We start from the raw sequence: 57,671 nt of genomic DNA on the forward strand, positions 1-57,671 counted from the left end.
GTTCCGGCGTAGCTCAGCGGTAGAGCAGTTGACTGTTAATCAATTGGTCGTAGGTTCGATCCCTACCGCCGGAGCCATTTCCTTCATACCGCGACGTTAGCCCGTCAGGGCATCCTCGAAGTCCGCGCGCAGATTGCGTTTCAACACCTTACCCGTAGCATTCAGCGGCAGCGCATCAACAAAAACCACTTTGTCCGGGATTTGCCATTTCGCAATCTTGCCGTCGAAAAACCTCAGCAATTCGCCTTCGCTTGGGTCTTCGCCTTCAGCCTTCACCGCGACCAGCAAGGGTCTTTCGCCCCATTTTGGGTGCGGTACGCCTACCACAGCCGCGGTTGCTAGTTTGGGGTGTGCCACAGCGATGTTTTCAAGCTCGACCGAACTGATCCATTCACCACCGGATTTTATAATGTCCTTGGATCGGTCACGGATAGTCATATAGCCATCCGGATCCAACGTGGCGACATCGCCCGTAGCGAACCAACCATCCTGCAAAAGCTGCTGATCCTGCAACATAAAATAGCTGTCCAGAACCCAATACCCCCGGACCATCAGATCGCCCTGAGCTTCGCCGTCATGCGGCAGGTCATTGCCATCATCATCGACGATTTTCAGCTCGACCCCAAAGGGTGGTCTGCCCTGGCTCAGGCGGATCGCGTGCTGTTCTTCCAGCGGCAGCTCAAGATGTTTGGCCAGAGGGTAGTTTGCCGTACCCAGCGGGCTCATCTCGCTCATGCCCCAGGCGTGTACCGTGTCGACGCCATAGGTTTCGCGGAAGGTTTCAATCATCGAAGGCGGACAGGCCGAGCCCCCGATCACTGTTCGATCCAGGCTTTTCAACTCAGTTCCGCATTTGGCTGCATGGGCCAGCAGACCTTGCCAAATGGTCGGCACACCCATGGCTAGGGTTACACCATATGTGTCGATCAGGTTGACCAGCGCCTCGCCGTGCAAATTTGGCCCCGGCAAGACCAGCCGCGAACCCGACATGGCGCAGGCATAGGGCGACCCCCAGGCGTTAACGTGGAACATTGGTACGACGGGCATCACAACATCCATCGCGGAAAAGCCGATCACATCCTTCGTGTTCGATGCAAAGCTGTGCAGCAGGGTCGATCTGTGGGAATACAATACGCCTTTCGGATTGCCCGTCGTGCCAGAGGTATAACACAGGCTTGAAGCTGTGTTTTCATCCAGATCAGGCCATGCGAACCCCGCATCTCCTGTTTCGATCAAATCATCATAAAACATCAGACCGGGAAACTGTGACGCCGCCTCTTCATTGCGCGGGCCCATGAGGACAAAATGTCGAACTTCGGTAAGCGCTTCGTGCAGCGCCGCAACTAACGGGATGAAAGTTGCATCAAAGAACAGCACCCGATCCTGAGCGTGGTTGATGATATATGTCAGCTGCTCGGGGAACAGGCGTGGATTGACCGTATGGCAAACAAAGCCCGCGCCAGAGGTCGCATAATAAACCTCCAGGTGCCGCCTGTTGTTCCACGCCAGGGTTCCGACCCTGTCCTGTGGCTCTAACCCCAGTTTGGTCAGCGCTGATCCCAGACGCCGGGCATTAACCGCAATCTCGGACCAGTTGGTCTTAGAAATCGTGCCATCTGTTTCGACCGAGATTATCCCGGTTTGGCCATGGTAGCTTTCTGCATGATCAATCAGTGACGAAATCAGCAGGGGCTGCGTCATCATCTGTCCCAGCATGGACATCCTCCCGTCATTGGCCGGGTCTTAAATGACCCCTGCCTTATCCATCTGACATTAACAGCTAGGGGTATGCCCCATTGCGTCAATCCAGTCGTTTCCTAGGATGGAACCCTGCCAAGCATTTAATTGTCTGACAATAAAAGAATGCTGCCCGCCAGTGCGGCAGGCCGCGTTTTTGGGGCGTTAATCCCGGTGTTTCAACGCATAGGCGACTAATGCAGCGGTGGATGCGTCCTTGCCGTCGGCACTCTCGGCACCATCCACAATGGGGCCAAGCGAAGTGGCCAGTTCCTTACCCAGTTCCACCCCCCATTGATCGAAGGAATTGATGTCCAACAGCACACCTTCTACAAACACCCGGTGCTCGTAGAGGGCAATGATCTGCCCCAGTACGAACGGTGTGAGTTTCGGATAGATCAGAGTGGTGGACGGGCGATTGCCGGGGAAAACCCGATGCATGGCCTGACGCTCCTGCTCAGCACCGGTCAGCCCCTTTGCCGCCATGCGGTCACGCGCTTCATCCAGTGACCGGCCGCGCATCAGGGCCTCGGATTGCGCCAGACAATTGGCCAAAAGCAGGCGGTGATGATGGGTCAACTCGGGTTCGTGGCCTTCAGCCGCAACCATGAATTCGCAAGGAATGACGTCCGTGCCCTGATGAATCAGTTGGTAAAAAGCGTGCTGACCGTTTGTGCCCGGCTCGCCCCAGACCACTGGACCTGACGGAACAGTCAGGGAAGAACCATCCATCGCGACCGATTTGCCGTTCGATTCCATCTCCAACTGCTGGAAATAGGCAGGCAGCCGCAACAGCCGCTGATCGTAAGGCAGCACGGCGCGGCTGGTATGACCCAGAACCTGACGATGCCAGATGCCAACCAGGGCCAGCATGACAGGCATGTTGTCCACCCAATCCGCCGAGCGGAAATGCAGATCCATCGCCTGCCCGCCACGAAGAAAGGCATCAAACGCGTTCGAGCCGACAGCGATCATGACCGGCAAGCCAACCGGCCCCCAGACCGAATAGCGCCCACCGACCCAATCAGCGAAACCGAACACATGCGCCTCGGGAATGCCAAACGCCTGCGTCTTGTCCAACGCGCTCGATACAGCGGCAAACTGCCGGGACGGATCGCCGCCACCTTCGGACATCCAAGCGCGCGCCGTACGTGCATTGGTCATCGTCTCAATGGTCGTGAAGGTTTTCGAGGCAACAATCACCAATGTCCGTGTCGGGTCCAACTGACGCAGAGTGTCGGCGATATGGGCGCCGTCCACGTTCGAAACATAGTGCAGGCGCGGCCCATCATGATACGGGGCCAACGCATGTGTGGCCATGACAGGGCCAAGATCCGATCCCCCGATGCCAATATTGACCACATCGGTAAAGCTGCCCCCTGCCCCGGCAATCGCGCCGCCGCGGACTTCTTCGGCAAAGACCCGCATCCGTTGCAACGTGTCCAGAACCTCGGGCATGACGTCCAAACCGTCCACGTCGACCGGCCCGCCATCAAGGTTGCGCAAGGCGGTGTGCAGCACCGCGCGTTCTTCGGTTTCGTTGATCTTTTCGCCTGCAAACATCGCATCGCGCCGCGCCGTAAGATTGGCATCTTCGCACAGTTGGATCAGCGCCGAACGCGTATTCTCGCCGATCTGCGTTTTGGAATAATCAAACAGCACATCCCCGGCCGAAGCCGAAAAAGCCTCGGCTCTGTTTGCGTCCGCCTCAAACAGATCCAGAATGCGGCGGTCTGTACCTGCCAATGCCTTCAAAGCGTCCAGTTGCATGAGCTTACTCCGACCAATGGACTGTCATACCGTTAAGCACCGCGGCGATTGGTGCGTCTTCCGGTGGCAGCGACATGGCTTTTTCCAACGCGTCGCGCTTTGCCTGACCGTGGATGATCAGGTGTTTCGACAGAGCGCCGTCCAAAACCGGCGCGGTCAGGGAAATGCGCGCCTCTGGCTGCACCTCGGTGCGCGCAACGGTAAGTGTAGGCGCGTTGCTGTCCAGCGCCTCGGCCAGCCCTTCCATCCCAGGAAACAACGAAGCCGTATGCATGTCGTCGCCCATCCCGAGAACCAGTACCGACAACGGCAACACCGGCGCAATCAGGGATTCGATTTCCGGCAACGCCGCCTCAGGTTGCGTACCGGGTACATAGAGCGGGATGTAATGCGCGGCAGAGGCCCGGTTGGTCAGCAGCCTTTCACGGATCAGACGCTCGTTCGACCGCTCATGATCGGCAGGTACACACCGTTCATCTGTTGCCAGAACACGCACACGGTCCCACTCAAGGTCAGCGGCGCAGAGGCTGTCAAACACTGGCCCTGGCGTTGTCCCACCGGGAACCGCCAGCGCAACGGTGTCGTTATGCAGCAATGTGGCTTCAAGCTCGCCCGCCAAGGCATTTGCCACGTCGATAGCAAGCATTTCACGGTCTGCGTATTCCAGAATATTCATGGCTTGATTCCTTGCCAACGGCGACCGTCTCGTTTCATCAGCAGCTCGGCGTCGCCCGGCCCTGTGCTGCCGCTGTCATAAGGTTTGGGCACGTCGCCACGTGCAAGCCACCCGGCGATGATCGGGTCGGTCCAGGCCCAGGCGGCCTCGACCTCGTCCCCGCGCATGAACAACGTCTGATTGCCCCGGATCACATCCATCACCAACCGTTCATAGGCATCCGGCGGATCCTGATTTTCGGGCCCCAAGGCCTCGGCAAAGCTCATGTCCAAGGGAACATCGACCAGACGCATCCCGCCCGGTCCCGGTTCTTTGATCGTTACTTTCAGCGTGATCCCTTCGTTGGGCTGCAAGCGGATCGACAACGCATTGGCGTGCCGCCCAGCTTCTTCCCCGAAGATCGAATGCGGCGCGTCCTTGAACATCACATTGATCACGGAAGACCGCGCCACCAAACGCTTGCCCGTGCGCAGATAGAATGGCGTTCCAGCCCACCGCCAGTTGCTGATATGGGCCTTCAACGCGACATAGCTTTCGGTTGTCGAACGTGGATTGCCGACGCAATCCCGATAGCCAGCTCCTTCTGGCCCTGCCGCGAACTGGCCCCGCACAATATGATGGGGCTCAACCGGGTCAAGAGCTCGGATCACCTTGAGTTTCTCGTCGCGCACTGCGTCGGGATCAAATTTGGCCGGAGGTTCCATCGCGATCAGACAGAGCAATTGCATCAGGTGATTCTGCACCATGTCCCGCATGGCGCCTGCGCGCTCATAATACTCTTCTCGCCCCGAAATCCCCACGGTTTCTGCAACCGTTATTTGAATGTGGTCGACATATTGGCTGTTCCACAGGGGCTCGAACAGCATGTTGCCAAACCGCACAGCCATAAGATTCTGCACGGTTTCCTTGCCCAGATAATGGTCGATCCGGTAAATCTGGCTTTCGTCGAAGTGCGCGGCCAGCGTGGCGTTCAGCGCCCGTGCACTGTCCAGATCATGCCCGAACGGTTTTTCCACCACGACACGGGTGTCGTCGGTTGCCAGATCATGCGCCCTCACCCGTTCGGCCAACGGGCCGAACAAACTTGGCCCGACCGAGAAGTAGAACGCCCTAACGCGGTTGGGCGACAGCTTTTCGCTAAGAACATCCCAGCCTTCTGCTGTCATTGCATCTAGCGGCACATAGTCAACCCGCAGCAAAAACCGGGTCAGAGCCCGGCTGTCCTGCGCTCGCCTCGGCGCGTGCTGGCGCAAAGATTCGGCCACCATCTCACGAAACTCTTCCGCAGTATGGTTCGCCCGGGCGGCTGCGATTATCTGCGCATCCTCATGCCATTGCCCGGCACAGAACCGACGAAACAGCGCAGGCAGGATTTTGCGCTGCGCCAGATCACCGGTGCCACCGAAAATGATCAGATCAAAAGGATCAACAGGGATGACGCGTGAAACCATAAGCTGTCCTTACCCCGCCCCCTCGGGCATGTCCAATGTTAGCGCAATCAAAACTGAAAACTCAAAGCTCATCAAAACTCTGTCAGAACCGCTGCGTCACCCTTACCAAATCTCCAACAACACGCTAGTTCAATACGACGACTTCAAAAAACCGGATGCGGTAATGAAAGACAACGCCCCTCAACTCGCCAATATCGGCAAGTTTCAAGACAAACTGGTTACGGCGGACGGGCAGACCCGCGCAACAGTTTCACTGACACAGCCAGATACGCTGTGGTTCAATACGGGTACGCTGTGCAACATCGAATGCGTGAACTGCTATATCGCAAGCAGTCCTACCAATGATGCTTTGGTCTATCTGACCGCAGTTGAAGTCCGCGATTATCTGGATCAGATCGAGCAGCGCAACTGGCCCGTGCGCGAGATCGGATTTACCGGCGGCGAACCCTTTATGAACCCCGAAATGATCGAGATGACTCGCGCCGCGTTGGAGCGTGGGTATGAGGTCCTGATCCTGACCAATGCGATGGCCCCGATGATGCGCCACAAGATGCGCGAAGGGTTGTTGGAGTTACAAATCAAGTACAACGACAAGCTGACCCTGCGCGTCTCTGTCGATCATTACCGCCCTGATCTGCACGACGAGGAACGCGGCAAGGGCAGTTTCGACAAAACCGTCACCGGGATGAAGTGGTTGCGCGATCACGGCTTCAACATGGCGATCGCAGGCAGGTCCGTCTGGGGGGACACGGATGCGGAAAGCCGCGCTGGCTATGCTGCGTTCTTCTCCAGGCATGGCTTTGACATCGACCCGAACAATCCAGCTCAGACCGTATTGTTCCCTGAGATGGACGAGACCGTGGAAGTGCCGGAAATTACCACGGCCTGCTGGGGAATTCTGGACAAGTCCCCTAATGCGGTGATGTGTGCCAGTTCGCGCATGGTGGTGAAACGCAAAGGCGCAGATCGCCCTACTGTCCTTGCCTGCACCCTGCTGCCTTATGAACCCGAATTTGAGATGGGTCATAGCCTGGCCGAAGCCGAGGCGGATGTTCACCTCAACCACCCCCATTGCGCCAAATTCTGCGTTCTGGGCGGTGCAAGCTGCTCTGGCTGATCAGTTCAGTTCGGGCGATTTCCAAAACTTGGTGCCCGATGCACCTGCCGACACGCGCCAACCTTTTTTGCTGAGCACAAAGAAAGAGCGTCCATCGGTAAAGCGCACCGTTTCGCCCGATTGGTCTTCTCCATACATGGCACCGGTTTCTGCCGTTGCGTCGTAGCCATGGGTTATGAAGCTTTCCAAATCTGACGGGGTTTCGAACAGGATCACGAACTTGGTCTCAAAGCCACCAATACCAATGGCTGCGCCGACGCCACCTGTGCCCATGTTCATATAGGTGTGCTGCCCGGTGTCTTTTGAAATGGCCACACCGCGCCCATATCCCGCCGATACCGGAAACACCGAAATCTTGCGCGAGTCGAAGGCCGCGTAGCCTGCGCTCACATCATACAGGGATTTTGCTTCGGGGTTTTCGGCAAGCAACTGATCCAGGATGTCACCTGCCATCACGTCCAGTTTGGCGCGCGTTTCTTCAGGAGTGGCCTCGTTGGACAGCAACTCCGAGGTGGAGTCGATGGTCTGATCGACTGCTGTGGCACCTTTATCGATTGTGTCGCCGACACTTTCCGCACCGCGACCGATCGCATTTGCGGTGTTTTCGACACCTTTCTTTACTTTGTCGAGAACGCCTTCGGCGAAAGCAGGGCCACTCAGGCAAAGCGCTGCGGTAAGGAAAAGGACTCTTGGCATGACATGTTTCCGCGTAAGACTGACCAATCGGATGCCACCTTACCCGACTTGTCGCAATTGAGAACGCGCTTTTCGAATACTTGACTGACTTTGCACTTTGCTCAGTTCACGCGAAACTCGCCCACCATGTTGCGCCACTCACCCGGGGCGATCATCTTGCGGTGGGTGAATTTGACGGAATGCAGCGGCCCTTCGATTTCTCGCTGCCAGAAATCGATGAATTCGAACAGTTTGGGATGGTCAGGCGCAAGGTCGTATTCCTGCCAGATGAACGTGTTCAATACGTGGATATAGTCGGGCATATGGTAGAAGAATTCCGCCGTTGTCAGACCATAGCCTTTAAGCATCATTTCCGTTTCGCTTTGCGCCATGCAGACCTCCAATCTTGTTGCAAGGTCTACTCAGGGTACCACGAAAACTTTCTAATACTTGGATAACAATATGTTACCGGCACGTTACCGTGGTTTTTCGTGCCAAAAGCGCTGCTTGCTTGCACCTTATGTGCTGGGTCTGATAAGGTGCATCCACAAGATATAGACCCAGCACAAGAAACGGGCAGTTTACGTGAGCGATACGCCAGAAATTCCTGAAAACATGGACGAAACCCCGCCCGAGCGCCCGGTGTATGACGGCCCGACGGTCTCCATCGAATCCGAAATGCGTACGTCCTACCTGGATTACGCCATGTCGGTCATCGTCAGCCGTGCGATCCCAGATTTGCGTGACGGTCTGAAGCCGGTGCATCGGCGGATTCTGTATGCGATGCACGAAACCGGAAATACCCACGACAAATCTTACCGCAAATCGGCCCGTCCGGTGGGCGACGTGATGGGTAAGTACCACCCGCATGGCGACAGCGCGATCTATGACGCGCTGGTGCGCATGGCGCAGGATTTCTCGATGTCGCTGCCGCTGCTGGACGGTCAGGGCAACTTTGGTTCGATGGATGGCGATAACCCGGCGGCCATGCGTTACACCGAAGTGCGGATGGACAAGCCCGCAAGCGCCCTGCTGGCTGACATCGAAAAAGAAACAGTCGATTTTCAGGACAACTACGATGGCAAGGACCGGGAACCGACCGTCCTGCCCGCCCGTTTCCCAAACATGCTCGTCAACGGTGCCGGTGGTATCGCCGTGGGTATGGCGACGAACATCCCGCCGCACAATCTGGGCGAAGTTGTCGATGCCACGCTGGCATTGATCGACGACCCGGACCTGACGTCAGAACAACTGATCGAATATGTCCCCGGTCCCGATTTCCCGACCGGCGCCGTTATGCTGGGACGGTCCGGCGCGCGCAAAGCGTATCTTGAGGGGCGCGGCAGCGTCATCATCCGCTCTAAGACCCGCGTCGAAGAGATCCGTAAAGACCGTTACGCCATTGTGGTTGATGAGATTCCCTATCAGGTGAACAAGGCCGCGATGATCGAAAAGATCGCCGAAGCCGTGCGCGAGAAACGCATCGAAGGCGTCAGCCACGTGCAGGATGAATCCGACCGCAACGGCGTGCGTGTCGTGGTGGAACTGAAACGGGACGCCACGCCTGAGGTGGTTCTGAATCAACTTTTCCGCTTCTCACCGATGCAGACGTCTTTCGGCTGCAACATGCTGGCCCTGAACGGGGGTCGTCCCGAGCAGCTGACACTGCGCCGGTTCCTGACCTCGTTTATCGACTTCCGCGAGGATGTTGTCGCGCGACGCACCGCATACGACCTGCGCAAGGCCCGCGAACGCAGCCACATTCTGTGTGGTCTGGCCGTGGCGGTATCCAACGTCGATGAAGTGGTCGCGACGATCCGTTCGTCGGCAGATGCGGCTGAAGCGCGCGAAAAGCTGATGACCCGCCGCTGGCCCGCATCCGAGATCGAAAGCTATCTGCGCCTGATCGACGATCCTCTGTCCAAGATGAACGACGATGGCACCTATAACCTGACCGAGGTTCAGGCCCGCGCGATCCTTGATCTTCGACTGCAACGTCTGACCCAAATTGGCGTCAAAGAAGTCACCGACGAGCTGGAAGAACTGGCAGGTAAGATCAAGGAATACCTTGATATTCTGTCCTCGCGCGAACGCATAATGAGCATCATTGCTGATGAGCTGCGCAGCGTCCGCGAGCAATTTGCCGTCCCGCGTCGCACCGAAATCGTCGACTGGTCCGGCGACATGGAAGACGAGGACCTGATCGAACGTGAAGACATGGTCGTGACCGTCACCTCGGGTGGTTACATCAAGCGGACCCCGCTGGCCGACTTCCGCGCGCAAAAGCGCGGTGGCAAAGGTCTTTCGGGGATGCAGACCAAGGAAGAGGATGTTGTTACCAATCTCTTCGTGGCGAACACGCACACGCAACTGCTGTTCTTCACCACCGAAGGCATGGTCTACAAGCTCAAGACCTGGCGCTTGCCGCAGTCCAGCCGTACCGGCAAGGGCAAGGCGATCGTCAACATCCTGCCGATCCCAACCGGTGTTTCCATCGCGGCGATCATGCCTGTGGATGTGCCGGATGAAGAATGGGAAAACCTGCAAATCGTCTTTGCCACCAGCGCCGGCGACGTGCGTCGCAACCGTCTGTCGGATTTCACCAATGTCCGCCGCAACGGCAAGATCGCCATGAAACTGCCCGAAGGCGTGGAACTGGTGAATGCGCGCATCTGTTCAGAAGATGAAGACGTGATGCTGGTCACCAACGCGGGCCGCGCAATTCGCTTCCGCACCACCGATGTACGCGTCTTCAACTCGCGCGAATCTACTGGTGTACGTGGCATCAAACTGACCAATGACGACCGTGTTGTGTCAATGTCCGTGATCCGCCATTTCGAGGCTGACCCGGATGAGCGTGCCGCCTACCTCAAAATGCGCCGCGCCGTGGCGGGCATCGCGGATGATGGCGAGACCGATGAAGATGAAGCGGTCCCGGGCGTCATCACGCAGGAACGCTATGCCGAGATGTCGGCAGCCGAGAACCTGATCCTGACCATCACCACCGGTGGCGCGGGCAAGCTGAGCTCCAGCCACGACTACCCCGTCCGTGGACGCGGCGGTATGGGCGTGGCAGCCATGGACAGGGCAATGCGCGGCGGTGAGCTTGTGGCATCCTTCCCGGTTGAGATCGACGACCAGATCATGCTGGCCACGTCGAAAGGTCAGTCGATCCGAGTACCCGTCGAGGGGATTTCATTCCGGTCCCGCAGCGCGGGCGGTGTGCGTGTCTTCAACACCGGCAAAGGGGAAGTGGTTGTTAGCGTCGCCTGGATCGCTGATCAAGGCGAGGACGAGACCGAAGAGTAACCGGTTTGAACCATGAAAAAAGAAAAACCCGAGGTGCGCTGACCTCGGGTTTTTCTTTGTGAAGGTTTTTCAACGCTTTGATAGGTGCGGAAGAATTACCTTGCTTAAGCCGTCTTGCTCTTTTGACGGCGGCCAAATGCAAACAGCCCACCGATGCCGCCAAGCAGCAACCAACCGGCAGCAGGCAACGGGACAGGCGCAACCGTGTACTCGCCATAAAGCGTTGCATAGTTTTGCAACTCTTCAACCGTCTTGAAGCCACTGGATATGGTGCCACCTCCATCCTGCGAAAACCCTAGCACCGAGAACACATAGTTTTGTCCACCCAAGGTGAAGTTCTGAGATCCAAGCGTGTTGGCAATGGTCACAATATCGTCGCAGGGCGTAGGATCCTGAGGACAGTTTTGCGGGCGGTTCAAAGTCTCATTATGTGTCAGCGCAAAGGTCGATGACACCAGAGGTCCACCGCCGATCTGTATATCGACGACAAGATCGACAGAACTCAGAGTTTCCCCAGGGATCGGAAAGTTAAGATGCGTGAACTGCCCTAGCGCAAAAGCCGAGTTTGGCGACAAGTTCAGAATCGGTGTTCCTGATGGAGTGAAATCATAGCCACTTGGGTTGTTGCCACCGCCCCAACGCAGTGAGATCGTCGAACCAGAACTGCTTTCCGTAACGCCGTTTGTAGGGTTTACGTTCTGCCATGACGGGGAAATAGCTGATACTGTCAACGCCGACGCGGCACTCCCGGCCAGTATCCCTGCAACTGCAATCGCAGCCACGTTTCGTTTCAGTGTCATGTACCCAACCCTTCACCATTCAAACACTAACAAAAAGCACATCTTTTACGGGTGCTTCAGTGACTATACACCTTCTTGGTTCTATCGCCACATTTTGGCCGCTTTTCAACCAAATTCATGACTTTTTCGACCTAAGATGCCCCATTTTTTCAACAGTCCCCATTTCGTGAGGCATTGAAGTCTTTACGGAAACAGTTCTTTTTCCGAAAACCGCTTTACGCGCCTCTCCTGCATGGGCGGCTAAAACGTCTCCAGAGTTTTGTGACTTCTGTTTTGAGCGAAAGGAATGTCGCCCTTCTCAGGTGCCCGGTCACTCCTGCGTTACTGCAACTTCAAGGCGATCCTGCGCGCGTTAGAAGCAGATCGGTCCTCACCAGATCCAAAAATCAAGGATTGGTGTCGACGAGTGCATCTTAGCGAAAGCTCTGAGGCGAAACCTGAAGACAAACCTGTCTCAACGCAAAAAAGAACTGGGTTCAGGGCCGGCACCAAACGCCGGGGAGTTCAATTGTCGACTGAAGGCAGGTTTTCAAACCACGCAAGGACAACATCGACCCAGCCTTGCGGGATTCCATGCCCACCTTCAAATCCGATGACCGACAGTGAGACATCCCTGTCGCATTCGCTCCATGTTCGCTGGTCGAAACCGACATGCTCGACAAAGTCCACTGAGGTACAACCAGAGTGGCCTGCAACGCCGTCGATAACTTCGACGGCACCCAGATATCCGGGCCTACCCGGCTCTGGGCCTGACCATGCAAAAGGAATTACCGTGTCTGTGTAGCCGTGAGTTTAAAGCACATTAAAATCAATTCGTGTCTCTGCGCAGGGTCCGACTTGGTTACGAACCGGTGTGCCGCCGATTGGTGCAAAGGCGTTCAGATTCAGATTCAAGCACGCCAGATACCAGGCAAACGTGCCTCCTCTGGAATGACCCGCAATAAGGATGCGGTCTGGATCAATTGGAAAACGTGTAATCGCGTCTTCTGCAACTTTAGCGCTGAATGAGTAGTCATTCCATTCTGAGTGAGATGTGTCCCAGACCCACCCTGTACCTGGTCCATTTCTGTAGGAAATCTCCAAAGCGTTTGGGGCAACAATCGCGTATCCGCGTTCGAGAATGGGTTGCACCAGATAGGTGCTCTGGGTGACTGCCTGACCCGAGCCACTTGATCTGTGAAAAAACAGAACGGCAGGAAACGGACCCTGTCCTTTTGGGATAAGGGCGCTGTATTTGCGCCCCAGAACTTCGCATTCGGCACCAATGCCACCGCATTCGAATGACTGAGACAACGCCCTGACCCGGCTGTTCAGACCAGCAACGGGTAAGAGCAACAAAATGGCCGCCAAGGCGATTGCGCTTGTGGCCAATCTCAGCACCCACCTCCGTCGGTTCAATCTCACACCCCGTACAACGTCCCGAACTTCTCTTCCAAATATGCAAGCAATGGCTCCGGCCCCGGCTCAACGCCGCTGGCTCGCGCGATGATGTCGCGTGGTGCGTAAAGCCCGCCATGTTGTTGAACTTGGTCCCGCAACCAGCCTGTTGCACCCGAAGTATCGCCGTCAGCAAGTTGGGCATCCAGCCCCGGCACCGCTGCACGCAGGGCCTGATACAGGCATCCGGCATACACGTTGCCCAGCGAATAAGTCGGGAAATATCCGAACAACCCAACCGACCAATGCACGTCCTGCAAACAGCCGTTCGAAGGTTTGTCGACCGCATAGCCGAAATCTGCCTTGAACCTGTCATTCCAGGCGGCCTCAAGGTCGCTCACTTGCAGGTCTCCGGCCATCAACGCGCGTTCCAGATCAAAGCGCAACATGATGTGCAGGTTATATTGCACCTCATCCGCCTCGGTGCGGATATAGCCGTTATGAACCCGGTTGACCGTGGCGTAAAATGCATCAACGCCGGCGATGCCGAAATCGCCAAAAGTCTCTGTCATCTGTCCAAACAGCCAACCGGTAAAGGCGCACGAACGGCCCAGTTGGTTTTCATAGATCCGGCTTTGGCTTTCATGTACGCCCATCGACACGCCGCTCCCCAGCGGGGTCAGCAAATAGGCTTTGTCGATACCTTGTTCATACGCGGCGTGGCCGACTTCGTGTATTGTGGAATAGAAACAGTTGAACGGGTCCGTTTCACTGGTTCGCGTGGTGATGCGTACATCCAGCCCGCTGCCCGAACTGAACGGATGCACCGCCTTGTCCACACGGCCGTTGTTCAGATCATACCCAAAGGTCGTCGCCAGCTTTTGCGATAAGCGCATCTGAGCCGGCTCATCAAAGCTGCCACTCAGGGCCGTCGGTTCCGGGCGGTCCAGTACCGCGGAGCGCAAGGCCACCAGACGTGGGCGCATCTCATCAAAAATGGCCGCGATCTGCGCGCCGGTTGTATAGGGCTCATAGTCCTCGACCATGGCGTCATAAATGTCACCGCCCTGCGCCAGCGCTTCGCCCTCTTGCCGTTTGAGTGACACGACCTCTTCAAGCACCGGCAGAAAGGCCGAGACGTCCTCATCCGCCCGCGCCTGCGCCCAGGTTCCCTGCGCGGCGGATGTAACGCGGGCGATCGCGGTTGCCAGATCGGCGGGCACTTTCACCGCACGCTCATAGGCGCGGCGGATTTCACGCAGCTGCGCCTTGCCCACTTCGTCCTGCGGCGCGGCTTGCTCTAGCCATTCTGCCACACGGGGATCGGATCGGCGCGCGTGCAGCACCGCCTCGATAGCCGCCATTTCTTCGGCGCGTTGCGGGGCCGACCCACGCGGCATGACGGTTTCCTGATCCCAGCCGAGCCGCCCGGCAATCTGGCCCAAAGCCGAAGTTTCACGCTGAAAGGCCATAAGCTCATTGAATGCGGTCATTGAATCATACTCCGCGCAGGGATGTTGCGATGGGATAAGCTGTCAGAAACCGAGCGCGCAGGATCAGGGTCCAGACGACAACGGCCATAAATTGGTGGAAAATAGCGATCTGCCAGGGTGCACCGTAGACCACGGTCACGATGCCGACGACAACCTGAAACGCCAGCCCGGCAAAGGCGGCATTGAAGGCAAAGCGTGTCTGCGGATGAGCGCTGGATCCGCCACGACGCCAGACAATGAAGGCAAAGATGAACAGCAGATACCCCGCACAGCGGTGAATGAACTGTACCAACCCCGGGCTTTCAAAGAAGTTTCGCCACATCGGTTCCAAAGCGGTCGCATCCGGCGGCAACACCTGCCCGCCGATCAAGGGCCAATCGGTATAAGACCGCCCGGCGTCAATTCCTGCGACCAATGCGCCAATGAGTATTTGTAAAAAGGCGAAATGCATCAGGCCGGTAGACAGCGAGAACAGTTTTGCCTCTTTGGCACGACGGGCCTGCATCAGGTCACGCTCTTCGCGACCAAGTTCAAAGATGTACCAGGCCAAAAAGCCCAGGATCACGAAAGCCAGACCCAGATGCGTGGCCAGACGATAGCTGGCGACCGCGGTCATGCCCTCGCCCTGTGTCACGCCCGAGGCGACCATCCACCAACCGACCGCGCCCTGTACACCGCCCAGAAGGCCCGGAATCAACAGTTTACCGGTCCAGCCCGTCGGGATCTTGCGCGCCACAAGGAAACCGAAGAAGCCGATTGCCCAGACAAGACCGATCACGCGGCCCAGTTGACGATGGCCCCATTCCCACCAGTAGATGGTTTTAAAGTCACTCAGTTCCATCCACTGGTTCTGGATACGCCACTGGTCAATCTGCTTGTACTTGTCGAACTCGGCTTGCCAATCCGCCTCAGTCATCGGCGGGATGGCACCGGTGACCGGGCGCCATTCGGTGATCGAAAGACCGCTGTCAGTCAGCCTGGTCAACCCACCGACGGCAATCATCACCACAACCAGAGCGAACAGGATCATCAGCCAGGCGCGGATCGCCTTGCGCGCCCCGCCCCGCCCCCGGTCGATCATACCGGGCTGAACCGCCTGTTGTTTTTCGGTTTCCGAGACCTCTTCGAAGATGCTGCGCTTACCGCTCATGCTGTCCTCATGTCCTGATTTCGTCGCAAGCTAGGGCTTGACGGAAGATAGGTCCAGCCTCAGCTTTTGTCTTTCCAGCGGACCATCTGCCGCATGATCCCGTGCAGCATCTGCACATCGGCCCGCGTCATCCGCATCCGCGACCACAGGTTGCGCAGGTTCACCTTCATTCCTTCCGCCTTTTCGGGGGGATAGAAGAACCCGGCTTCCTCCAAACGATCTTCGTAATGCTCGACCAGCTTTTCAACTTCGATCCCTGTGGCCCAATCGCCCTTCCCCAGATCGGTGGTCTCATGCACCACGTCTCCGGTCTGGCGCATCCACTCATATGCGGTCAGCAACACGCATTGACCAAGGTTTAGCGACGCGTATTCCGGATTCACCGGGACCGAGATGATCGCGTTCGCCTTGGCGATATCCTCATTTTCAAGACCCGCACGTTCCGGGCCGAACAGCACGGCGACCTTCTCGCCTGCTGCGATCTTTTCCGCGGCAATCTTCATTGCTTGCTCAGGGCTGTAGACGGGTTTGGTCAGACCCCGCTGTCGGGCCGTGGTTGCAAAGATAAAAGTGCTGTCGGCCAGCGAACCAGCCAAATCGTCAAACAGCTGCGCCTCGTCCAGCAACCGCCCTGCACCGCTGGACATGGCCACAGCCTTGGGGTTTGGCCAACCATCACGCGGGGCTACGATCCGCATTCGGTCCAGACCGAAATTCCACATCGCGCGCGCGGCGGCGCCGATGTTTTCACCCATCTGCGGGCGCACGAGCACGAAGGAGGGCTGAGATGTATCGCTGGGCATGGCTGTCTCCGAAAAGTTCCGCCCGCTCTAATCCGACAGCGTTAACAGGGCAACCCGATCCTCTTCTTCTGTTTCCAAATACCCGCTCAGCAGGCATAAAAGTTTGCTTCCCCGCCGCAATCCGCTAAACCGCGCCAAAGACCAAAAGCCGAAGGACGCGACTATGGATACCCCCGAGCAGCCGCAGATTTATCTGATTACGCCCCCGACCATTAAACTGAGCACGTTCACGAACAAGCTGGCGAGCGTGCTTGACGGGGCCGAGGTTGCCTGCATCCGCCTGGCACTGGCTGGCAGCGACGAAGACACCATTGCCCGCGCAGCAGATGCCTGCCGCGAAGTGGCCCATGCTCGCGACGTGGCCATCGTGATTTCAAATCATGTGCTGCTGGCACAACGTCTGGGTCTGGACGGAGTGCATCTGGACGACGGTTCACGCTCGGTCCGCTTCGCACGCAAGGAATTGGGCGCGGATGCGATCGTCGGCAGTTTCTGTGACGCGTCCATCCATGACGGAATGACTGCGGGCGAAAGCGGCGCGGACTACGTAGCCTTCGGCCCGGTAGGTACCGCTACGCTGGGGGACGGAACCCGCGCCGAAAAGGATCTGTTCCAGTGGTGGTCAGAGGTGATCGAGGTTCCTGTCGTGGCCGAAGGTAGTTTGACACCCGAGTTGATCCGCGATCTGGCGCCCTGCACTGATTTCTTCGGCATTGGTGACGAAATCTGGGGCAGCGACGATCCGCTGGGCACGTTGAACACGCTGCTGGCGGCGATGCCTTAACCCAGCATCACCCCAGCATCCAGGGCTCGGCCAACCAATACACCCCGAGCCCCGCAATCAGGATCGAGGCCAGAGCGGAAATCCGACTGCGAGTTCTATGCGACTCACCCGCAAGTAACAGGGTCAAACCAAACGCAGCTGATGCCGTCAGAACAAACGGCACAACAACCCCGGCCCCGAAACCCAAAATGGCCGGAAGCTGATGGTCCGGCGGCACGCCGATGATCCTCAGTGCTACCGCCAACCCAAATCCAAACACTGTTCCCCCTGCAAAAACCGTCAAGAGCCGCGCGACCTGCAACCGGCGTACCACCAGGTTCCACAGTGCCAGAATAATGATGAACGCTATCGGCACTTGGGCTTGAACATGGATGATCGGGTTCAGCACGTCGTAGACAGCCAAACCAAGCCCGAGGAACACGCCAGCTGACAGAAACAGCACCTGCACCGTGACGGACCGCAAGGATAGGGACAGAAACACAAGGCTGAGGGCAAGCAGAATGGGCGTGAAAGGCGCGTGTGTAAAATGATTGATACCCAGCGCAAAATACGTCTGTAACGTCTGTTGCGGAGTCAGGGACGCCCCGCCCCGCAATGGTATGAGCGGGCTGGTTTCACCGGCCGTCAGGTAACCGGTATATGGGGCCGTCACACCCTGTTGCCGCAGCACGATAGGCCCGCCGTCAATCGGCCAGCGCAATTGCAGGTTTGAGGCTTGATCCGAAAGAGGTGCCGCCAGTAAGAGGTTGGTAACACGCGCAGTTTCCTCATCGCCGCCTTCAGGGATGCTTATACTTTCCAAAGTCAGTGCCACACGCCCGGGCACCTCCACAACGACGTCCTGTACCCAAGTTTTCATAAACTCTATGATTTGTGGTTCCAACTCTGACGATGCCATACGCCGCAAAGACAGATACTGCGGATCACCAGAAAGCGCCTCGTGCCGTGCCGGATCAAACCCGAGCAAAAGCGCTTCGGCATTCAAACTAACCTTTAGAAACAGGTTTTCCTCGGCAATCCAGAAATCAATCACGGTGGGTGGGCTGGGCTGCGCCCTGGCCGGGCCCGAAGAAACGAATGCAACGAAGAAACAACTCAGAACAAAGAAGATACAGACACGAAGGATGGCATGGAATACATGGCCATTCATACGAAACGCTCCGGCAAAAGAACCAAATCAACAATCATTGTGCTCAATAGTCCCCGCGCTCACCTCAGATCGCAAGTTCAAAAGGTGCAAATGCCCGGCAGTTCGGGAATATCTGGTGGCGGTAACGTTCTGACTTGCACGGGCATCACCGCTGCGGCATGACATCTCTATGACTCAGAACAGCAATATCCTGTGTATCGGTTCGGTCCTATGGGACGTAATCGGACGATCGGCCAGCGCCATGCGGCAAGGTTCGGACGTACCGGGGCGGATCACCCGCTTGCCTGGCGGCGTTGCGATGAACATCGCCATGACTCTGGTACGCTTTGGTATGACCCCTACCCTGCTGACCGCCATCGGACGCGACCCCGAGGGTGAGGAGCTTGTCCATTCCTGTTCGCGTCTGGGCATGATCACGGATCACATCTATCGCTCTCAGGATTTGCCAACCGACCGCTATATGGCCGTCGAAGGTGCAAACGGATTAATTGCAGCCATTGCAGATGCGCATTCGCTGGAAGCCGCAGGCGCAAAGATCCTGCGCCCTTTGATTCACGGACCATTGGGCGATGAGAACACGCCTTTTGAAGGCCCCATCGCACTGGACGGCAACCTGACGCTGGACCTGCTGGAAGAAATTGCCCAAAGCCCTGCTTTTGCCCGTGCCGACCTGCGCGTGGCCCCTGCCTCGCCCGGCAAAGCAGAACGGCTGTTGCCCTTTCTGAAGCACGCCCGCGCCACGCTTTATGTAAACCTCGAAGAAGCTGGCATCCTGTGTCAGCGTGAATTCACCGACTCTGAGACTGCCGCCAAGGGCCTGCTGGATCGCGGTGCGCTGCGCGTGCTGGTCACTGATGGCGGTAGCTCGGCCACTGTCGGCGATGCCGATGAAATCCTGACCCAAACACCCCCCTCGGTTCTGGTTACCCGCGTGACCGGTGCCGGGGATACATTCATGGCGGCCCACATCGCCTCAGAATCCGGTGGCGCATCAAGCGATGAGGCCCTGACCCGCGCACTGCACGCCGCCGCAACCTACGTTTCCGGAGAAACCCCACTGTGATCAACATCCAATATTCTGCCGAGGTCCGCGCCGCCAAAGACGCAGGCCAGCCCATCGTTGCGCTGGAAAGCACCATCATCACCCACGGAATGCCCTACCCGCAAAACGTCGAAGTTGCGGCTCAGGTCGAACAGGACATCCGCGATGCGGGTGCGGTTCCGGCAACCATGGCCGTGATCGAAGGCAAACTGCATGTCGGGCTTGAGACCGAGCAACTGCAGTGGCTGGGTCAGGCGCAGGGTGTCGCCAAGATCTCGCGTGCGGACATGGCGGCCTGTATCTCGACCGGGGGCACCGGTGCCACTACCGTCGCCGCCACCATGATTGCCGCACATTACGCCGGAATCGAGGTTTTCGCCACTGGCGGCATCGGTGGCGTGCATCAAGGGGCTGAGACAACGTTCGACATCTCAGCCGACCTGCACGAACTGGGCCATACGCCGGTCACGGTTGTTGCCGCCGGGGCCAAAGCCATCCTTGATCTGGCAAAGACACTCGAGGTTCTGGAAACACTCGGTGTGCCGGTCATTGCTTACGGTCAGGACGAATTCCCGGCTTTCTGGTCCGCAAAATCTCCTTTTGCCGCACCTCTGCGCATGGACAGCGCCGAAGCCATCGCCAAAGCCCATTCCACCCGTCGCACGCTGGGTCTGCCCGGAGGTCAACTGGTTGCCAACCCGATTCCCGCCGCCGATCAGATTCCGGCCGAAGAACTGGCCCCCATCATTGCCGAGGCTCAGTCCGACGCAGATGCCCACCGCATTACCGGCAAGGCCGTGACGCCATACCTGCTACAGCGCATCTTCGAAAAAACCGAAGGCCGCTCGTTGGTCGCCAATATCGCCTTGGTGCGCAACAATGCGCGACTGGCCGCGAAAATCGCGCAGTCGCTGGTACAGCAGGGCTGACGCAGCCCTATTGTACCAAAGCGAGGGATTGACTACCTAAACCACGGAAACCATTCGGAACTGGCACTCGGACTTGTAATGAACACACCTTTCGACGAAGAGCCTCATCGCCGCCCCGGCCTGCTGTCACGGCTGCGCGCATCCTTTCTGACGGGCATCGTCGTTATTGCACCTGTCTGGTTGACGGTCTGGCTGATCTGGTCGGTGGTCGGCTGGATCGACAGCGCCGTTCTGCCGCTGATTCCGCAACAAATCCAGCCGGAACAATATGTTGGCATCAACCTGCGCGGCGTGGGTGTGGTGATCTTCCTGATCTTCACGGTGCTCGTGGGCTGGATCGCAAAGGGTATTCTGGGCCGATCTCTGATCCATTTCGCCGAAAGCCTGGTCGATCGCATGCCCGTCGTGCGGTCGGTCTATTCCGGGATCAAGCAGATTTCGGAAACGGTCTTTGCCCAAACCGAACGGTCCTTTGAAAAAGCCTGCCTGATCCAGTACCCGCGCCGAGGCATCTGGGCCATTGGTTTTGTTTCGACAAGCGCACGTGGAGAGGTCAGCGAACGCGCCGAAACCGGGGGCGAATTGCTCAGCATATTCGTACCCACAACGCCTAACCCCACCTCAGGATTTCTGCTGTTCTTCCCCGCCGAAGACGTGATCCTGCTGGATATGAGCATCGAGGATGCCGCGAAACTGGTGATTTCGGCCGGCTTGGTTTATCCCAACGAAAAAGACCCGACCCAGCCACCCGAGTGATCAGCCAAACATCGCGGGCAGATCAACTGTACTGTTCTGCCCCAGATCACCTTTGTGATTGGCAAGAAATCCATTCACCGCCTCGCGCCCGGCCTCTTTCAGCTTGTGCAGGATGACCGGGTTGGGCACTGTCTTGGTTGCAACGGACAAGCTGTTCATCAGTTCGTTGTCCGCAATCATGTGGACCAGAACGCGGGTCATTTCTCCGGGTTTCAGCTTGCCGTCTTGCAACAGCCTTTGAACAAAATTGATCGCCCTCAGCTCGCGAAACAGGGATGAGTTGAAGCTGATCTCATTGATCCGGTTCTGGATCTGCTGTGGTGTAACGGGAACTTCGTCGCGTTCCAGCGGGTTGATATTCACGATCACTACGTCATCTGGCAGATCGCTATCGAACAAAGGATACAGCGCCGGATTTCCGGTATAGCCCCCATCCCAATAGGCTTCGGTCCGCTCGGTTTTGGGGTCGTAAATCTCAACCGCCTTGAACAGGGTCGGCAGGCAGGCCGAGGCCAGAATGGCGTTGGTCGAAATCTCGTCGCCGGTAAAAACGCGGATTTTACCGCTCCGTACGCAGGTGGCACAAACAAACAGGCGCGGACCTTCATCGGCACAGACTTCGGCAAAGTTGAACCGATCCACAACCGACTCCAATGGATTGCTGTAGAACGGACCATAGGCGTAAGGCGACACCATCCGCGACCACGCCTCGCCTATGGAATACGGCAACGAATACTCCATTGCCCTTGAAATCGCCGCCGGTTCCACCCCTCGGAACCAGTCGGTCATGCGCATATCGCCGATCGCGCCCATGCGCGCCCACAACCTATCCAGACTTGCTCGTGCCCCATCGCGCCCGGCATGAACCATACCCGACTTGAACGCCGCCCCGTTCAGCGCCCCCGCCGACGTACCGGTAATGGCCGCAACTTCGATGTCTTCTTCATCCAGCAGCCGGTCGAGCACGCCCCAAGTGAAGGCGCCATGCGCCCCACCCCCTTGCAAAGCGAGATTGATCCGCTTCATGTCCCGGCCCCTTCATCTTTTCCCAAATACTCCGGGGGTATGAGGGCAGCGCCCCCATAGATCCTCAAAGCGCGGTCCAGCCACCATCGACCGAAATCGTGGTCCCGGTAATCTGCGCCGCCGCGTCCGAGCACAGAAAGATGGCCGTGCCACCCAACTGCTCGACAGTGGCAAATTCCTTCGAGGGCTGCCGCTCCAGCAGAATATTCTTCACAACATCTTCGCGGCTCATGTTGTATTCTTTCATCGTATCAGGGATCTGCGCCTCGACCAGAGGCGTCAGAACATAACCCGGACAGATTGCGTTGCAGGTGATCGGCTCCTGCGCGGTTTCCAGCGCGACGGTCTTGGTCATGCCGACCACACCGTGTTTGGCCGCGACATAAGCCGCTTTGTAAGGCGAAGCCGTCAGACCGTGGGCCGAAGCAATATTGACGATCCGGCCCCACCCCGCCTTGCGCATCATCGGCAGCGCTGCAGCTGTGGTGTGAAAGGCCGAGTTCATATTGATCGCAATAATCGCGTCCCATTTCTCGGTCGGGAACTGATCGATCGGAGAGACATGTTGAATACCCGCGTTGTTCACCAGAATATCACAGGCCCCCGCCTGTTCGATCAGCGCACGGCATTCATCGCCTTTGGACATGTCCGCCTTGATATAGCGCGCATTGGTTCCGGTCTCTTTTGAAATCTCTGCGGCCAGCGCATGATCTTCATCCCGGTCGGTGAATGAATTCAGAACCACGTTGGCCCCTGCCTTGGCCAACTCGCGCGCGACCCCCAGACCGATACCTGAATTTGATCCTGTAATGATTGCCGTTTTGCCGGAAATGCTCATGACCGATCTCCCTGATGCGATGTCCTGGCGCACCATGCCATGCTGCACCTGCAAAGAAAACGGGGAAACATATGGAATTGAAATCCCGGGCTGAGACATCCCGATCTGCCAAAAAAAAACGCCCGCACGAAGCGGGCGTTAAGTTATTGAGGCAGGTTTCATACAGGCAAGAAACCTATCGAGCAGTAAGACCTTTATAAGCAATTCTGTGCCTTCGTCCAAGCTAAAAGTTTGATAATAAGAAAAATCATCACTACGGTGATCTCCAACAAAATAAGGCCAGAGCAGGATTGTTTCCAAAATGAGCCCGGATTTTCTCCGACCGTTTCGACCATTTGCGGCGGGAATCGCCAGCGTTTTTCTTATGTCTGTCGCCCATGCAGAATCGTCTCATGGCATAGCTATGTATGGGGACCCGGCCCTACCACCGGATTTTGTGTCCCTCCCTTATGCCAACCCGGATGCGCCCCAAGGCGGCAAAGCCGTGTTCGGAAATACCGGCGGCTATAACAGCTTGAACCCGTTTTTGCAAAAAGGCACCTCTCCGTGGCAATTGCCGTTCTGGACCCATGAAAGCCTGATGGGGCGGTCCTGGGACGAACCTTTTACGCTTTACGGGCTGTTAGCCGAATCAGTTGAGGCTGCACCAGACCGGTCCTGGGTCGAATTCACCCTGCGCGAAGAGGCGCGTTTTTCCGACGGCAGCCCCGTTACGGTCGGGGATGTGATCTGGTCCTATGAAACCCTCGGGACCGAAGGTCATCTGCGCTATCGCGGGCTGTGGGGCAAAATCGACAGCATTGAACAGACTGGCCCACGCTCGGTTCGGATCTCGTTCAACGAACCGGATCGCGAACTGGCTTTGCTGGCCGGGATGCGCCCGATCCTGCAAAAGGCGCAATGGGAAGGGAAGGATTTTGCAAACGCCAAGTTGCAGGATATTCCAATCGGCACCGGCCCTTATGTGATCGATAGCTACGAGGCAGGCCGCTATGTGAACCTGCGTCGCAACCCGGATTATTGGGGTAAGGATGTCCCGTTTCGCCGCGGCACCATGAACCTCGATGACTTGCGGATCGAGTTCTACGGGGATGGCTCTGTCGCGTTTGAGGCATTCAAAGCCGGTGAGCTTTCGGCGGTGCGCGAATTTAACGCCGACAAATGGAACAAGCAATACAACTTCCCCGCCGTTCAGCGCGGGGACGTGATCAAGACTGAGATCCCCCATGGCAAACCGTCCGGGATGACCGGTTTTGTGATGAATACCCGCAAACCACCCCTGGACGACTGGCGGGTGCGCGAGGCACTGACCCTTGCCTTCAATTTCGAGTTTATCAACGACACAGTCACAGGCGGCGCACAGCCGCGTATTTCTTCATACTTCTCTGGCTCTGATCTGGCGATGCAACCGGGACCGGCAAGCGAACCGATGCGTGCTTTGCTGGAGCCATTTGAGGCAGACCTGACACCCGGCACGCTGGAAGGGTACGAGTTGCCGCAAGGCGACGGCTCGGAACGGAACAGACGCAACATTCGCAAGGCGGTCAAGCTTCTGGAAGATGCGGGATGGACCGTTCAGGATGGCGTGCTGAAAAACACTGAAGGCCGCCCGTTTAGGATTGAAATGGTGATCAGCCAGGGCAGTCTGAATGTTGTGCAGGATGTCACCACGATCGCCGAGATTTACGCTGGCGCGCTGAAACGGCTTGGCATTGAACTGGTGGTCGAAAAGGTCGATGACGCGCAGTACACCTCGCGCATGAACGAACTTGATTTCGACATGACGCCATTCCGCCGCGCCCTGTCGTTGTCTCCGGGCAATGAACAGAGATTCTACTGGGGCAGTGAGTTTGTTGACACACCAGGCACACGCAACCTGATGGGCGTGTCCTCGCCCGCTGTTGATGCGATGATCGATGCCATGCTGGCGTCGGAAACGCGCGAAGACTTCACCACGGCCACCCGCGCACTGGACCGCGTCCTGACCGCAGGCCGCTATGTCATCCCGATCTGGAGCTTTGATGTCGGGCGCATTGCACATGCCCGCGAGCTCAAGTTTCCCGACACTTTACCCATCTACGGCGACGGCCCTCAATACATGCCCGAGGTCTGGTGGTACGAGGCCAATTAAGACCACACACAGCGACCGGGGTCGGCATGACCCCGGTCGGGTTCCTGAGAGGTTCACCAAAGCGGATGTGATTTAGGCAATTTCCTGCTGATTGCAGACCCAAAAAAACCGGTTCCACTGCGCCGGTACGGGAATGCTGACAAGTCGCGCTATCAACACAAGAAATCGCGTGAACACTTTCGCCACGTCCAATGCGCTGAGAAATCCATCACCCCGGGATAGCGAATGCGCGAAATCTTGCGAAAACCTTTGGTTGGCGATCAAGACTTGTGTATACGGCATACAGCACAGGTTAGACGCAGATAGACTTTTTTCCTTACTTTCAACGCACTAGACTCTGTCTGGTCTTGCCGGTTGCTGGATATTCGGGCCTACCACCACTCACACCAAGTCTTGGCCCACTCGCCCGTTGCGGAGGTTTCGCAGCGGGCACATTCCCCGTCAAATGACCCAATCCAGAGGTGCGACATTTTGTCATGTCTTACCAAACGGCAACGTTTCCGTACGCTATTTCGGGGGAGAGCAGTCCTAATGACCACAAAAGGAAAGCTCATTGATGATGAACTGGACAGATCTTACACAAGACTGGAGCGCAGCCTACGCGCGTGCGAAACGGCGCTTTCCGAACTTGCGGGATCAGGACATGATGCGTGTCGCAAAGGATCGAAAGAGGTTCGAAGCCTATCTGGCAGAACGTCACCAACTGACCATAAACGAGGCGCATGAAGAGGTTGAAGATTTTCTGTTTACAGAGGGCCTGAACCGCGAATTCACCCACGCGTCGTTACGCAAGTGATGTAACCCAAAGGATCGTCGCGTCTTCGTCGCTGACGGACATGACGTTGTGCCCCATGCTGCCGTCGTAATAGGCGCTGTCGCCCCTACGCATTTCGACCGGTTCATAAAACTCGGTATAAAGCCGCACGACGCCAGTTAGGACATACATGAACTCCTCACCATCATGGCGCACCCAGCCTTCAAATTCGTCCATCGACCGCGCCCGGACCCGAGCGCGATAAGGCAACATCTGCTTTTTGGTCAGCGTCTCGGCCAGCAGCTCGTGTTCATAAGTTGTCGTGGCATGGGCCGCTCCTTCGCCGGTGCGGGTCACGGCCATCCGTCCTATCACCTGATCGCGCTGCGGCGGCGTAAAGAGCTGCGGTACTGAAATCTCTAGACCGATAGCCAGTTTCTTGAGCGCATCATATGTGGGCGACATCTGCCCGTTTTCGATCTTGCTGAGCGTCGAACGCGCCAATCCGGCTTGAGTGGCGGCCTGCTCCAACGTCCATTTCCGCGCCTTGCGCAGCTCACGCACGCGCGCACCAAGGTCCAGCGGCTCGACTTCGGTATGATCACCTGAGCCACGGGCAATTCGGATCAGAGATTTGGGATCTTGAGTGCTCATGCCCCTCTCTATAGGCCCGGTCCGCCGCGCTTGCAACGCAGCAAGCTCCGCGATAGCCAGAGGACATGTTGTCCATCTTCGATCAGGGGGCGCCTGCGCCCTGCCCCACGCCCTTCAACCTGGCCGCTCATGTTCTGGGTCAGGCGGATCGCCTCGCAGACAAGGTTGCCCTGTCTGTTCTGCGTACAACCGAGGTGCAAAACTGGAGCTATCGCGACCTGAAGTCCGCGGTATTGGGCACCGGCGCAGGGTTGCTGCAAGCCGGTCTGAAACCCGGCGATATCGCATTGATGCGGCTGGGAAATACAGTCGACTTCCCCATCGCCTACCTTGGCGCAATAGCCGTGGGTATCGTACCTGTGCCGACATCGTCGCAACTGACGGAGCCCGAAACCGCCAAAATGATCGAAGATCTGTCTCCGGCGGTCATTCTGCGCGATCCCGACGTCACCTGCGCGTCACATCCCAGGCAAATCAAGCTGGATGCACTTACAGCCATGCGCAACCTGCCATCCGCTGTGTTTGATATGGGCGATCCCGAGCGGATGGCTTACGTGGTCTACACGTCCGGAACCTCGGGCAAGCCACGCGCCGTGGCCCATGCCCACCGGGCGATCTGGGCGCGGCAAATGATGGTCGATGGCTGGTATGGTCTGCAAGAGAGCGACCGGTTGTGCCACGCGGGCGCGTTCAACTGGACCTATACGCTGGGCACCGGATTGATGGACCCGTGGACCATTGGCGCAACAGCCCTGATCCCGGAACCAGGCACCAATATCGACGCCCTGCCCACCTTGCTGCGCCAGCATCGCGCTACGATCTTTGCCGCTGCCCCCGGTGTCTATCGCAAGATGCTTCAAGGGTCCGAGCAGATGGAATTGCCTGACCTGCGCCACGGCTTGTGCGCGGGTGAGAAACTGTCGCGCCCTTTGCACGAGAAATGGGTCAAAACCACCGGAACCGACCTGTTCGAAGCCTACGGCATGTCCGAATGCTCGACCTTTATCTCTTCCAGCCCGTCCCACCCCGCGCGTGGCGACGCGTTGGGGCAACCGCAACCGGGGCGGCGTGTGACCATCCTGGGTTCAGACGGCCCGGTGCCGCAAGGACAGGAAGGCACCATCGCCATTCACCGCTCGGACCCCGGATTGATGCTGACCTATCTCAACGCGCCCGACGAAGCTGACGCGCGGATGCACGGCGATTGGTTTCTGACCGGAGATCAGGGCGCGATGGCGGTGGACGGCCAGATCAGCTATCTGGGCCGCGATGATGATATGATGAACGCAGGTGGCTATCGCGTGTCCCCGGTCGAGGTCGAAGCCACGCTGTCCCGCTTTCCAGGCATCACGCAGGTCGGCGCCGCGGCGGTCGAGGTCAAACCGGACACATTTGTGATAGCGGCCTTCTATACCGGTCCGGAAAAGCTGGACGATGCGGCCTTGCGGGCCTATGTCGAGGCCAATCTGGCCCGCTACAAGCAACCGCGTGCCTTCATCCACCTGCCTGCCCTGCCAACTGGCGGCAATGGCAAACTCCTGCGCCGGGCGTTGCCGGCCTATTTCGAGGCACCAACCAAATGACCCAGACCGTCAAGCTCGACATCCTGTCCGATCCGATCTGCCCGTGGTGCTATATCGGCAAAACGCATCTGGACAAGGCATTGGCCAATGTTCCGGATCATCCCTTTGTCATCGAATGGCATCCGTTTCAGCTGAACCCGGACATGCCGGATGCAGGCATGGATCGGCGCGAATATCTTGAGCGCAAATTCGGCGGCAAGGACGGCGCTGTAAAAGCCTATGCCCCTGTGGTGAAAAATGCGGAAAATGCGGGCCTGAAGATCGACTTCGAAGGCATGAAGCGCACTCCCAACACGCTGGATGCACATCGGCTGATCCATTGGGCCGGGATTGAAAACAAACAGAACGCTGTCGTCGATGCCCTGTTCGACGCTTATTTTGTGCAAGCCCGTGACATCGGCGACCACGAAGTTCTGTCCGACATCGCCGACAGCGCTGGAATGGACGCTGCCGTGGTTTTGAAGCTACTGAAATCTGACGCCGACCGCGAAGACATTCGCAACCGGGACACGCATTCTCGCCAGATGGGCGTCAGCTCGGTTCCCACCTACATCGTGGCCAACCAACACGCTGTTCCCGGTGCGCAACCCCCTGAGATGTGGGAAAAAGTGATCACCGAGATCATGTCTCAGATTGAAGCTTCCCCTGCAGAATAGCACAGAGGTCTGTGCGAATTTCCAGTCTGGTCTAACCTGATCCGCCGTGATAGCGCGAACGGGTTAGGAGTTCTTCATGGCCGACCGCATGTCGAAGGCAGAATTCATTGCGCTGATTGCAATGATGTTCGCCACAATCGCCTTTTCGATCGATTCAATGCTGCCCGCCCTGCCAGAAATCGGCGCGCAGCTCAGCCCCGATGATGTCAATCGGGCGCAACTGATCCTGACCTCGTTTGTGTTGGGGATGGGGATCGGAACGTTTTTTACCGGCCCTCTCTCAGATGCTCTGGGACGCAAACCAGTTATTTACGGCGGCGCGGCCCTCTATATCGTGGCCTCAGCAGTTGCCTGGGCCAGTTCGTCACTGGAACTAGTACTGATCGCACGTGTGGTTCAGGGGCTGGGCGCGGCTGGCCCACGCGTGGTGGCCATGGCGATCATTCGCGACTTGTATTCGGGTCGCGAAATGGCGCGGATCATCTCGATTGCGATGATGATCTTCACATTGGTACCAGCAGCCGCGCCGATGCTGGGCGCAGGTGTGATCGCCCTGTTTGGCTGGCGCGGGATCTTTGTGTCTTTCATTCTGTTTGCGTTGGTCATCATCTCTTGGATGGGCGTTCGCCTACCGGAATCCCTGGCACGCGAAAACCGTCGTCCCTTCCGCTTTCCGCTGATGCTCTCGGCCACGAAAGAAATGTTTGCCCATCCGACCGTCCGCCTTTCGATCATGGTTCAGACCCTGTGTATGGGGGTATTGTTCACTATGCTAACGATGGTTCAGCCGGTTTATGACATAGTTCATGACCGCGCCGAGAGCTTTCCGTTCTGGTTTGGGTTTGTGGCACTGATGTCCGGGTCGGCCAGCTTGCTCAACGCGGCACTTGTCGTGCGCGTGGGCATGCGCCGGATGGTGACCTGGGCACTGGGGGGACAAATCCTGATCACCGCCTTTGTGATGACACTAAGCGCCTCGCACCTTTCGCCAGACGCCTCATTTGCGCTGTTTGTTTTCTGGCAGACCATGGTGTTTTTCATGGCTGGTGTAACGTTGGGCAACCTGAACGCCATCGCAATGGAACCAATGGGGCATATTGCCGGAATGGCAGCCTCGGTCATCGGATCGATTTCAACGGTACTGGCTGCGGCCATAGCCGCACCAATCGGATTGTTGTTTGATGGCTCCATCGTACCTTTGACATTTGGCATCCTGACCATGTGTATCCTGGCCTTTGGCCTGATGCTTCATATGGGTCGCGTCGAGGAACACCTGCCCGCCTGATCTGGGCAACATGTTGGAAACACGCTACCCTCGGCCCAGGCCGAAGGGAGGATTTCCAATGCGTGACTATTACGATCTGGGCAGCTACACCTGCCCTGTTTCCACGTCCGATCCCGAGGCGCAACTGTGGTTCGATCGAGGCCTGAACTGGACCTATGGATATAACCACGAAGAAGCCGTCGTCTGTTTTCAACGCGCAGTCGAGCATGACCCCCAATGCGCCATGGCCCATTGGGGCGTGGCCTATGCGGCGGGTCCCAATTACAACCTGCCTTGGGATTTGCAGGATGAGCGTGGTCGCGGCAAAGCACTGGCGCTGGCATATGATGCAACGCAAAACGCGCTGAAGTTGGCTGAAGGTTGCTCGCCCGTTGAGCAGGCGCTGATCCAGGCGCTACCCGCGCGGTACCCGCAGAGGGATCAGACCGAGAATATGCATCAGTGGGATCACGATTTCGCTGACGCGATGCGCGCAGCATTTACGGCACAGCCCGGTTCCCTCGACCTGCGCACAATCTATGTCGAAGCGCTGCTGAATCTGACACCCTGGAAGATGTGGGATCTGAAAACCGGCCAACCCGCCGAAGGCGCAGCCACGCTTGAAGCCCAAGAGGCGCTGGAATGGGCGATGGCCAACGATGCCGCCGCCATGTCACATCCCGGCCTGTTGCATCTTTATGTCCACCTGATGGAGATGTCGCCCACGCCGGAAAAGGCGCTGAAAGCTGGGGATGTTCTGCGCACGCTGGTACCGGATGCGGGGCATCTGGTGCATATGCCAACGCACATTGATGTGCTGTGTGGCCATTTCCACAATGTGGTGCACTGGAACCAGAAAGCCTCGGAAGCCGACCTGAAGTATTACGAACGCGAAGGCGCGTTCAACATCTACACCGGCTACCGCCAACACAACTATCACTTCGCAATCTACGGCGCACTGTTTCTGGGACAGATCGAACCCGCCCTGCGCGCCAATCAGGGCCTGTGGGATACGACGCCCGAAGAAATGCTGCGTATCGAAAGCCCGCCCATGGCGGATTACTTTGAAAGCTACATGTCCATGGGACCGCATATCCTGATCCGATTTGGCCGGTGGGAAAAGGCCAAGGCGCTGGATCTGCCCTCCGATCCGGACCTGTATCGAACACTGACGGCCACGACCCACTACGCCCGGGCAATCGCTCATGCCGCAACCGGCGATACTGCCCGTGCCGAAGCTGAAGAAAACCTGTTTCTTGCAGCCAAAGAATGCGTCCCCGAAACCCGCAGGCTGCACAATAATCGCGTGATCGACTTGCTCGAGATTGCGCGGGAAATGCTGCGCGGCGAGATCGAATATCGCAAGGGAAACTTCGAAATCGCCTTTGCTCATCTGCGTCGCTCGGTCGAACTGGACGATACCCTGCCCTATGACGAACCATGGGGTTGGATGCAGCCCACCCGCCACGCGCTTGGCGCGTTGCTGTTCGAACAAGGTCACGTGGCAGAAGCAGAGGCTGTTTATCGCGAAGATCTTGGCCTTGGCGGCTCCCTAAGCCGCGCTTCAATCCATCCCGACAACGTGTGGAGCCTGAAGGGGCTGCACGATTGTCTCAAAGCCCGTGGGGAAGGTGTTGAAATCCTGCAGATCAAACAACGCCTGGATCTGGCTCTGGCCCGGGCAGATCGGGCGGTTGCAGCGTCCTGTTTCTGCGCGCAGGCTGCAATGCGTGAGTGAAGTGATTTAAAATCGCGCTGCCGCGCGATGCCTCCGGCGGGGATATTTTTAGCCAGATGAAGCAGGGATCCACTTCTTCATCTGGCCGCAAATATCCCGGGGGAGATGCGCGGGACGCGCAGCGGGGGCAGAGCCCCCTACCGCCATCTCAACCAGCCTTGGCCTTTTTCTTTTCTGCGATCACTTTCTCAGCAAGGTCGCGCGCAATAGCAAAGGCACCTTTGATTTTGTCGTTGTCCTTTTTCCAATCACGACGCACCACGATTTTGTTGTCTTTGACCTTGGCCATGCCCCGTTGGTTCTGGATGAATTCGACCAACCCCTGAGGCGAAGCAAACTTGTCATTGTGGAACTGGATCGTCGCGCCCTTCGGGCCACCGTCCAGTTTGGCAATTCCGGCGCGTTTGCACATGGCCTTGATGCGAACGACCAGCATCAGCGTGTTGACCTCTTTCGGCAACTTCCCGAACCGATCAATCAACTCGGCAGCAAAACCCTCCAGTTCAACCTTGGTCGAGAGCGATGACAAACGACGATAAAGACCCAGGCGCACATCCAGATCGGGAACGTAGTCTTCGGGGATCAGAACCGGCACGCCCAGGTTGATCTGCGGGGCCCATTGATCGTCTGCATCTGACAGCACCTCCATCTCACCCGCTTTGATCTTGGCAATCGCCTCTTCCAGCATCGACTGGTAAAGCTCATAGCCTACATCGCGCATCTGGCCGGACTGTTCCTCGCCCAGCAGGTTGCCCGCACCACGGATATCCAAGTCCTGAGATGCCAGTGTGAACCCGGCCCCCAGTGTGTCCAGCGACCCCAGAACCCGCAGGCGTTTCTCGGCAGTCGCGGTCAGTTTCTGGCGTGGCTTGGTGGTCAGGTATGCATAGGCACGCGTTTTCGAACGCCCCACCCGACCCCGGATCTGATAGAGCTGCGCCAGTCCGAACATATCCGCCCGGTGCACGACCATGGTGTTTGCGGTGGGAATATCCAGCCCGCTTTCGACAATGGTCGTGGCCAGCAACACATCATACCTGCCGTCGTAGAACGCGTTCATGCGGTCGTCGAGCTCGCCCGCCGCCATCTGACCATGGGCGACCACATAAGTCAGTTCCGGCAGTTGGCTTTTCAGGAAGTCTTCGATTTCAGGTAAGTCCGAGATGCGGGGCACAACATAAAAACTCTGACCGCCACGATAGTGTTCACGCAGCAGCGCCTCTCGGATCGTGACCGCATCGAACTCGCTGACATAGGTACGTATCGCAAGCCGGTCGATGGGCGGCGTGCCGATGATCGACAGATCGCGCACGCCGGTCAGAGACAATTGCAGTGTCCGTGGAATTGGGGTCGCGGTCAAAGTCAGAACGTGGATGTCGCTGCGCAGTTGCTTCAGCCGTTCTTTATGGCCCACACCAAAATGCTGTTCTTCATCGATGATCAGCAGACCCAGATTGTTGAAACGGATGCCCTTGGCCAGCAGCGCATGGGTACCGATCACGATGTCCACAGTGCCGCGTGCGAGACCATCGCGGGTTTGCTGCGCCTCTTTCGCGGAAACAAAACGCGACAGTTGCCGCACCTCCAGCGGGAAGCCACGGAACCGTTCCTTGAAACTTGCCGCGTGCTGGCGCGCCAACAGGGTTGTTGGCGCGACGACGGCCACCTGAACGCCCGACATGGAGGCGACAAAGGCGGCGCGCATCGCCACCTCGGTCTTGCCAAAGCCCACATCGCCGCAGATTAAGCGATCCATCGGTGCGCCTGAATGGATGTCTTCCATTACATCCGAGATCGCGCGCAACTGGTCGTCGGTTTCCTGATACGGGAAGCGCGCGCTGAACTCCTCCCACGCGTGGGGTGGCGGGTCTATGACCGGGGCTTTTCGCAGGGCGCGTTCCGCCGCGATGCGGATCAGCTTATCCGCCATCTCCCGAATGCGCTCTTTCAGCTTGGCTTTCTTGGCCTGCCACGCGCCGCCACCCAAACGATCCAACAGCCCTTCGTCATGGCCGTATTTCGACAGAAGCTCGATGTTCTCCACCGGCAGGTACAGCTTGGCCCGCTCGGCATATTCCAACAGCAGGCATTCATGAGCGGCACCAGCTGCGGTGACGACCTCCATCCCCAAGTAGCGACCGATCCCGTGGTCCACATGCACAACCAGATCGCCTGGAGTGAGCGATTGCGTTTCTGTCAGGAAGTTTTCAGCTTTGCGGCGCTTCTTGGGTTGGCGGATCAGGCGATCACCCAGAACATCCTGTTCGGCAATGACCGTCAGGCCCGGGGTTTCAAACCCATGCTCCAGCGCCCAGACGGCCAAATGCAAACCACGCTTGCCGATGCGGGTACCATTGGACACAGGTATGGCCTCGGCCAGACCTTCATCCTCGATCAGACCGGTCAGACGTTCGCGCGCGCCTTCTGAATAAGAGGCGATCAGCACCGGGCCTTTGTCGAGCTTGGCTGTGATGTGGCTGGCCAAAGCGCCGAACAGGCTGATGTTTTCCTGCTGGCGTTCCGGGGCAAAGTTACGCCCGATCCGGCCACCCGCGCCAATGACTCCGGGGCCAGTGGCCTGCGGCAAGGGGTTGAACTGCATCACCCGGCGATCTGCGACCGCCGCCTCCCAAGCGGTATCATCGAGATACAACAGACCCGGGGGGGTGGGTTTGTAAACCGTATCCATTCGGGATCGGTTTTCCAGTGCCAGACGCCGGGTTTCATACTGATCAGCAATCGTGTCCCACCGCGCCAATCGCGCAGGCGTGACCTGATCATCTACGGTAATCGTGGCGTCCGGCAGATAGTCAAACAGCGTCTCAAGCTTGTCGTGAAAAAACGGCAGCCAGTGTTCAATGCCCTGGTGCTTACGACCCGCGCTGACCGCTTCGTAGAGAGGATCATCTGTGCCGGCCGCGCCAAATTCGATGCGATAGTTCTGGCGGAATCGGGTGATGGCGGCCTCGTCCAGAATGACCTCGGACACAGGCGCAAGCTCAACCACATCCAGCTTCTCGGTTGTACGCTGAGAAACCGGATCAAAGCGGCGCGCGCCGTCCAGAACGTCGCCGAACAGGTCCAGGCGAACGGGGCCGGATTCTCCGGGAGGAAAGATGTCGATGATGCCACCGCGAATGGCATAGTCGCCGGGCTCCATCACCGTGGGACTTTGAGTGAACCCCATGCGCACCAGAAAATTCCTGAGCGCGGTCTCATCGATGCGCTGATCAACACGGGCGGTAAACGCCGCCTCGCGCAAAACCTCGCGCGCCGGCACGCGTTGGGTGGCGGCATTGAGCGTGGTCAGCAATACGAACTTCTTCGGCATCTGGTGGACTAATGCCGCCAGCGTGGCCACCCTTGCCGCCGAAATATCCGCATTCGGCGAGACCCGGTCATAAGGAAGGCAATCCCAACCCGGAAACACAAAGACCGGCATGTCGGGGGCAAAGAAGGCCAGCGCAGCACGCATCGCTTCCATCCGTTTGTCATCACGTGCGACATGGGCCACTGGCCCATCGCTGCGGGCGATTTCGTTCAGCACAAGCTGTGCGTCAAACCCTTCAGGGGCGCCGCCAACTGTCACGTGGTTCGGAGCCTTCATCGCCTCGCCTTTCAGATTTTGCTACCCAAGAACACCAATCGAAATGTTCTGATACATGCCCCAGAACGAAGTGACCAGTATCGAGATCATGCCGATGATCTGGGTATATAGCCTGCAGCGGGAAATGGTCTTGGAAACGGTCTCAAGCGTTAGCTCTTGCCGCCGCAGGCGTCGTGCCTGCGAAATGTTCACTAGCAGAACCAATGTCATCGGGAACATCAACAAAAACACCGCTTGGGCAAATTCAACTTCGTAATAAAAGCCCAGCGTTGCCAAACCGGTGAGTAAGAAACACACAAACGCCAGAAGGATAGTGCCCGACATGTCGACGATCAGCAATATCCGGTTCGTGTGGATGCGCACGATGTCCAGAAGATCGACCTCAACCTGACCGCCAATCCGTCGCGCACGCACCACCAGGTCATACGGGATACCCATCACCCAATGGCTGGCTGACGACCAGACCACCGCCAGTACAATCCAGTACCACAGATTCGAAAAGCTGCGCATGTCGATGAATTCAAAGATCGAAGAATACCAGTCCAAACCCAACCCTTTATTCAAACAACTCAGGGGGGTATATCGCGGCGACGCGTCCATTGATACCCTTGAGACCTTTGTAAATTCATGCCACCCAATGCTGGAATGTTCAAGGAGAACACGCCATGAAACCGACCATTGCCCCCTTTCCCCTGACTCGCTTTCGGCGGGCCCGTCAATCCGAGGCAATTCGTGGACTGGTGCGCGAAAACACATTGACCACTGACGATCTGATCTGGCCGGTCTTTGTGCGCGATGGTGAAGGAATTGAAGAACCGGTGCCCTCGATGCCGGGCGTGGTGCGCCGGTCGGTGGATAGGATTGCCAAAGCCGCGGTCGAGGCGCAAGCGCTTGGAATCCCCGCGATTTGCATCTTTCCCTACACGGATTCTGCGCTGAAAACTGAAGACTGTGCCGAAGCCTGGAACCCCGACAACCTGTCGAATCGGGCGATCCGGGCGATAAAGGCGGCGGCTCCGGATATTGCGGTGATGACCGATGTGGCGCTGGATCCCTACAACATCAATGGCCATGACGGGTATGTTGTCGACGGAGAGATCGTGAATGATCAGACCGTCGAGGCATTGGTCAAGATGACTCTCGCTCAGGCCGATGCCGGTGCAGATATTATCGGCCCGTCAGATATGATGGACGGCCGGATCGGAGAAATGCGCCGCGCACTGGAACACGCGGGCCATCACAACGTGATGATCCTCAGCTATGCTGCAAAGTATGCCAGCGCTTTTTATGGCCCCTTCCGGGACGCGGTCGGCGCTTCGGGCGCGCTGACCGGTGACAAGAAGACCTATCAGATGGACCCGGCCAACTCGGACGAAGCGTTGCGCCTGATCGAGCGCGACCTGACCGAGGGCGCGGATATGGTGATGATCAAACCGGGGATGCCTTATCTGGATATTTGCCGCCGGGTGAAAGACGGCTTTGGCGCGCCGACTTATGCCTATCAGGTATCCGGCGAATACGCGATGATTCAGGCGGCGTCGCAGAATGGCTGGATTGATGGCGACAAGGTGATGCTAGAAAGTCTGCTGGCCTTCAAGCGCGCCGGATGCGACGGCATTCTGACCTATTTCTCGCCGCAGGTTGCGCGCATCCTTCAGGGCTAAAACCCCAAAGAGTCGCAATTTTTCGCCGACGAATCCGCGTTGTCGGGCAGCTTTCCCGTGACACATGACCCTAATCGGCGTATCCTTGCCAACAAGATCGGGATAACCCGACAACATCAGGCACAGTTACAGAGACATAAAAACCATGAGCAGTTCCCCTTCCCCCCGACTGAGCCGTCGCGGCTTTGCCTTTGGCATGGCAGGTCTGACCCTGACAACCGCCTGCGGCAACGGCGTCGGCAATTCGAACGCGGCATCAATCGACGCCCGCGTCGACGCCACGCTGACGGAGATGTACGCGAAATATCCCAACACGGTTGAGATCGCAAACAAAGCCAACGGGATGTTGGTTATGCCCCTGATCACCGACGCCGGATTGATCATCTTTGGGGGTGCCTACGGCCAAGGCGCGCTGCGCATCAACGGGGCGACTGTCGATTACTATTCCGCAATTTCCGGATCCGCCGGCCTGCAATTTGGCGCGCAGCAATATGCGCATGTCCTGTTCTTCATGACTGAAGATGCGCTAAACGATTTCCGCCGTTCCAGCGGATGGACAGCGGGCGCCGATATTGGATATGTGGTTGACGCAACTGGGAATTCCTTGTCCACGGACACAACAACACTGCGTTCACCGGTGCTGGCGGCGGTCTTTGGTCAGGCCGGTCTGAAATTCGGCGCGACCGTCGAAGGCACAAAATACACGCGCATCATTCCATAAACCGGATTACCACTTCCCCCGCACATGGCCCCCGTCGCAGCACAACACTGCGGCGGGGCAACTATTTATAAGCGTTTCCGAGCAGGTTCTTGCCGCGTTCCTCTTTCGGTCCGACCGACCATCCTCTAATCTCTGAACAACCTTCATCCGAACGATAATATGGGGCAGTAATGGGTCTTGTTTTCCGCTGGCTGGTGCGCATCGCGTCGGGTCTGATTTTTCTGATCCTCTCCGCGATAGGCCTTGTCTATTTCCTGGCCAGCCAATCCCTGCCGGATTACGACCAGACCCTTGAAGTTGACGGCCTGACCGCCCCGGTCGAGATCGTGCGCGACACGGCCAACGTGCCGCACATTCTGGGCCAGACTGATCCGGATGTTTTCTTTGGACTGGGATACGCCCATGCGCAGGACCGGCTATGGCAAATGACCGTGATGCGCCGTACCGCGCAAGGCCGCCTGTCCGAAGTATTTGGTCCGCGCACCCTGCGCATCGACAAGTTGCTGCGGCGGCTTGACCTTTATGGCCTCGCCCATCGATCGGTCGAAGTGCAGGATGACTATACCAAAACCGCCTTGGGGGCTTATGCGGCCGGGGTCAATGCAAGACTGACTGAAATCAACGAAGAGGCACTGGGACGCGGTGCGCCTGAAATGTTCCTGTTCAATGCCCCCGTCTCGCCCTGGCAACCGGGTGACAGCCTTGCGGTCATCAAGCTGATGGCCTTGCAACTGTCGGGCCACCTGTCCGATGAGGTTCTGCGCGCCCGCACCTCTTTGATATTGAACAACCCCGAGCGTCTGGCCGACATCCTGCCTGACGTCCCCGGACCTGGTATCGCCGCCCTGCCGGAATATGCGTCCCTGTTCCCCAATCTGCCACGCTATGCGGCTGGCACGGATGTACCCGCGACCTCCCTCTCTCCGCTTCCCAAACGCGGTTTGGCCGGCGCCTCAAACGCCTGGACCGCTGCCCCATCGCGGTCAGCAAGCGGTGGCACATTGCTGGCCAACGACCCGCATCTGGGCTTCACTGCGCCCGGAGTGTGGTATCTAGCGCATCTCGGCCTGGAAAATGGCGGCGTGATCGGGGCTTCGATCCCCGGCGTACCCGCCATCATGACCGGACGCAGCGACCGCTTGGGATGGGGGCTGACCTCGTCTTATCTGGATGATCAGGATCTGCATATTGAGCAGTTGAACCCGGATAACCCCGAGGAATACCTGACCCCTGACGGTTACAAAGAGTTTCAGACCCGCCCTTCGATCATCGCCATAAAAGATGAAGCGCCCGTCACACTGACCCTGCGCTGGACGGAAAACGGCCCGGTCCTGCCCGGCACAGATTACAAGCTGGAAACTATTACTCCGCCCGGCCATGTGGCGTCTCTGTCCTGGACAGCGCTAAGCCCGCGCGACACCTCGATGACCGCTTCCATGGCGCTGATGAACGCGGATAACGTGCGTCAGGCCATCCGGGCGGGCGAGCAATTCATTGCCCCGTCGCAGAACCTTTCGCTAGTGGACCGGAACACCATCGGCATGAAGCTGATCGGCGCTATGCCCGCGCGGGACGTGCGAAACCAAAGCCGTGGTCGCATTCCGACACCCGGCTGGATCGAGGTGAATCGCTGGCAGGGCCGTCTGCCCTATGCGGACAATCCCGAATTTGTTGCTCCGGTCGGCGGCATTCTGGGCAATACGAACAACAAGATTATCGACCGCCCCTTTCCCAACCATGTGTCTTACGAATGGGGCGATACACAGCGCGTGCACCGCTGGGACCGCCTGATGCAATCCCGTGAGGTCCATACCCGCGACAGCTTTATCGAAGCGCAGCTTGATACCGTCAGTTTCACGGCACGGTCCTTGTTGCCATTGATCGGCGCGGATTTATGGTTCACTGGCGCGTCGGCCCCCGAGGGCACACCAGAACGACAGCGCCAGATCGCCTTGTCGCTCTTGGCGGACTGGAACGGTGAGATGAATGAACACCTGCCCGAGCCGTTGATCTATGCGGCATGGCTGCGCGCCCTTCAGATCCGCCTGATCGCGGATGAGCTTGGACCTCTGGCCAGCGAATACAAACACGTTGAGCCGCTATTCATCGAGCGGGTATATCGCGATATCGACGGAGCAAGCGTATGGTGCGATGTACGACAGAGCGCCCCTGTTGAGACGTGCACTGAAATGGCCCGACTGGCGCTGGATGACGCCCTGATCTGGATTTCTGAGCGCTATGGCAGCGCACTGGAATCCCTGCGCTGGGGCGATGCGCATCAAGCCACACATGACCACCCGGTTCTGGGTGACGTGCCTGTCCTGCGCTATTTCGTGAATATCCGCCAGTCGACCAGCGGTGGTGACAACACGCTGCTGCGTGGGCGCACCTTGGGCGAAGGCCCCGACCCGTTCCAGAATGTCCACGGCGCCGGGTATCGCGGGGTTTACGACTTTGCTGATCCCAACAGCTCGGTCTTTATCACTGCGACCGGTCAATCCGGGCACTTCCTGTCGCGCTACTATGACGATCAGGCGCAGCTATGGCGACGTGGCGAGTATATCCCCATGTCATTGGACCTTGACCTGGCCCGCGCTGCTGCGGTTGGCGTGACCAATTTGATCCCGCGATAATCCGCCTAATCGGCAACTCCTCGCCCCGATTTCCGGGGCGTCGTGGCACCTTGCGCCTTTTTCGCCTATGATCATTCCACCGATTATGTGGGACCAAAGGGGGGGGGCGAATATGGCCAGTATTCGAGATGTCCTAAATAATCTTGCTCGCGATTACGCAATTGCCTGGAGTTCCGGCGACGGTGACGCAGTTGCCGGTTTCTTTGCACCTGACGGTCAAATCACGATCAATCGGGGCGACCCCATAGAAGGGCGCGCAGCGATTGCCGATATGGCTCGTGGCTTTTACGCCGACTTCCCTGATCTTGAGGTCCGTTGCGATATGATGCGATGGGCCGGATCTCATGCGATTTTTGTTTGGACCCTAGAAGGGCACCACGCCGAAACTGGCAATCACGTTGTCGCGCGTGGTTGGGAAGAGTGGGAATTGACGTCAGACTATCTTGTAAAGTCATCGCTGGGCTGGTTCGACGCGGATGACTACCAACACCAGATTGACGGCAAATAGCTTAACGCGCTCGATCCGCAGCCGTTTCTATTGTGTAGTTCCGGGGTATTCCCTGTGTGACCTGAAACCAGTCTGACGCCTTGGCCCGTGCCTGATGTGCGTCAAAGGCCGCTTGCGTCACAAACACCTCTGACACAGTAAACCGCCCGGGCGTTGTCTGATCTTCCACAACTTCGAAAGACAAGCAGCCCTCTTCCGCGCGCGTGAGAGCGATGTGAAGCGGCAAGGCTGCCCGCACGTCTTCAAGCCGGTCGGGCGGCACGTCAATATGGCCATTCAGGAATACCCGTTGGTCCAATGCATCTGACATGCCAAGCCCTCTCGTCTTGTTCAAAGCGACGTGAACTGCGCGGCCTGTTTGTCAGTCCACAAAACCGTCAGACGGAACCCGTCTTCGGTTTGATCCTCGCTCTGGACGACGTCCTGACGGAATAGCCAAGCCCGCTTGTCACCCTCGGCGAAAGAGAGGTTCAGGACAACTTCATGCCGTGCCCCCTGAAGGAGCGTGGCAATCTCGGCCAACAGCGCGTCAACGCCTTCGCCCGTTACAGCCGAGATTGAGAATATCGCCGGGTCCCGTTCAGCCCGCGCCAATGCGGCCTCTTTGTTTTCGGGGTTAAGCAGGTCAATCTTGTTCCAGACCTCAAGCCGTGGACGTTCTTCATCGACACCCAATGAGGTCAGGATGGTCTCAACATCCTGCGCCTGTGCATCCGTTTCCTCGTGGCTGATATCACGTACATGAACGATCAGGTCCGCGCCCAGAACTTCCTCAAGGGTCGCCCGGAAAGCCGCCACAAGCTCGGTCGGAAGGTTCGAGATAAAGCCCACCGTATCCGACAGGATCACCTCGGGGCCGTCAGGCAACTGCACCCGTCGCATCGTCGGGTCCAGCGTGGCGAACAGCATGTCTTTGGCCATCACTTCGGCCCCGGTCAGGCGGTTGAACAGTGTCGATTTGCCTGCGTTTGTATAGCCCACAAGGGCAACGATTGGATACGGCACCTTGGCGCGTGCAGCCCGGTGCAGGGTGCGGGTCTTGACCACTTTCTGCAACTGACGGCGCAGTCTGACCAGTTGCTCGTCAATGGCGCGACGGTCGGCTTCGATCTGGGTTTCACCGGGTCCGCCAACGAACCCCAAACCACCCCGCTGCCGTTCAAGGTGGGTCCATGCCCGGACCAGGCGTGTGCGTTGATAGCTGAGAGCGGCCATCTCGACCTGCAGCACACCTTCACGGGTGCGGGCACGATCGCTGAAAATTTCAAGGATCAATCCGGTCCGGTCGAGGATCTTGACCTTCCACGCCTTTTCCAGATTGCGCTGCTGCACCGGCGTAACGGGACCATCGATCAAGACCAGCTCGATTTCACTGTCATGCAGTCGCTCGGCCAGTTCCTCGATCTTCCCAGTGCCGAACAAAAGCCCCGACTGGGCGCGTTGCAAGCGCACGATTTCAGACCCGATCACATCCAGATCGGGCAATGCAGCGGCCAGTGCAACCGCCTCGGCCAGCGCCGGTTCGGGAACACGGCGCTGTTCATCTGATTTGATTTCGGGATGCAGCACCCAAGCACGGGTGCGCCTCCGGTCATGTTCCATCAAGAGGCGTCTTCGCCCTCATACAGGTTGATCGGCTGTGATGGCATGATGGTTGAAATCGCGTGTTTGTATACCAACTGCGACTGTCCGTCGCGGCGCAACAATACGCAGAAATTGTCGAACCAGGTGATCACACCTTGCAGTTTCACGCCATTGATCAGGAAGATCGTTACCGGAACCTTAGCTTTCCGTACATTGTTCAGGAAGGCATCCTGAAGATTCTGTCTGTCCGAAGCCATATTTTTATAATCTCGCCATTGTTCTTGCTACGCGCTGCGGACCAACGCGCTCCCTCCCGGCGAGTATGGAGTGCCGCGCAGAGATATTCCAGATGAAAAATAAGGCGATAACGTTGGTGGAGCGTTTTGGTTCAATCCCGCCACAGCGATGGCGTGATCAGGGCAATGATAGCAAGCGTTTCCAGACGACCGATCACCATCGCTGCACAAAGTGTCAGTTTTGCCCCTGCGGACAGATCAATCAGCCGGATCGGGACGTCCGTGGCCAGCTCGATCAACGGACCCGTTGTCGTCAGGGTGGCTACACTCAGCACCATTGCCTGTTCGAAACCGGATCCCATCGCCGCCAGCAACAGGTTGAACACCGCCAGCGTCAGCGCAAAAAGCATCAGAAAAATCCAGGCGATAAAAGCCCCGTCGCTTTGAATGCGCCGGTTACCGCCCCCGACACCGCTGACGGATGAAGGATAGATCAGGCGATCAATCTCGCGCGCGCCGTTCAGATACAACGCAAAAACCCGCAACAGTTTGACGCCTCCGGCCGTGGTGGCGACCCCGCCGCCGATCAGCGCCAATCCCATCAACAGCAACCCCGGCGTACCCAGACCTGACAATTGCTGCGCATCGTTCCAGTTCGCACTTTCAAATCCGGCAGTGGTCAGGAAGGCCAACACGGTGAACAGCATACCCCAGATCACCTGCAAAGCCTGAAGCGGTGCGATCTGCCCGCCGATTTCGGTCACGCCAGCAACCACTCGGAAAAACAAGAGCAGCGCGACAGCCAAAACGATCAACAGGCCGATACGAAACTCGGGGTCTCTGTCCAAACGAGAATACCCGGTGGCAGCGGTATCCGCCGAAAAGGTGAGGCGCGAAAGGGCAAAGAAGAGGAACAGAAAAACAATCGCCTCACCGGTAAACCCGGCCTGCGCCCCTTCCATACCACCGACCGGAGAGATACCGGACGTGGCCATCACCGACATTGCGTGGCAGACAGCCGTCAGGCCGGCCTCACCCGCGATCAGCAGAAGCACCCAGATCACCGCGGTCAGCCCGGCGTATACCGGCGTCAGCGCCCGTGCCACACGCAGCAAACGGCCGCGCGGGTCCACGCGCTCGCTTTGCGCGACGCCTGACACCGGACGCCCAGGCTGCCCTTTTGCTGTCACCTCGAACCCACCAAGGGAAAGTGGGGCCAGAATCGCGGCGGCCGCGACCCACATCAGCAAGCCCCCCATCCAACCGACCAGCGCTCGCCACAGGTGCAGCGGTGCACTCAGCCGGTTATGATCAGGGAACAAGTCGGCCCCGGTGGTCGTCAGGGCGCTGACCATATCGAAATAAGCGTTCAGAAACGTGGTTGTGCCAAGCGCGTCATGGAATGGGATCGCCAGAAAGATCGGCAGGATAGTGAAGCATCCCAACATCACCGCCAGCTGCCCCAAAGTGCCCCGCCGCGGGATACGATTGGACGACGCCATTGCGATGATAGCGACCAGAAACAGGCCCAGAATGCCCGAATACAGAAATGATCGCGACGTACTGTGATCATCCAGCACCAGCGCATAGATTGCCGGAATCCACATGGCCAGAGACACGATTGCCCAGATCAGCAGGAACAACGGCAGTCGCCGTAAAAGCCTAACCTGTTGTGTCCCCGCACGCTCCATCAGAAGAAATCGATTGAAACCTGCATCAGGCGTTCAACCTCGGGCACGTCCTTGGCCATGGCAAAGATGGCAACCACATCCTTTTCATCGATCCTCAGACTTCCTGTCGGGCGCAGAACCTCGTCCCCTTTGCGCACGGCACCCACCAGCACACCTTCGGGGAAATCGATATCCCGCAGCTTCTGCCCCGCCATCGGAGAAGTCGACAGAACCTCGGCCTCGATCACTTCGGCCTCGGCATCGCCGATGGAATAAACCTGTCGCACACGCCCATGCCGGATATGGCGCAGGATCGAGCTGACGGTGGTGGCACGCGGGTTAATATAAGCGTCAATGCCCAACGGCCCCATCAGAGCAACCATGCTGGGATCGTTAATCAGCGCAATCGCCAGCGCACAGCCTTCGGCCTTGGCACGCACGGCGGCCAGCATGTTGGTGCGGTCGTCATCCGTGACGGCCAGCATCGCATCGGCCCGGTCGATACCCGCCTCGCTCAGCAAGCCGGAATCCAACCCATCCCCATGCAGAACGATTGTCCGCTCCAGCGCTTCGGCGGCGATCTCGGCGCATTGACGGTCGCGTTCGATGATCTTGGCACGCACGCGACCTTCACGCTCTTCCAGCGTTCTGGCCACTTCCAAACCAACATTACCACCGCCAACAATCACAATACGATCCTGACGCTTCTGGGCTTTGCCGAACACCTCCATGGTGCGGTTCACGTCTTTCACATTAGTAAAGACGTAACATTCGTCACCCACGAACAGCTGATCTTCGGACTCGGGCGCAAACAGCGTACCTTCGCGCCGAACCCCAACCACAATCGAACTGAGCGTGGAAAACAGATCGGTCAGTTGCCGGAGCGGCGTGTTCACGATCGGACAGTCCTCTTCCACCCTGATGCCCAGCAGTTGCGCCTTGCCATCCATGAAAATCTCGGTGTCAAAGGCCGACGGGGCAGACAGGCGGCGCATCGCAGCGGCAGCCACTTCGCGTTCGGGGCTGATCACCACATCGATAGGCAAGTGATCGCGGCGGTAAAGATCCGAATGGATGGCTTCCAGATAGGATTTCGACCGCAGACGCGCGATCTTGCGTTGGATCGAGAAGACCGAATGCGCCATCTGACAGGTGACCATGTTCACCTCGTCGGAATGGGTCGCAGCGATTATCATTTCGGCGTCACGGGCCCCTGCCCGTTCCAGTACGTCAGGATAGCTTGCAAACCCGGCAATGCCCTGCACATCCAGCGTTTCCGTCGCTCGGCGCACGAGGTCGGGATTGTTGTCCACGACCGTTACGTCATTCAGTTCGCCCGAAAGGTGCCGCGCAATCTGCCAGCCAACCTGACCTGCGCCGCATATGATGACCTTCATGTTTCTGGCCCTTCTGCCTGAGAGGATTGAATGACAGATGCCCCCAAAGCGGTCAATTGAATTGTCATCCCTGCGCGGCTGCGGCAAGATAAGCGTATGAAAACGCTGTTTCCTATGCTCGTTACCCTGATGGTACTGTCCTCATGTGGGCCGCTTTCGCTCTATTATCGCGAGGGCGCAACCGTGTCGCGACTGCAGGAAGAAACCACCCAGTGCCAGCTCAAGGCGGTAAAAGAGGTGCCAGTTGCCAATCAAATCCGTCAAAGCCCGCCGACGTACTGGCCCGGGCGCACATATTGCGACGGCCGGGGGCGGTGCTATCAATCGCCCGGATGGTGGCAGCCCGGTCGGGTCTATACCGTGGATGTGAATCAGGGCCTGCGTAATACCGTCGAAGCGCAATGCATGGCGCAAAAAGGCTTCCGGCCCGTAAGTCTGCCGCCCTGCAAGCAGAATGTGAAATCACGCGTGCCCGCGACGCGCACCACAACGTTGCCGCCGCTCAACAGCGCCTCGTGCTTTGTGAAATTCGATGATGGGTCCTTCCAGATCATAACGCCCGGTCAATCAGGCTGAGATCTGGTCCCCCCATATCCTGACCCAAGTCTCTCGGATCAGGCTTTGAGTCTGGTCGTGCGACCGGCAGATTACTCTGCCGGTTCCGGTTCGTCGATCTGTGCAACCCGTGCGCCGGATTTGTTCGATGTTACCACACCCAGCGATTTCAGTTTGCGATGCAGCGCGCTGCGCTCCATCCCTACAAAGCTGGCAGTGCGGCTGATATTGCCGCCAAAGCGATTGATCTGAGTCAGCAGATATTCCCGCTCGAACGCTTCACGCGCCTCACGCAGCGGCAAGGTTGCCAGCGCACCCGACAGAACGACACGGCCCGACTCTTCGGTTTTTTCCTCTTCGCTCGGCAGCTCACGCGCTTCGATCGGGCCGGTTCCGTCGCCCAGGATCAGAACCCGTTCGATCAGGTTCTTGAGCTGACGCACATTCCCCGGCCACGTCATCGTCTGCAACAAGGCAACCGCCTCCTCCGAGAGTTCCCGGATCGGCAAACCTTGGGTTTCGTTGCACATTTCAATGAAATGCTGGGCCAGAACCGGAATATCCTCACGGCGATCTTCCAGCGACGGAACTGCAATCGGTACTACGTTCAGACGGTGGTACAGTTCTTCCCGGAAGCGCTCGGCGGCGATTTCCACATCAAGGTCCTTGTTGGTGGACGAGATGACCCGAAGATCCACCCGCACCTTGTCAGACCCGCCCACACGCTGGAATTGCTGATCCACCAGCACCCGCAGAATCTTGGACTGCGTGCCCAAGGGCATATCCGCCACTTCGTCAAAATAGACCACACCGCCATGGGCTTCTTCCAGCAAACCGGGTTCGACCCCTCGTTCTGCGGATTCCCGGCCAAACAGAACTTCTTCCACGCGCTCGGGTTCGACCCCAGCGCAGTTCACCGTGACGAAGGGAGCATTGGCGCGGTTGGAATGAGCGTGAATATACCGCGCCGCAATCTCCTTGCCCGACCCGGCAGGTCCACTCAGCATCACGCGGCCATTTGATTTGGTCACTTTGTCCAACTGACCCTGCATACCGCGGAACGAAGCGGACTTGCCGATCATATCCGAATTGTTGACCTCTTTGCGCTTCAGCGACGCATTCTCGCGACGCAGGCGAGAGGTCTCCATCGCGCGGCGGATCACCACCATCAATTGGTCAATATTGAAGGGCTTTTCGATAAAGTCATACGCGCCTTGTTTGATGGCGGCGACCGCGATTTCGATGTTGCCGTGACCCGAAATGATCACCACCGGCACGTCCGGGTTGTCGCGTTTCACCGCCTTCAGAATATCGATACCGTCCATGCGGCTGTCTTTCAGCCAGATATCCAGGATCAACAGTCCCGGAGGCTCGGAATTGATCGACGCCATACACTCATCCGAGTTGGCCGCCAGCCGGGTTGAATACCCTTCGTCCTCCAGAATGTCGGACACCAGCTCGCGAATATCGCGCTCGTCATCTACGATCAGAATGTCGCTCATCTTTGGCCTGCTTTCAGTTTGTTGGTTCTAATTGCCTGCTTCTGTGGCGCAACGGTCGAGGACATGGTGGCCCCCGGTAAACGGATAACGGCCATCGCGCCAAAATGGTCCTGTCCGTCAAATACGGGCGCATCTTCAAGTGTCAGCGCTCCGCCATGTTCTTCGATGATTTTCTTGACGATGGGCAGGCCCAGCCCGGTCCCTTCGTCGCGTGTGGTCACATAGGGTTCAAACAGCCGCGCCCGATCCTCGGGCAGACCGATCCCGTTGTCTGCAATGGTGATGAGGGTACCCGCGTCATCACCGGACACTGCCACTTTTATCTGTGGCTTCAGATTGTCCGGCGCCCCTTTTTCCTTAAGGGTGCCAATCGCTTCTCCGGCATTTTTAATCAGGTTTGTCAGGGCTTGATGCAGCATGGTGGCGTCGACATCCGCCATGATGGGTTGCTGCGGCAAATCAGCGTCGATCTGTACATCCGGTTGCCCCGCTTGCTGCAGCACAACCGCTTCGCGCACCAGATCAACCACGTTTTCTTCCCGGCGCTCAGGCTCGGGCATCCGCGCGAATTTCGAGAATTCGTCCACAATTCGGCGCAGGTCGTTGGTCTGGCGTACGATCACGCCAGTCATCGACTCGAGGCCTTCGGAATCCTCTTCGTCCAGCTTGCGGGCAAATTTGCGCTTGATGCGCTCAGCGCTCAACTGGATCGGGGTCAACGGGTTCTTGATCTCATGGGCAATCCGGCGGGCAACATCGCCCCAGGCCGCCATCCGCTGTGCGCTGACCAGATCGGTCACATCATCAAATGCGACCACATAGCCTTCCAGCCCACCGTCTTCGCCGCGACGGATGGCCATCCGGACAAGCAGGTTCTCCAACCGGCCTTTACGGGTGACCTTGATCTCACCTTGAACGGCCTCTTGCCCGCTTTCTTTCAAATTTTCAAAAAGGGGCAGAAACTCCGGTACAGCGATACCGATCGCCAAGTGCTCTTCGCCCCGAGACCAATCCAGCAATCGTTCTGCCGAACGGTTTACGAAGGTCACGCAGCCTTCGGGGTCAATACCCACAACACCTGACGTGACCGAACTGAGAACCGAATCGAACAGACGGCGGCGGCTTTCGATTTGTTGCGTGTTTTCCAACAGCGTGTCCCGCTGTCCCTTCAACTGCCTGGTCATCTGGTTGAAATAACGGCCCAGCATGGCAATCTCATCATCGGTGGCTTCTTCGATGACCTGAACGCTCAGATCACCGGCGCCGACCCTTTGGGCCGCTGTGGTCAAACGACCCACTGGACGTGACAGGCGCTCGGCAAACCACATGCCCAACGACATTGCAGCAAGAATCAGGATCAGTGCAAAGCCAAGATACAGCAGGCCAAATTCGAACAGCACCCTGCCACGTTCGCTTTCCAACTGTTGGTAGAACTGTGCTGTTTCCTTGGTGTCATCCAGCAGCGTCAGCAACTGACCGTCAACCTCGCGGCTGACATACAGGTAACGGTCCAAATAGGCCGTCAGAGGCACCAGCGCGCGGAATTCATTGTTCGGCCAATCTGCGATAATCAACAGCCCCGTGTCGGTCGCCTCAGCCATTTGCTCGGACGTGGGGGCTTGGTAATTGAACAGATACGACCGATCCCCGCGCGACTTGATCTCACCGCTGCCGTCGATGACATAGGCTTCGCGCAACCCGCGTTGAATCTGAGCCTGCCCTTGCGCCAGCACTTCGCGCAACTCGGCGTCTGAGATGTAGAAATCCAGCGAGCGTGCGTTGTCCAGATATCGTGCCAGCACCGAGGCATCCTGAACCAACCCGCGCCGGTGTTCCTGCTCGTAGGCTTCCGCTGCTGTCAGGGAAGACCCCACCACCTGCCGAACCCGGTCCGAGAACCAGCCTTCGAGACCGATATTCACGGTGAGCCCCGCAAAAATCGCCACGGTCACGGTCGGCACCAGCGCCAGAAGTGTAAACGCCCCGATCAGGCGCAAATGCAGGCGCGAACCCGCCGATTTTGCCCTGCGCGCCGCAATCAAGCTGCCCACCTGACTGAGTACCAGCGCAGCGACAACCAGAACGTACACAAGATCAGCCAACAGAATCAGCCGCAAGGTCGGCGCCGTGGTGCCAAGATCAAAGGGACCGATAACAAGATACGTTGCCAACGCCAAAATCGGCCCCAGGAGCACCAGCCCAAAGGTTCCAAAATTGCGCAGTTTCCGTGATTTACGCCATCGACTTATCGATGGGATCATCCCGCTCTGTGCTCGGGTTGCCACCGTCTGCCCTCATCCTGATGTGCCGCGCTCGCGGCTTACCGCCATATATCGTGATCTTTTCCCGACAGATGCCGGGATGCCACGGTTTGTGTGGCGATATTACATCAGTTTGCGTCGGCGTGTCACCCGAATATCGAGATCGGTAATCTTTTTTCGCAACGTGTTTCGATTGATTCCCAGCAAATCGGCACATTTCGCCTGATTTCCGCCGGTTGCGTCCAGTGCAATTTCGATCAGCGGTGCCTCAACCTCGCGCAGAATACGCTGGTACAGGCCCGGCGGTGGCAGAATATTGCCGTGCAGATCAAAGTATCGTCGCAAATGACGCTCGACCGAGGTCGACAGTTTTTCGCGCTCTCCTCCGCTGAGAACCGGCTCTGCCTCGGGCTGACTGCCCAGTACAGCTTCCACTTCGGATTTAGAGATTTCATCTGCCCGGCTGGTCAGACCCAGACGACGTACGGCATTTTCCAACTGCCGCACGTTACCGGGCCATGAATAGCGCCGCACCAGTTCGACTGCCTCTGGACCAAGCCAGCGCTTTGTTCCACTTTCACGCTCATCGCGGGCCAGAAAATGTTCGGCCAGCAGCGGTATGTCATCCACCCTTTCGCGCAAAGACGGCACATGGATCGTGGCCCCGCACAACCGGTAATATAGATCCTGACGAATGCGCCCGTTTTCCATTCCTTCATTCAGGTCCGACTGGCTGGTGGCCATAAAGCGCGGAAGATGATCGCCAGGCGTGTCCATCATCCGCACGATCCGGGCCTGAACCTCATCGTCGATATCCGCGATCTCATCAATCAACAGCGTGCCACCACGCACCCGCGCCAACACCCGTGCGGGTCCTTCCAGATCCCGCAGCTCGGCAGCTGTAACTATGACAAAAGGCAGAGTGCGTCGGTCCGAGAAATCGTGAATAGCCCGCGCAATCAACGATTTACCCGTTCCGCTTTCACCCGAGATCATCACAGGCAGATCCGTGTTCATCACCCGTGCAACCAGCCTGTACAGGGCCTGCATAACCGGAGTGCGCCCGACCAGAGGGAGCTCGTCCGGGCGCTCGCCGTCTGCCTTGGCTGGTTCGGGTTGCGCGCGCTGCTTCTGACCCAGAGCGCGTGCGGTCCGCTTCATCAGGTCCGGCAGGTCGAACGGTTTCGGCAGGTAATCGTACGCATCCGCCTCTGCCGCCTGAATGGCCGTCATGATCGTGTTCTGCGCCGAAATCACGATAACAGGCAGACCCGGGCGATCCTCTGCAATTTTTGGCAGCATTTCCAGACCGTTGCCGTCGGGCATGACCACGTCTGAAATCACCACATCACCTTTGCCCTCACCGACCCAGCGCATCAGCGTGGTCAGCGATGAGGTTGCGTGTACCTTGCACCCGGCGCGCGTCAGGGCCTGGGTCAGAACGGTGCGGATCGTGCGGTCGTCATCCGCAACCAGTACTGTGCCATCCATCAGGGGGTCTCCTTCTTATGCTCGGCGTCTTCGCGCGGCGCGCGACGCAGAGACAGTTTGAATATGGTTCGCCCGGGAACGGATTCAGCTGAAACCCAGCCATCGTGGTCCGAGACAATCTTACTGACCAGCGCCAGCCCCAGTCCGGTGCCATTTTCCCTACCCGACACAAACGGATCAAAAATGTCACCGCGAATTTCTTCAGGCAGGCCCGGGCCATCGTCGATGATCTCGACCTGCAGGGGCAGCGAATGACCCGATCCATCGCTGCGGCGCAGTCGGAACGAGTGTTCATAATACGTCCGCAGGCGGATCGTGCCGCCCTGCGCACCGGCGGCTTCGGACGCGTTCTTCAGAAGGTTCAGCACCACCTGCAACAACTGATCCGGGTCTCCATAAGCCAACGGCAAAGACGGGTCATAATCTTCGATGATCGTCATATCCGCACCAAAACCCAGCAAGGCAGACCGGCGTGCGCGATCCAGAACGTCATGGATATTGACCGGCTTGAAGTCAGGTTTCTGCAGGTTTCCAAATTGCTCGACCTGTTCCAACAGCTTTACGATCCTGCGGCTCTCGGCCACAATAAGATCCGTAAGTTCAAGGTCTTGTGGCGGGATATTCATGCTCAACAACTGCGCGGCACCTGTAATCCCGGCCAACGGATTCTTGATCTCATGGGCCAGCATTTCGGCCATGCCGATGGCCGATTGCGCAGCCGATTTGACGGTATTGCCCCGTGTCATCCGCCCCGACAACTCGCGCGGTGAGATGATCATGATCATCGATCCCGGATGCCCAACCAACGGCGCGATCTGCAAAGCGCATTGCAGCGGCGCGCGGTTTCCCGATCCGGCGTCGACATCGTTGACAAAAAGTGGCGTGCCAAGGGTTCGCGCACGCTCAAATGCTTCTTCCAGCGGTGCGTCCACGGCGATCTGATCCCACACCGGATAGCCGACCACTGCCTTGCGTGACGCGTTCAGAAACCCCTCACCTGCTGCATTTACATCTGAAATCCGATCATCCGCATCAATGATGAAGGCCGGAACAGGCAAGGAATTCCAAATGCTGGCGTTTGAGTTCATGCCGCCACCTCGCCCGTATCACTCAACGCATCCGCCAGCAGACGCAGTACTTCCCTTGGATCGCGAGAGGTCAGAACGGCCCGCCGCAGCGGCGCAGGGGTCGCGGCCCCATCCATGTACCAGCCCAGATGTTTGCGCGCGACGCGCAGACCCAGATCCGCACCGTAGAAGGCCAGCATCGCCTGATAATGCGCCTGCACCATGTCGATCAGATCCGCCCCGACCGGAATATCCGGGGCCTCTGCCCCGTAAAGGTCATGGCATATTTGAGCCAAGAGCCAGGGCTTGCCCTGCGCGCCGCGCCCGACCATAACCCCGTCCGCGCACGACTGATCCAGCGCAATCCGCGCAGCAGCGGTATCCACGATGTCGCCATTTGCAACGACTGGAATCGATACAGCCTCTTTCACGGCTCGGATCGCCCGCCAATCAGCATGGCCTTTGTAGAACTGACACCGCGTGCGACCATGGATCGTGACCATCTGAATGCCTGCGTCCTGCGCACGCCGCGCCACATCCGGTGCATTGAGCAGAGAGTCGTCCCAGCCCAACCGGGTTTTCAAGGTCACAGGCAGATCAACTGCATCGACCACGGCTTCGATCAGGGTCAGGGCGTGATCCGGTGTTTTCAGCAAAGCTGAGCCGGAGTAGCCATTGGTCACTTTCTTGGCGGGACAGCCCATGTTGATGTCGATTACCCGCGCGCCCCTGTCGGCGACCTGACGGGCGGCTTCAGCCATCCAATGCGCCTCGCGCCCGGCCAGTTGCACGGCAGTGTTTTCCACATCCGCAGACAGTTCCGCGCGTTCGCGCACGCCGGGCTTTGCTTGCACCATCTCCTGACTGGCGACCATTTCACTGACCACCATGCCAGCGCCAAATCGCATCACCAGATCGCGAAAGGGGCGATCAGTGATTCCGGCCATCGGCGCCAGCAAGACCGGCGGTGTTACTTCCTTGTCAGCGAGGTGCAGGGTCAACGTGCTTAATCCTTGGGCAGTTGCTGTTTTGATATCGAATTCTGCGCATATGAACAACAAAACGCCGCGAAACAAGCCCGCGGAATCATCACATGCCTATTTTTTAATCTCTTTACCTTGTGTGATTGCCTCGGCTTTCACCGCCGCCTAAACACAGACCAATACGAAGGAGCGCCTGAGACATGACCACAGCCGCCATCATAGTCGCCGCAGGGCGCGGAATGCGTGCCGGAGGCGGCGTACCCAAGCAATGGCGCAGCCTTGCGGGTCGTCGCGTAGCTGACTGGACGATCGAGCGGTTTCGCGGACAGGTGGATCACATCGTTCTGGTGCTTTCAGACGAAGACACACCAGCGTGGGAAGAGTTTCGCGAATCTGATCTGATCCTCGCTTCCGGCGGGTCAGATCGCTCGGGTTCGGTGCGTAGCGGACTGACGGCCCTGGAAGGTCTGGGTGTTCAACATGTTCTGATCCATGACGTGGCCCGGCCTTGTGTCTCGCAGCGCATCATACAGGACGTGCTGGCCGCGCTGGAAACGCACCAAGCGGCTGCCCCGGGGCTTGTCGTCACAGATGCATTGTGGGTTGGTCAAGACGATGCTGTGACCGGCACGCAAGACCGCAACGGCCTTTACGCCGCGCAGACACCACAGGGATTTCACCATGATGCCATCGCCGCCGCCCATGCAGCCCATTCGGGCGGCGCTGCGGATGATGTGGAAGTAGCCCGCGCGGCAGGGCTTGAAGTGTGCATTGTCCCCGGCGACGCGGACAATCTGAAGATCACCCGACCCGAGGATTTTGCCCGGGCAGAACGGATAATGGGAACGGATATGGATGTGAGGCTGGGCAACGGGTACGACGTGCACCGTTTTGGCGACGGAGATCACGTAATTCTGTGTGGCGTGAAAGTACCGCATGATCGCGGATTGCAGGGGCATTCGGATGCCGATGTCGGAATGCATGCCGTAACCGATGCAATATATGGCGCTTTGGCACAGGGTGACATCGGTCAACACTTCCCGCCTTCAGATCCACAATGGAAAGGCGCGGCCAGCAAGATTTTTCTACGCCATGCGGTCGAGATGGCCGGGCACATGGGATACCGCATTTCGAACGTCGACTGCACGCTGGTCTGCGAGTATCCAAAGATCGGCCCTCATGCTGCCGCCATGCGCGCCGAGATGGCTCGTATCATGGAGTTGAGCAAGGATCAGGTCTCGGTCAAGGCCACCACGTCCGAGCGTTTGGGCTTTACCGGCCGCAGCGAGGGGATTGCCTCGCTCGCCACTGCCTGTCTGGTGAAGGCATGACTGCGGCGCAGGTGATCGGCACGGTCGGCGGTGTCGGCTATTTGCGCCCTGCCCCCGGCACCTGGGGATCCCTGGCAGCGCTGCCCATGGTTTGGGTGTTGCACACGCTGGGTGGGTTTCCTCTGCTGGCACTCGCAACGCTTGTTGTTTTTGTCGGCGGCCTTTGGGCGACCCGCGTGATGACAGAGGGGCAAGACGATCACGACCCATCGGAAATCGTCATTGATGAGGTCGCAGGCCAGTTCATCGCGCTTTGGGCGATTTCTTACCCGTCCTGGGCCCATGGGATCGACATTTCCGCCCTTTGGCCAGGTTGGGTGGCAGGATTCATTCTGTTCCGCCTGTTCGACATCACCAAGCCGGGGCCCGTTGGCTGGGCCGACCGGCGCGGCGATCCGATGGGCGTGATGCTGGACGACGTCATCGCAGGCGTTTTTGCAGCCATCGGCGTGATGGTTCTGGCCGGATTGGCACACGGAGTTCTGGGCCTATGAACGTGACCGAGCTGCTGGATTTTGCCAAGGCGCAGGGCGTTATGATCTCTACTGCTGAAAGTTGCACCGGCGGCATGGTGGCCGCGGCCCTGACCGATATTCCCGGCAGTTCCGCCGTGGTGGACCGTGGATTTGTCACCTATACCAACGCAGCGAAACAGGACATGCTGGGCGTTCTTGCCGAGACGCTGGCCGCGCATGGTGCAGTGTCGGAAGACGTCGCCCGCGAGATGGCAGACGGCGCCCTGCGCCATTCTCAGGCCCAGCTTGCCGTATCGATCACCGGCATTGCCGGACCGGGCGGATCCGAGTTCAAACCGGAGGGGCGCGTGTGTTTCGGGCTGGCGCGCGACGGTCGGATCACGCTAACCGAAACCGTTGAATTCGGCGCGTTGGGGCGAGATGCCGTCCGTTTGGCGGCCCGTGATCACGCGCTGGGTCTGCTGAAAGACAGCCTTTCATAAGCGCCCGTTCTTCAGGCATATCGCACGCAATTTTGCAAAACCTGTCGTCCCTTTAACAAAAGGCGATATTTTGTGCTCTTATTGAGGAACCACCACTTTTGTCCCGGACACCCGGACCGCGCATTTTACGGGCTGGTGTTTGTGGGTGCCTTTACGGCAGTTGTCACGATTGTTTTGGTGAAGGTGGTTGCACTTCTCATCCTGCGTCGCGTAGACGCCAAGACCGAAACAAACAGGCGCGATCTGTCGACACAGGGCGAGCGCGTCTAAGACATGAGCAGCTAAGCCCACCTTGGCTGCCCATCGCCCGCAAGGGCAAAAGCGGACCTCATGGGGGTCCGCTTTTCTTTTGCGGGCCTCTCGACTCCGGCCCAAGGGTCGGGCTATCAGCCCGCAACGTGTTTTCAGCCCCGAGGTTTGCGCCATGATCCCCAGTTCCTTTCCCGACAGCACCGAAATCGCCCGCCTGACCGCGCGGATGCTGCTGGAGATCAAGGCTGTCCATTTCAACGCGCGCGAGCCGTTCACGCTGGCCAGCGGTCTGCCCAGCCCGACCTATATCGACTGCCGCAAACTGATCTCGTACCCGCGCATCCGCTCGACCCTGATGGACTTCCTGACCGTCACCGTGATGCGCGAAGCCGGGTTCGAAGCGTTCGACAATATCGCAGGTGGCGAGACGGCAGGCATTCCGTTTGCCGCCATGGTGGCCGAGCGTATGGCGCTGCCCATGACCTATGTCCGCAAAAAGCCCAAAGGATATGGCCGCAACGCGCGCATCGAAGGCGCAATGAGCGAAGGCGAGCGGGTTCTGTTGGTCGAGGACCTGACCACCGATGGCGGTTCGAAACTGTCCTTTGTGGATGCGATCCGCGAAACCGGCGCGACCTGCGGGCACACGGCGGTGATCTTCTATTATGGAATTTTCCCGGAAACCGAAAAGACGCTGGGCGACCACGGCGTGAAGCTGCACGCGCTGTGCACCTGGTGGGACGTTCTGGCCGAGGCAAAAGTGCAGAAAGCCTTTGACCAAGAGACACTTGACGGTGTCGAGGCGTTCCTGAACGATCCGCGTGGCTGGCAAGAGGCCAATAAACCCACGTAAACCTCTTGTGGGCAAGTTGGGGATAAGTGCGAAAGAATCGAGCCTTGAGCCACGATATCTGGTGACTTTTCCCCTAATTCCTACATAATGAGCTACGCATACGCAGGTATCCAAACGGTTCGGAAAGTTATCCCTAGGCCTTACCCCAAGTTAGCCACAGGTTTTTCCAGATAGCTTGCGATGACGTTTCACGTGTAGAACCGACGCACGGGCAGCGGGGACAAGATGAACGAGATCAGCAGTATCGAGCAGGCAGCAGCGCAGATTCAAAACGCGGAAACCATGCCGAACTCCATCGAGGCCGAGCAGCAATTGCTGGGCGCGATTCTAACCAATAACGATCTGTATGACCGCGTCGCCTCGATCATCGGGGCCGAGCATTTTTATGATCCGGTTCATGCCCGGATTTATGAAGTCGCCGCCGCCCGTATTGCTAAAAACGCGCTGGCCTCACCCGTCACACTGAAATCCTTCATGGGTGAAGATGAGGGCCTTAAAGAGCTGGGCGGCCCGGCCTATCTGGTTAAACTGGCCGGTGCCTCGATCAGCGCATTTGCAGTGCATGATTATGCCCAGATGATCTATGACCTCGCCATTCGGCGCGAGTTGATCCGTCTTGGCCGCGACATTTCGGACAAGGCGGCACGGGTTGAAGTCAGCAGCGAACCCAAAGAACAAATCGTCGAAGCCGAGCAGCAACTCTATCAGTTATCCGAGCAGGGCCAGACCGAACAG

The 57,671-nt window shown here is 58.0% G+C and carries 50 protein-coding genes and 1 tRNA gene (1 of these 51 running past the window's edge); 23 read left to right on the forward strand and 28 right to left on the reverse strand.

The features are described from left to right. Positions 1-2 precede the first annotated feature (2 nt). Positions 3-77: transfer RNA gene (locus AC2FJZ_RS15755), tRNA-Asn, on the forward strand. A gap of 19 nt (positions 78-96) precedes the next feature. On the opposite strand, the gene AC2FJZ_RS15760 is transcribed toward AC2FJZ_RS15755, so the two are convergent. From AC2FJZ_RS15760 to zwf, 4 genes are all read right to left on the reverse strand, one after another. After that, entirely contained in the window at positions 97-1,716 is a 1,620-nt protein-coding gene (locus AC2FJZ_RS15760; RefSeq protein WP_496778811.1) for a long-chain-fatty-acid--CoA ligase, read from the reverse strand. A 186-nt stretch (positions 1,717-1,902) separates the two neighbouring features. Continuing rightward, positions 1,903-3,507 (reverse strand): glucose-6-phosphate isomerase, encoded by a 1,605-nt coding sequence (gene pgi, locus AC2FJZ_RS15765; RefSeq protein ID WP_496778813.1) that lies wholly within the window; start codon positions 3,505-3,507, stop codon positions 1,903-1,905. A gap of 4 nt (positions 3,508-3,511) precedes the next feature. Continuing rightward, positions 3,512-4,183: a 6-phosphogluconolactonase gene (pgl, locus tag AC2FJZ_RS15770; protein ID WP_496778815.1), complete on the reverse strand. Its 672-nt coding sequence runs from the start codon at positions 4,181-4,183 to the stop codon at positions 3,512-3,514. Continuing rightward, entirely contained in the window at positions 4,180-5,634 is a 1,455-nt protein-coding gene (gene zwf / locus AC2FJZ_RS15775) for a glucose-6-phosphate dehydrogenase (protein ID WP_050602322.1), read from the reverse strand. Before zwf ends, pgl begins: the two co-directional genes overlap by 4 nt. 163 nt (positions 5,635-5,797) lie before the next feature. Here zwf and AC2FJZ_RS15780 point away from each other — a divergent pair, with 163 nt between their 5' ends. Further along, entirely contained in the window at positions 5,798-6,751 is a 954-nt protein-coding gene (locus AC2FJZ_RS15780; protein ID WP_496778817.1) for a radical SAM protein, read from the forward strand. On the opposite strand, the gene AC2FJZ_RS15785 is transcribed toward AC2FJZ_RS15780, so the two are convergent. Both AC2FJZ_RS15785 and AC2FJZ_RS15790 read right to left on the reverse strand, forming a co-directional pair. Then, the gene (locus AC2FJZ_RS15785) at positions 6,752-7,447 is read right to left on the reverse strand and encodes a lipid-binding SYLF domain-containing protein (protein WP_496778819.1); all 696 of its coding nucleotides are present in this window, start codon (positions 7,445-7,447) and stop codon (positions 6,752-6,754) included. 101 nt (positions 7,448-7,548) lie between these two features. Continuing rightward, complete coding sequence (locus AC2FJZ_RS15790) at positions 7,549-7,818, reverse strand: usg protein (protein ID WP_050602320.1); 270 nt, start codon at positions 7,816-7,818, stop codon at positions 7,549-7,551. Positions 7,819-8,011: 193 nt separating this feature from the next. Between AC2FJZ_RS15790 and gyrA the strand changes: the two genes are divergently transcribed. After that, complete coding sequence (gyrA, locus tag AC2FJZ_RS15795; RefSeq protein ID WP_496669711.1) at positions 8,012-10,735, forward strand: DNA gyrase subunit A; 2,724 nt, start codon at positions 8,012-8,014, stop codon at positions 10,733-10,735. 104 nt (positions 10,736-10,839) lie between these two features. On the opposite strand, the gene AC2FJZ_RS15800 is transcribed toward gyrA, so the two are convergent. The 6 genes from AC2FJZ_RS15800 to AC2FJZ_RS15825 all read right to left on the reverse strand — a co-directional run bounded on the left by AC2FJZ_RS15800 (position 10,840) and on the right by AC2FJZ_RS15825 (position 16,358). Beyond that, positions 10,840-11,535, reverse strand: coding sequence for a THxN family PEP-CTERM protein (locus AC2FJZ_RS15800; protein ID WP_496669709.1), 696 nt, complete (start codon positions 11,533-11,535; stop codon positions 10,840-10,842). Between the two features lie 504 nt (positions 11,536-12,039). Beyond that, positions 12,040-12,204, reverse strand: a complete 165-nt coding sequence (locus tag AC2FJZ_RS15805; RefSeq protein ID WP_496669707.1) for a hypothetical protein — start codon at positions 12,202-12,204, stop codon at positions 12,040-12,042. 123 nt (positions 12,205-12,327) lie between these two features. Next, complete coding sequence (locus AC2FJZ_RS15810; RefSeq protein WP_496778821.1) at positions 12,328-12,906, reverse strand: dienelactone hydrolase family protein; 579 nt, start codon at positions 12,904-12,906, stop codon at positions 12,328-12,330. A gap of 29 nt (positions 12,907-12,935) precedes the next feature. Continuing rightward, a complete protein-coding gene (locus tag AC2FJZ_RS15815) occupies positions 12,936-14,405 on the reverse strand; it encodes a carboxypeptidase M32 (RefSeq protein ID WP_496778823.1) in 1,470 nt (489 codons plus the stop codon). Positions 14,406-14,409: 4 nt separating this feature from the next. After that, positions 14,410-15,555 (reverse strand): heme A synthase, encoded by a 1,146-nt coding sequence (gene ctaA, locus AC2FJZ_RS15820; protein ID WP_496778825.1) that lies wholly within the window; start codon positions 15,553-15,555, stop codon positions 14,410-14,412. A gap of 59 nt (positions 15,556-15,614) precedes the next feature. Next, positions 15,615-16,358, reverse strand: coding sequence for an RNA methyltransferase (locus AC2FJZ_RS15825; RefSeq protein WP_496778827.1), 744 nt, complete (start codon positions 16,356-16,358; stop codon positions 15,615-15,617). Between the two features lie 163 nt (positions 16,359-16,521). Here AC2FJZ_RS15825 and AC2FJZ_RS15830 point away from each other — a divergent pair, with 163 nt between their 5' ends. Further along, positions 16,522-17,142, forward strand: a complete 621-nt coding sequence (locus AC2FJZ_RS15830) for a thiamine phosphate synthase (protein WP_496778829.1) — start codon at positions 16,522-16,524, stop codon at positions 17,140-17,142. A gap of 7 nt (positions 17,143-17,149) precedes the next feature. On the opposite strand, the gene AC2FJZ_RS15835 is transcribed toward AC2FJZ_RS15830, so the two are convergent. Beyond that, entirely contained in the window at positions 17,150-18,292 is a 1,143-nt protein-coding gene (locus AC2FJZ_RS15835; protein WP_496778831.1) for a HupE/UreJ family protein, read from the reverse strand. 169 nt (positions 18,293-18,461) lie between these two features. Here AC2FJZ_RS15835 and AC2FJZ_RS15840 point away from each other — a divergent pair, with 169 nt between their 5' ends. The 3 genes from AC2FJZ_RS15840 to AC2FJZ_RS15850 all read left to right on the forward strand — a co-directional run bounded on the left by AC2FJZ_RS15840 (position 18,462) and on the right by AC2FJZ_RS15850 (position 21,019). Continuing rightward, positions 18,462-19,355 carry a PfkB family carbohydrate kinase gene (locus tag AC2FJZ_RS15840; RefSeq protein WP_496778833.1) on the forward strand — a complete coding sequence of 298 codons (894 nt, stop codon included), beginning with the start codon at positions 18,462-18,464 and terminating at the stop codon, positions 19,353-19,355. Beyond that, complete coding sequence (locus AC2FJZ_RS15845) at positions 19,352-20,263, forward strand: pseudouridine-5'-phosphate glycosidase (protein WP_496778834.1); 912 nt, start codon at positions 19,352-19,354, stop codon at positions 20,261-20,263. Before AC2FJZ_RS15840 ends, AC2FJZ_RS15845 begins: the two co-directional genes overlap by 4 nt. A gap of 78 nt (positions 20,264-20,341) precedes the next feature. Continuing rightward, complete coding sequence (locus AC2FJZ_RS15850) at positions 20,342-21,019, forward strand: DUF502 domain-containing protein (protein WP_050602310.1); 678 nt, start codon at positions 20,342-20,344, stop codon at positions 21,017-21,019. On the opposite strand, the gene AC2FJZ_RS15855 is transcribed toward AC2FJZ_RS15850, so the two are convergent. After that, positions 21,020-22,045 (reverse strand): patatin-like phospholipase family protein, encoded by a 1,026-nt coding sequence (locus AC2FJZ_RS15855; protein WP_496778835.1) that lies wholly within the window; start codon positions 22,043-22,045, stop codon positions 21,020-21,022. A 64-nt stretch (positions 22,046-22,109) separates the two neighbouring features. Then, on the reverse strand, positions 22,110-22,883 hold the full coding sequence (locus tag AC2FJZ_RS15860) for a 3-hydroxybutyrate dehydrogenase (protein WP_050602308.1): 774 nt from the start codon (positions 22,881-22,883) through the stop codon (positions 22,110-22,112). Positions 22,884-23,184: 301 nt separating this feature from the next. On the opposite strand from AC2FJZ_RS15860, the gene AC2FJZ_RS15865 reads away from it, so the two are divergent. Beyond that, positions 23,185-25,014: an extracellular solute-binding protein gene (locus tag AC2FJZ_RS15865; RefSeq protein WP_496778836.1), complete on the forward strand. Its 1,830-nt coding sequence runs from the start codon at positions 23,185-23,187 to the stop codon at positions 25,012-25,014. A gap of 556 nt (positions 25,015-25,570) precedes the next feature. Next, a complete protein-coding gene (locus tag AC2FJZ_RS15870; RefSeq protein WP_496669685.1) occupies positions 25,571-25,810 on the forward strand; it encodes a hypothetical protein in 240 nt (79 codons plus the stop codon). Here AC2FJZ_RS15870 and AC2FJZ_RS15875 read toward each other — a convergent pair. Next, entirely contained in the window at positions 25,799-26,422 is a 624-nt protein-coding gene (locus tag AC2FJZ_RS15875; RefSeq protein WP_496778837.1) for a helix-turn-helix domain-containing protein, read from the reverse strand. The two genes, AC2FJZ_RS15870 and AC2FJZ_RS15875, sit on opposite strands and share 12 nt — an antisense overlap. A gap of 65 nt (positions 26,423-26,487) precedes the next feature. Here AC2FJZ_RS15875 and AC2FJZ_RS15880 point away from each other — a divergent pair, with 65 nt between their 5' ends. The 4 genes from AC2FJZ_RS15880 to AC2FJZ_RS15895 all read left to right on the forward strand — a co-directional run bounded on the left by AC2FJZ_RS15880 (position 26,488) and on the right by AC2FJZ_RS15895 (position 31,663). After that, positions 26,488-28,005 carry a class I adenylate-forming enzyme family protein gene (locus tag AC2FJZ_RS15880; RefSeq protein ID WP_496778839.1) on the forward strand — a complete coding sequence of 506 codons (1,518 nt, stop codon included), beginning with the start codon at positions 26,488-26,490 and terminating at the stop codon, positions 28,003-28,005. Beyond that, on the forward strand, positions 28,002-28,661 hold the full coding sequence (locus AC2FJZ_RS15885) for a DsbA family oxidoreductase (protein ID WP_496778841.1): 660 nt from the start codon (positions 28,002-28,004) through the stop codon (positions 28,659-28,661). Before AC2FJZ_RS15880 ends, AC2FJZ_RS15885 begins: the two co-directional genes overlap by 4 nt. 76 nt (positions 28,662-28,737) lie before the next feature. Next, entirely contained in the window at positions 28,738-29,946 is a 1,209-nt protein-coding gene (locus AC2FJZ_RS15890; RefSeq protein WP_496778843.1) for a multidrug effflux MFS transporter, read from the forward strand. A gap of 58 nt (positions 29,947-30,004) precedes the next feature. Beyond that, on the forward strand, positions 30,005-31,663 hold the full coding sequence (locus AC2FJZ_RS15895) for a tetratricopeptide repeat protein (protein ID WP_496778845.1): 1,659 nt from the start codon (positions 30,005-30,007) through the stop codon (positions 31,661-31,663). 148 nt (positions 31,664-31,811) lie between these two features. On the opposite strand, the gene mfd is transcribed toward AC2FJZ_RS15895, so the two are convergent. Both mfd and AC2FJZ_RS15905 read right to left on the reverse strand, forming a co-directional pair. After that, positions 31,812-35,270 carry a transcription-repair coupling factor gene (gene mfd / locus AC2FJZ_RS15900; protein ID WP_496778847.1) on the reverse strand — a complete coding sequence of 1,153 codons (3,459 nt, stop codon included), beginning with the start codon at positions 35,268-35,270 and terminating at the stop codon, positions 31,812-31,814. Between the two features lie 21 nt (positions 35,271-35,291). Continuing rightward, positions 35,292-35,816 (reverse strand): component of SufBCD complex, encoded by a 525-nt coding sequence (locus tag AC2FJZ_RS15905; protein WP_496672935.1) that lies wholly within the window; start codon positions 35,814-35,816, stop codon positions 35,292-35,294. Positions 35,817-35,935: 119 nt separating this feature from the next. On the opposite strand from AC2FJZ_RS15905, the gene hemB reads away from it, so the two are divergent. From hemB to AC2FJZ_RS15925, 4 genes are all read left to right on the forward strand, one after another. Beyond that, positions 35,936-36,934: a porphobilinogen synthase gene (hemB, locus tag AC2FJZ_RS15910; protein WP_496672932.1), complete on the forward strand. Its 999-nt coding sequence runs from the start codon at positions 35,936-35,938 to the stop codon at positions 36,932-36,934. A gap of 145 nt (positions 36,935-37,079) precedes the next feature. After that, on the forward strand, positions 37,080-37,655 hold the full coding sequence (locus AC2FJZ_RS15915) for a lipid-binding SYLF domain-containing protein (protein WP_050602298.1): 576 nt from the start codon (positions 37,080-37,082) through the stop codon (positions 37,653-37,655). A gap of 170 nt (positions 37,656-37,825) precedes the next feature. After that, the gene (locus tag AC2FJZ_RS15920) at positions 37,826-40,288 is read left to right on the forward strand and encodes a penicillin acylase family protein (protein ID WP_496778849.1); all 2,463 of its coding nucleotides are present in this window, start codon (positions 37,826-37,828) and stop codon (positions 40,286-40,288) included. A 112-nt stretch (positions 40,289-40,400) separates the two neighbouring features. After that, on the forward strand, positions 40,401-40,796 hold the full coding sequence (locus AC2FJZ_RS15925; protein WP_050602296.1) for a nuclear transport factor 2 family protein: 396 nt from the start codon (positions 40,401-40,403) through the stop codon (positions 40,794-40,796). A gap of 1 nt (position 40,797) precedes the next feature. Here AC2FJZ_RS15925 and AC2FJZ_RS15930 read toward each other — a convergent pair whose 3' ends face one another. From AC2FJZ_RS15930 to trkA, 5 genes are all read right to left on the reverse strand, one after another. Beyond that, the gene (locus AC2FJZ_RS15930; RefSeq protein ID WP_496778851.1) at positions 40,798-41,106 is read right to left on the reverse strand and encodes a putative quinol monooxygenase; all 309 of its coding nucleotides are present in this window, start codon (positions 41,104-41,106) and stop codon (positions 40,798-40,800) included. 20 nt (positions 41,107-41,126) lie between these two features. Next, positions 41,127-42,398, reverse strand: a complete 1,272-nt coding sequence (hflX, locus tag AC2FJZ_RS15935; protein ID WP_496778853.1) for a GTPase HflX — start codon at positions 42,396-42,398, stop codon at positions 41,127-41,129. Further along, positions 42,398-42,637, reverse strand: a complete 240-nt coding sequence (hfq, locus tag AC2FJZ_RS15940; protein WP_005982826.1) for an RNA chaperone Hfq — start codon at positions 42,635-42,637, stop codon at positions 42,398-42,400. Before hfq ends, hflX begins: the two co-directional genes overlap by 1 nt. A 131-nt stretch (positions 42,638-42,768) precedes the next feature. Further along, positions 42,769-44,307, reverse strand: a complete 1,539-nt coding sequence (locus AC2FJZ_RS15945; protein WP_050602293.1) for a TrkH family potassium uptake protein — start codon at positions 44,305-44,307, stop codon at positions 42,769-42,771. Next, a complete protein-coding gene (gene trkA / locus AC2FJZ_RS15950) occupies positions 44,307-45,683 on the reverse strand; it encodes a Trk system potassium transporter TrkA (RefSeq protein ID WP_496672921.1) in 1,377 nt (458 codons plus the stop codon). Before trkA ends, AC2FJZ_RS15945 begins: the two co-directional genes overlap by 1 nt. Positions 45,684-45,779: 96 nt before the next feature. Between trkA and AC2FJZ_RS15955 the strand changes: the two genes are divergently transcribed. After that, a complete protein-coding gene (locus AC2FJZ_RS15955; protein ID WP_496672918.1) occupies positions 45,780-46,259 on the forward strand; it encodes a hypothetical protein in 480 nt (159 codons plus the stop codon). A 71-nt stretch (positions 46,260-46,330) separates the two neighbouring features. Here the strand turns inward: AC2FJZ_RS15955 and ntrX are convergent, their stop codons facing one another. From ntrX to dusB, 5 genes are all read right to left on the reverse strand, one after another. Beyond that, positions 46,331-47,740, reverse strand: a complete 1,410-nt coding sequence (gene ntrX / locus AC2FJZ_RS15960) for a nitrogen assimilation response regulator NtrX (protein WP_050602290.1) — start codon at positions 47,738-47,740, stop codon at positions 46,331-46,333. After that, positions 47,737-50,001, reverse strand: coding sequence for a sensor histidine kinase NtrY-like (locus AC2FJZ_RS15965; protein ID WP_496778855.1), 2,265 nt, complete (start codon positions 49,999-50,001; stop codon positions 47,737-47,739). Before AC2FJZ_RS15965 ends, ntrX begins: the two co-directional genes overlap by 4 nt. 123 nt (positions 50,002-50,124) lie before the next feature. Next, positions 50,125-51,492 carry a response regulator gene (locus AC2FJZ_RS15970; protein ID WP_496778857.1) on the reverse strand — a complete coding sequence of 456 codons (1,368 nt, stop codon included), beginning with the start codon at positions 51,490-51,492 and terminating at the stop codon, positions 50,125-50,127. Further along, positions 51,492-52,580: a two-component system sensor histidine kinase NtrB gene (locus AC2FJZ_RS15975; protein WP_496778860.1), complete on the reverse strand. Its 1,089-nt coding sequence runs from the start codon at positions 52,578-52,580 to the stop codon at positions 51,492-51,494. The genes AC2FJZ_RS15970 and AC2FJZ_RS15975 overlap by 1 nt, the downstream gene beginning before the upstream one ends. Beyond that, on the reverse strand, positions 52,577-53,560 hold the full coding sequence (dusB, locus tag AC2FJZ_RS15980) for a tRNA dihydrouridine synthase DusB (RefSeq protein WP_496778862.1): 984 nt from the start codon (positions 53,558-53,560) through the stop codon (positions 52,577-52,579). The genes AC2FJZ_RS15975 and dusB overlap by 4 nt, the downstream gene beginning before the upstream one ends. 182 nt (positions 53,561-53,742) lie before the next feature. Here dusB and AC2FJZ_RS15985 point away from each other — a divergent pair, with 182 nt between their 5' ends. The 5 genes from AC2FJZ_RS15985 to AC2FJZ_RS16005 form a co-directional block, all read left to right on the forward strand. Further along, a complete protein-coding gene (locus AC2FJZ_RS15985) occupies positions 53,743-54,873 on the forward strand; it encodes a bifunctional 2-C-methyl-D-erythritol 4-phosphate cytidylyltransferase/2-C-methyl-D-erythritol 2,4-cyclodiphosphate synthase (RefSeq protein ID WP_496778864.1) in 1,131 nt (376 codons plus the stop codon). After that, entirely contained in the window at positions 54,870-55,367 is a 498-nt protein-coding gene (locus AC2FJZ_RS15990) for a phosphatidylglycerophosphatase A family protein (protein ID WP_496778866.1), read from the forward strand. The genes AC2FJZ_RS15985 and AC2FJZ_RS15990 overlap by 4 nt, the downstream gene beginning before the upstream one ends. After that, on the forward strand, positions 55,364-55,831 hold the full coding sequence (locus AC2FJZ_RS15995) for a CinA family protein (RefSeq protein WP_496778868.1): 468 nt from the start codon (positions 55,364-55,366) through the stop codon (positions 55,829-55,831). Before AC2FJZ_RS15990 ends, AC2FJZ_RS15995 begins: the two co-directional genes overlap by 4 nt. A gap of 424 nt (positions 55,832-56,255) precedes the next feature. Beyond that, positions 56,256-56,936 carry an orotate phosphoribosyltransferase gene (locus tag AC2FJZ_RS16000; protein WP_050602283.1) on the forward strand — a complete coding sequence of 227 codons (681 nt, stop codon included), beginning with the start codon at positions 56,256-56,258 and terminating at the stop codon, positions 56,934-56,936. Between the two features lie 225 nt (positions 56,937-57,161). After that, positions 57,162-57,671, forward strand: the start of a protein-coding gene (locus AC2FJZ_RS16005; RefSeq protein WP_050602282.1) for a replicative DNA helicase. Its footprint extends 981 nt past the window's final position; the window shows 510 of its 1,491 coding nt (coding positions 1-510); its start codon is at positions 57,162-57,164; its stop codon lies off the right edge, out of view.

Source organism: Ruegeria sp. CDSA079 (assembly GCF_059612245.1).

Bases quoted from the DNA above. Each gene is read 5' to 3' on its own strand.
- AC2FJZ_RS15760 (WP_496778811.1), bottom strand. From the start codon at position 1,716: ATGCTGGGACAGATGATGACGCAGCCCCTGCTGATTTCGTCACTGATT.
- pgi (WP_496778813.1), bottom strand. From the start codon at position 3,507: ATGCAACTGGACGCTTTGAAGGCATTGGCAGGTACAGACCGCCGCATT.
- pgl (WP_496778815.1), bottom strand. From the start codon at position 4,183: ATGAATATTCTGGAATACGCAGACCGTGAAATGCTTGCTATCGACGTG.
- zwf (WP_050602322.1), bottom strand. From the start codon at position 5,634: ATGGTTTCACGCGTCATCCCTGTTGATCCTTTTGATCTGATCATTTTC.
- AC2FJZ_RS15780 (WP_496778817.1), top strand. From the start codon at position 5,798: ATGAAAGACAACGCCCCTCAACTCGCCAATATCGGCAAGTTTCAAGAC.
- AC2FJZ_RS15785 (WP_496778819.1), bottom strand. From the start codon at position 7,447: ATGCCAAGAGTCCTTTTCCTTACCGCAGCGCTTTGCCTGAGTGGCCCT.
- AC2FJZ_RS15790 (WP_050602320.1), bottom strand. From the start codon at position 7,818: ATGGCGCAAAGCGAAACGGAAATGATGCTTAAAGGCTATGGTCTGACA.
- AC2FJZ_RS15800 (WP_496669709.1), bottom strand. From the start codon at position 11,535: ATGACACTGAAACGAAACGTGGCTGCGATTGCAGTTGCAGGGATACTG.
- AC2FJZ_RS15815 (WP_496778823.1), bottom strand. From the start codon at position 14,405: ATGACCGCATTCAATGAGCTTATGGCCTTTCAGCGTGAAACTTCGGCT.
- ctaA (WP_496778825.1), bottom strand. From the start codon at position 15,555: ATGAGCGGTAAGCGCAGCATCTTCGAAGAGGTCTCGGAAACCGAAAAA.
- AC2FJZ_RS15825 (WP_496778827.1), bottom strand. From the start codon at position 16,358: ATGCCCAGCGATACATCTCAGCCCTCCTTCGTGCTCGTGCGCCCGCAG.
- AC2FJZ_RS15830 (WP_496778829.1), top strand. From the start codon at position 16,522: ATGGATACCCCCGAGCAGCCGCAGATTTATCTGATTACGCCCCCGACC.
- AC2FJZ_RS15835 (WP_496778831.1), bottom strand. From the start codon at position 18,292: ATGAATGGCCATGTATTCCATGCCATCCTTCGTGTCTGTATCTTCTTT.
- AC2FJZ_RS15840 (WP_496778833.1), top strand. From the start codon at position 18,462: ATGACTCAGAACAGCAATATCCTGTGTATCGGTTCGGTCCTATGGGAC.
- AC2FJZ_RS15850 (WP_050602310.1), top strand. From the start codon at position 20,342: ATGAACACACCTTTCGACGAAGAGCCTCATCGCCGCCCCGGCCTGCTG.
- AC2FJZ_RS15855 (WP_496778835.1), bottom strand. From the start codon at position 22,045: ATGAAGCGGATCAATCTCGCTTTGCAAGGGGGTGGGGCGCATGGCGCC.
- AC2FJZ_RS15860 (WP_050602308.1), bottom strand. From the start codon at position 22,883: ATGAGCATTTCCGGCAAAACGGCAATCATTACAGGATCAAATTCAGGT.
- AC2FJZ_RS15865 (WP_496778836.1), top strand. From the start codon at position 23,185: ATGAGCCCGGATTTTCTCCGACCGTTTCGACCATTTGCGGCGGGAATC.
- AC2FJZ_RS15870 (WP_496669685.1), top strand. From the start codon at position 25,571: ATGATGAACTGGACAGATCTTACACAAGACTGGAGCGCAGCCTACGCG.
- AC2FJZ_RS15875 (WP_496778837.1), bottom strand. From the start codon at position 26,422: ATGAGCACTCAAGATCCCAAATCTCTGATCCGAATTGCCCGTGGCTCA.
- AC2FJZ_RS15880 (WP_496778839.1), top strand. From the start codon at position 26,488: ATGTTGTCCATCTTCGATCAGGGGGCGCCTGCGCCCTGCCCCACGCCC.
- AC2FJZ_RS15885 (WP_496778841.1), top strand. From the start codon at position 28,002: ATGACCCAGACCGTCAAGCTCGACATCCTGTCCGATCCGATCTGCCCG.
- AC2FJZ_RS15890 (WP_496778843.1), top strand. From the start codon at position 28,738: ATGGCCGACCGCATGTCGAAGGCAGAATTCATTGCGCTGATTGCAATG.
- AC2FJZ_RS15895 (WP_496778845.1), top strand. From the start codon at position 30,005: ATGCGTGACTATTACGATCTGGGCAGCTACACCTGCCCTGTTTCCACG.
- mfd (WP_496778847.1), bottom strand. From the start codon at position 35,270: ATGAAGGCTCCGAACCACGTGACAGTTGGCGGCGCCCCTGAAGGGTTT.
- hemB (WP_496672932.1), top strand. From the start codon at position 35,936: ATGAAACCGACCATTGCCCCCTTTCCCCTGACTCGCTTTCGGCGGGCC.
- AC2FJZ_RS15915 (WP_050602298.1), top strand. From the start codon at position 37,080: ATGAGCAGTTCCCCTTCCCCCCGACTGAGCCGTCGCGGCTTTGCCTTT.
- AC2FJZ_RS15920 (WP_496778849.1), top strand. From the start codon at position 37,826: ATGGGTCTTGTTTTCCGCTGGCTGGTGCGCATCGCGTCGGGTCTGATT.
- AC2FJZ_RS15925 (WP_050602296.1), top strand. From the start codon at position 40,401: ATGGCCAGTATTCGAGATGTCCTAAATAATCTTGCTCGCGATTACGCA.
- AC2FJZ_RS15930 (WP_496778851.1), bottom strand. From the start codon at position 41,106: ATGTCAGATGCATTGGACCAACGGGTATTCCTGAATGGCCATATTGAC.
- hflX (WP_496778853.1), bottom strand. From the start codon at position 42,398: ATGGAACATGACCGGAGGCGCACCCGTGCTTGGGTGCTGCATCCCGAA.
- hfq (WP_005982826.1), bottom strand. From the start codon at position 42,637: ATGGCTTCGGACAGACAGAATCTTCAGGATGCCTTCCTGAACAATGTA.
- AC2FJZ_RS15945 (WP_050602293.1), bottom strand. From the start codon at position 44,307: ATGGAGCGTGCGGGGACACAACAGGTTAGGCTTTTACGGCGACTGCCG.
- trkA (WP_496672921.1), bottom strand. From the start codon at position 45,683: ATGAAGGTCATCATATGCGGCGCAGGTCAGGTTGGCTGGCAGATTGCG.
- AC2FJZ_RS15955 (WP_496672918.1), top strand. From the start codon at position 45,780: ATGAAAACGCTGTTTCCTATGCTCGTTACCCTGATGGTACTGTCCTCA.
- ntrX (WP_050602290.1), bottom strand. From the start codon at position 47,740: ATGAGCGACATTCTGATCGTAGATGACGAGCGCGATATTCGCGAGCTG.
- AC2FJZ_RS15965 (WP_496778855.1), bottom strand. From the start codon at position 50,001: ATGATCCCATCGATAAGTCGATGGCGTAAATCACGGAAACTGCGCAAT.
- AC2FJZ_RS15970 (WP_496778857.1), bottom strand. From the start codon at position 51,492: ATGGATGGCACAGTACTGGTTGCGGATGACGACCGCACGATCCGCACC.
- AC2FJZ_RS15975 (WP_496778860.1), bottom strand. From the start codon at position 52,580: ATGAACTCAAACGCCAGCATTTGGAATTCCTTGCCTGTTCCGGCCTTC.
- AC2FJZ_RS15985 (WP_496778864.1), top strand. From the start codon at position 53,743: ATGACCACAGCCGCCATCATAGTCGCCGCAGGGCGCGGAATGCGTGCC.
- AC2FJZ_RS15990 (WP_496778866.1), top strand. From the start codon at position 54,870: ATGACTGCGGCGCAGGTGATCGGCACGGTCGGCGGTGTCGGCTATTTG.
- AC2FJZ_RS15995 (WP_496778868.1), top strand. From the start codon at position 55,364: ATGAACGTGACCGAGCTGCTGGATTTTGCCAAGGCGCAGGGCGTTATG.
- AC2FJZ_RS16000 (WP_050602283.1), top strand. From the start codon at position 56,256: ATGATCCCCAGTTCCTTTCCCGACAGCACCGAAATCGCCCGCCTGACC.